The organism is Butyrivibrio sp. WCD2001 (genome assembly GCF_000424485.1).
GTDB lineage: Bacteria > Bacillota > Clostridia > Lachnospirales > Lachnospiraceae > Butyrivibrio.
Genome location: NZ_AUJZ01000001.1, coordinates 1 through 57,671, shown reverse-complemented (window position 1 = coordinate 57,671; position 57,671 = coordinate 1). Strand labels below are relative to the sequence as shown.

The 57,671-nt window shown below is 41.2% G+C and carries 50 protein-coding genes and 1 rRNA gene (1 of these 51 running past the window's edge); 6 read left to right on the top strand and 45 right to left on the bottom strand.

Going from position 1 to position 57,671, the window contains the following annotated elements:
• The 24 genes from G630_RS0100255 to rpmF form a co-directional block, all read right to left on the bottom strand.
• A protein-coding gene (locus G630_RS0100255) for a YraN family protein (protein WP_044958361.1) crosses the window boundary here: on the bottom strand, window positions 1–198 show its 5' portion. The gene continues 183 nt to the left of window position 1, outside the view; only the first 198 of its 381 coding nucleotides appear in the window; it begins with the start codon at window positions 196–198; its stop codon lies beyond the left edge, outside the window.
• 5 nt (window positions 199–203) lie between these two features.
• Window positions 204–521, bottom strand: a complete 318-nt coding sequence (locus G630_RS0100250; RefSeq protein WP_022760203.1) for an EscU/YscU/HrcU family type III secretion system export apparatus switch protein — start codon at window positions 519–521, stop codon at window positions 204–206.
• Between the two features lie 12 nt (window positions 522–533).
• Window positions 534–2,468, bottom strand: a complete 1,935-nt coding sequence (gene fliK / locus G630_RS0100245; RefSeq protein ID WP_026497384.1) for a flagellar hook-length control protein FliK — start codon at window positions 2,466–2,468, stop codon at window positions 534–536.
• A 14-nt stretch (window positions 2,469–2,482) separates the two neighbouring features.
• Complete coding sequence (locus G630_RS0100240; protein ID WP_026497383.1) at window positions 2,483–3,250, bottom strand: ribonuclease HII; 768 nt, start codon at window positions 3,248–3,250, stop codon at window positions 2,483–2,485.
• Window positions 3,243–3,812 (bottom strand): signal peptidase I, encoded by a 570-nt coding sequence (gene lepB, locus G630_RS0100235; RefSeq protein WP_022760206.1) that lies wholly within the window; start codon window positions 3,810–3,812, stop codon window positions 3,243–3,245. Before lepB (G630_RS0100235) ends, G630_RS0100240 begins: the two co-directional genes overlap by 8 nt.
• Entirely contained in the window at window positions 3,809–4,687 is an 879-nt protein-coding gene (gene ylqF / locus G630_RS0100230; protein WP_026497381.1) for a ribosome biogenesis GTPase YlqF, read from the bottom strand. Before ylqF ends, lepB (G630_RS0100235) begins: the two co-directional genes overlap by 4 nt.
• A gap of 11 nt (window positions 4,688–4,698) precedes the next feature.
• Complete coding sequence (lepB, locus tag G630_RS0100225; RefSeq protein WP_044927597.1) at window positions 4,699–5,292, bottom strand: signal peptidase I; 594 nt, start codon at window positions 5,290–5,292, stop codon at window positions 4,699–4,701.
• Window positions 5,293–5,368: 76 nt separating this feature from the next.
• Window positions 5,369–5,716 carry a 50S ribosomal protein L19 gene (gene rplS, locus G630_RS0100220; protein WP_022760209.1) on the bottom strand — a complete coding sequence of 116 codons (348 nt, stop codon included), beginning with the start codon at window positions 5,714–5,716 and terminating at the stop codon, window positions 5,369–5,371.
• Between the two features lie 112 nt (window positions 5,717–5,828).
• Window positions 5,829–6,605 carry a uridine phosphorylase gene (gene udp, locus G630_RS0100215; RefSeq protein ID WP_022760210.1) on the bottom strand — a complete coding sequence of 259 codons (777 nt, stop codon included), beginning with the start codon at window positions 6,603–6,605 and terminating at the stop codon, window positions 5,829–5,831.
• 88 nt (window positions 6,606–6,693) lie between these two features.
• Window positions 6,694–7,215: a ribosome maturation factor RimM gene (rimM, locus tag G630_RS0100210; RefSeq protein WP_022760211.1), complete on the bottom strand. Its 522-nt coding sequence runs from the start codon at window positions 7,213–7,215 to the stop codon at window positions 6,694–6,696.
• On the bottom strand, window positions 7,212–7,991 hold the full coding sequence (trmD, locus tag G630_RS20100; protein ID WP_044958358.1) for a tRNA (guanosine(37)-N1)-methyltransferase TrmD: 780 nt from the start codon (window positions 7,989–7,991) through the stop codon (window positions 7,212–7,214). Before trmD ends, rimM begins: the two co-directional genes overlap by 4 nt.
• Before the next feature lie 59 nt (window positions 7,992–8,050).
• The gene (locus G630_RS0100200) at window positions 8,051–8,281 is read right to left on the bottom strand and encodes a KH domain-containing protein (RefSeq protein WP_022760213.1); all 231 of its coding nucleotides are present in this window, start codon (window positions 8,279–8,281) and stop codon (window positions 8,051–8,053) included.
• 25 nt (window positions 8,282–8,306) lie between these two features.
• Window positions 8,307–8,549 carry a 30S ribosomal protein S16 gene (gene rpsP / locus G630_RS0100195; RefSeq protein ID WP_022760214.1) on the bottom strand — a complete coding sequence of 81 codons (243 nt, stop codon included), beginning with the start codon at window positions 8,547–8,549 and terminating at the stop codon, window positions 8,307–8,309.
• A 110-nt stretch (window positions 8,550–8,659) separates the two neighbouring features.
• Window positions 8,660–10,036 (bottom strand): signal recognition particle protein, encoded by a 1,377-nt coding sequence (ffh, locus tag G630_RS0100190; protein WP_022760215.1) that lies wholly within the window; start codon window positions 10,034–10,036, stop codon window positions 8,660–8,662.
• 3 nt (window positions 10,037–10,039) lie between these two features.
• Window positions 10,040–10,384, bottom strand: coding sequence for a YlxM family DNA-binding protein (gene ylxM, locus G630_RS0100185; protein WP_026497379.1), 345 nt, complete (start codon window positions 10,382–10,384; stop codon window positions 10,040–10,042).
• A gap of 109 nt (window positions 10,385–10,493) precedes the next feature.
• On the bottom strand, window positions 10,494–11,582 hold the full coding sequence (locus tag G630_RS23145) for a glycoside hydrolase family 25 protein (protein ID WP_049946020.1): 1,089 nt from the start codon (window positions 11,580–11,582) through the stop codon (window positions 10,494–10,496).
• 5 nt (window positions 11,583–11,587) lie between these two features.
• Window positions 11,588–12,463, bottom strand: coding sequence for a YitT family protein (locus tag G630_RS0100175; RefSeq protein WP_022760218.1), 876 nt, complete (start codon window positions 12,461–12,463; stop codon window positions 11,588–11,590).
• A gap of 3 nt (window positions 12,464–12,466) precedes the next feature.
• Complete coding sequence (gene ilvA, locus G630_RS0100170) at window positions 12,467–13,696, bottom strand: threonine ammonia-lyase (protein ID WP_022760219.1); 1,230 nt, start codon at window positions 13,694–13,696, stop codon at window positions 12,467–12,469.
• An 11-nt stretch (window positions 13,697–13,707) separates the two neighbouring features.
• Window positions 13,708–14,622 (bottom strand): signal recognition particle-docking protein FtsY, encoded by a 915-nt coding sequence (gene ftsY, locus G630_RS0100165; protein ID WP_022760220.1) that lies wholly within the window; start codon window positions 14,620–14,622, stop codon window positions 13,708–13,710.
• On the bottom strand, window positions 14,622–18,179 hold the full coding sequence (gene smc / locus G630_RS0100160) for a chromosome segregation protein SMC (RefSeq protein ID WP_026497378.1): 3,558 nt from the start codon (window positions 18,177–18,179) through the stop codon (window positions 14,622–14,624). Before smc ends, ftsY begins: the two co-directional genes overlap by 1 nt.
• A gap of 1 nt (window position 18,180) precedes the next feature.
• Window positions 18,181–18,873, bottom strand: a complete 693-nt coding sequence (gene rnc / locus G630_RS0100155; protein WP_022760222.1) for a ribonuclease III — start codon at window positions 18,871–18,873, stop codon at window positions 18,181–18,183.
• Between the two features lie 93 nt (window positions 18,874–18,966).
• Window positions 18,967–19,203, bottom strand: coding sequence for an acyl carrier protein (acpP, locus tag G630_RS0100150; RefSeq protein ID WP_022760223.1), 237 nt, complete (start codon window positions 19,201–19,203; stop codon window positions 18,967–18,969).
• Window positions 19,204–19,312: 109 nt separating this feature from the next.
• Window positions 19,313–20,323 carry a phosphate acyltransferase PlsX gene (gene plsX / locus G630_RS0100145; RefSeq protein ID WP_026497377.1) on the bottom strand — a complete coding sequence of 337 codons (1,011 nt, stop codon included), beginning with the start codon at window positions 20,321–20,323 and terminating at the stop codon, window positions 19,313–19,315.
• A 247-nt stretch (window positions 20,324–20,570) separates the two neighbouring features.
• The gene (rpmF, locus tag G630_RS0100140) at window positions 20,571–20,753 is read right to left on the bottom strand and encodes a 50S ribosomal protein L32 (protein ID WP_022760225.1); all 183 of its coding nucleotides are present in this window, start codon (window positions 20,751–20,753) and stop codon (window positions 20,571–20,573) included.
• A 296-nt stretch (window positions 20,754–21,049) separates the two neighbouring features.
• Between rpmF and G630_RS0100135 the strand changes: the two genes are divergently transcribed.
• On the top strand, window positions 21,050–22,024 hold the full coding sequence (locus G630_RS0100135; protein ID WP_026497376.1) for a fibronectin type III domain-containing protein: 975 nt from the start codon (window positions 21,050–21,052) through the stop codon (window positions 22,022–22,024).
• 79 nt (window positions 22,025–22,103) lie between these two features.
• Here the strand turns inward: G630_RS0100135 and G630_RS0100130 are convergent, their stop codons facing one another.
• Window positions 22,104–28,268 carry a non-ribosomal peptide synthetase gene (locus G630_RS0100130; RefSeq protein WP_026497375.1) on the bottom strand — a complete coding sequence of 2,055 codons (6,165 nt, stop codon included), beginning with the start codon at window positions 28,266–28,268 and terminating at the stop codon, window positions 22,104–22,106.
• 55 nt (window positions 28,269–28,323) lie between these two features.
• On the bottom strand, window positions 28,324–29,658 hold the full coding sequence (locus G630_RS0100125) for an MATE family efflux transporter (RefSeq protein ID WP_026497374.1): 1,335 nt from the start codon (window positions 29,656–29,658) through the stop codon (window positions 28,324–28,326).
• Between the two features lie 208 nt (window positions 29,659–29,866).
• Here G630_RS0100125 and G630_RS20090 point away from each other — a divergent pair, with 208 nt between their 5' ends.
• A complete protein-coding gene (locus tag G630_RS20090) occupies window positions 29,867–30,895 on the top strand; it encodes a DUF3089 domain-containing protein (RefSeq protein ID WP_049946019.1) in 1,029 nt (342 codons plus the stop codon).
• Between the two features lie 4 nt (window positions 30,896–30,899).
• Here G630_RS20090 and G630_RS0100115 read toward each other — a convergent pair whose 3' ends face one another.
• From G630_RS0100115 to G630_RS0100080, 8 genes are all read right to left on the bottom strand, one after another.
• Window positions 30,900–31,910 carry an ABC transporter permease gene (locus tag G630_RS0100115; protein ID WP_044958355.1) on the bottom strand — a complete coding sequence of 337 codons (1,011 nt, stop codon included), beginning with the start codon at window positions 31,908–31,910 and terminating at the stop codon, window positions 30,900–30,902.
• Window positions 31,911–31,955: 45 nt separating this feature from the next.
• The gene (locus tag G630_RS0100110; RefSeq protein ID WP_022760230.1) at window positions 31,956–32,894 is read right to left on the bottom strand and encodes an ABC transporter permease; all 939 of its coding nucleotides are present in this window, start codon (window positions 32,892–32,894) and stop codon (window positions 31,956–31,958) included.
• Window positions 32,895–32,905: 11 nt separating this feature from the next.
• Window positions 32,906–34,546, bottom strand: coding sequence for a peptide ABC transporter substrate-binding protein (locus G630_RS0100105; RefSeq protein WP_026497372.1), 1,641 nt, complete (start codon window positions 34,544–34,546; stop codon window positions 32,906–32,908).
• Window positions 34,543–35,463, bottom strand: coding sequence for an ABC transporter ATP-binding protein (locus G630_RS0100100; RefSeq protein WP_330363732.1), 921 nt, complete (start codon window positions 35,461–35,463; stop codon window positions 34,543–34,545). The genes G630_RS0100105 and G630_RS0100100 overlap by 4 nt, the downstream gene beginning before the upstream one ends.
• The gene (locus G630_RS0100095) at window positions 35,450–36,526 is read right to left on the bottom strand and encodes an ABC transporter ATP-binding protein (protein WP_022760233.1); all 1,077 of its coding nucleotides are present in this window, start codon (window positions 36,524–36,526) and stop codon (window positions 35,450–35,452) included. Before G630_RS0100095 ends, G630_RS0100100 begins: the two co-directional genes overlap by 14 nt.
• 3 nt (window positions 36,527–36,529) lie before the next feature.
• Window positions 36,530–37,030 (bottom strand): HAD family hydrolase, encoded by a 501-nt coding sequence (locus tag G630_RS0100090; protein ID WP_026497370.1) that lies wholly within the window; start codon window positions 37,028–37,030, stop codon window positions 36,530–36,532.
• Between the two features lie 4 nt (window positions 37,031–37,034).
• A complete protein-coding gene (locus G630_RS20085; protein ID WP_049946018.1) occupies window positions 37,035–37,922 on the bottom strand; it encodes a ParB/RepB/Spo0J family partition protein in 888 nt (295 codons plus the stop codon).
• Window positions 37,923–38,153: 231 nt separating this feature from the next.
• Entirely contained in the window at window positions 38,154–39,347 is a 1,194-nt protein-coding gene (locus G630_RS0100080) for an acetate/propionate family kinase (protein ID WP_026497369.1), read from the bottom strand.
• 29 nt (window positions 39,348–39,376) lie between these two features.
• Between G630_RS0100080 and G630_RS0100075 the strand changes: the two genes are divergently transcribed.
• Window positions 39,377–40,669, top strand: coding sequence for a tRNA(Met) cytidine acetate ligase (locus G630_RS0100075; RefSeq protein ID WP_022760238.1), 1,293 nt, complete (start codon window positions 39,377–39,379; stop codon window positions 40,667–40,669).
• On the opposite strand, the gene G630_RS0100070 is transcribed toward G630_RS0100075, so the two are convergent.
• Together G630_RS0100070 and G630_RS0100065 are read right to left on the bottom strand one after the other, a co-directional pair.
• Entirely contained in the window at window positions 40,632–41,939 is a 1,308-nt protein-coding gene (locus G630_RS0100070) for a hypothetical protein (RefSeq protein WP_022760239.1), read from the bottom strand. The genes G630_RS0100075 and G630_RS0100070 overlap by 38 nt on opposite strands.
• A 148-nt stretch (window positions 41,940–42,087) precedes the next feature.
• Window positions 42,088–44,004: a GGDEF domain-containing protein gene (locus tag G630_RS0100065; RefSeq protein ID WP_026497368.1), complete on the bottom strand. Its 1,917-nt coding sequence runs from the start codon at window positions 44,002–44,004 to the stop codon at window positions 42,088–42,090.
• A gap of 252 nt (window positions 44,005–44,256) precedes the next feature.
• Between G630_RS0100065 and G630_RS23140 the strand changes: the two genes are divergently transcribed.
• Both G630_RS23140 and G630_RS24945 read left to right on the top strand, forming a co-directional pair.
• On the top strand, window positions 44,257–46,368 hold the full coding sequence (locus G630_RS23140; RefSeq protein WP_049946017.1) for a hypothetical protein: 2,112 nt from the start codon (window positions 44,257–44,259) through the stop codon (window positions 46,366–46,368).
• Between the two features lie 23 nt (window positions 46,369–46,391).
• Window positions 46,392–46,568, top strand: a complete 177-nt coding sequence (locus G630_RS24945; RefSeq protein ID WP_022760242.1) for a DUF6472 family protein — start codon at window positions 46,392–46,394, stop codon at window positions 46,566–46,568.
• Window positions 46,569–46,573: 5 nt separating this feature from the next.
• On the opposite strand, the gene G630_RS0100050 is transcribed toward G630_RS24945, so the two are convergent.
• The 7 genes from G630_RS0100050 to G630_RS0100020 form a co-directional block, all read right to left on the bottom strand.
• Window positions 46,574–47,446, bottom strand: a complete 873-nt coding sequence (locus G630_RS0100050) for a tyrosine-type recombinase/integrase (protein WP_026497367.1) — start codon at window positions 47,444–47,446, stop codon at window positions 46,574–46,576.
• A gap of 33 nt (window positions 47,447–47,479) precedes the next feature.
• Window positions 47,480–48,772 carry a diaminopimelate decarboxylase gene (locus G630_RS0100045; protein ID WP_026497366.1) on the bottom strand — a complete coding sequence of 431 codons (1,293 nt, stop codon included), beginning with the start codon at window positions 48,770–48,772 and terminating at the stop codon, window positions 47,480–47,482.
• A 74-nt stretch (window positions 48,773–48,846) separates the two neighbouring features.
• Entirely contained in the window at window positions 48,847–49,521 is a 675-nt protein-coding gene (locus tag G630_RS0100040) for a uracil-DNA glycosylase (RefSeq protein WP_026497365.1), read from the bottom strand.
• An 18-nt stretch (window positions 49,522–49,539) separates the two neighbouring features.
• Window positions 49,540–50,298, bottom strand: a complete 759-nt coding sequence (gene hisF / locus G630_RS0100035; protein WP_026497364.1) for an imidazole glycerol phosphate synthase subunit HisF — start codon at window positions 50,296–50,298, stop codon at window positions 49,540–49,542.
• 11 nt (window positions 50,299–50,309) lie between these two features.
• On the bottom strand, window positions 50,310–50,915 hold the full coding sequence (hisH, locus tag G630_RS0100030; protein WP_026497363.1) for an imidazole glycerol phosphate synthase subunit HisH: 606 nt from the start codon (window positions 50,913–50,915) through the stop codon (window positions 50,310–50,312).
• A gap of 34 nt (window positions 50,916–50,949) precedes the next feature.
• Window positions 50,950–54,201: a hypothetical protein gene (locus tag G630_RS0100025; protein WP_026497362.1), complete on the bottom strand. Its 3,252-nt coding sequence runs from the start codon at window positions 54,199–54,201 to the stop codon at window positions 50,950–50,952.
• Window positions 54,202–54,346: 145 nt separating this feature from the next.
• On the bottom strand, window positions 54,347–55,255 hold the full coding sequence (locus G630_RS0100020; protein WP_022760247.1) for a chemotaxis protein: 909 nt from the start codon (window positions 55,253–55,255) through the stop codon (window positions 54,347–54,349).
• Window positions 55,256–55,548: 293 nt separating this feature from the next.
• On the opposite strand from G630_RS0100020, the gene G630_RS0100015 reads away from it, so the two are divergent.
• A complete protein-coding gene (locus G630_RS0100015) occupies window positions 55,549–56,676 on the top strand; it encodes a GGDEF domain-containing protein (RefSeq protein ID WP_026497361.1) in 1,128 nt (375 codons plus the stop codon).
• A 32-nt stretch (window positions 56,677–56,708) separates the two neighbouring features.
• Here G630_RS0100015 and G630_RS0100010 read toward each other — a convergent pair whose 3' ends face one another.
• Both G630_RS0100010 and G630_RS0100005 read right to left on the bottom strand, forming a co-directional pair.
• The gene (locus G630_RS0100010; protein WP_330363730.1) at window positions 56,709–57,227 is read right to left on the bottom strand and encodes a GNAT family N-acetyltransferase; all 519 of its coding nucleotides are present in this window, start codon (window positions 57,225–57,227) and stop codon (window positions 56,709–56,711) included.
• Between the two features lie 173 nt (window positions 57,228–57,400).
• A 23S ribosomal RNA gene (locus G630_RS0100005) occupies window positions 57,401–57,671 on the bottom strand; the annotation flags it as partial.

Below are 57,671 nucleotides of genomic sequence, written 5' to 3'. Positions count from 1 at the left end.
CGCCGCTTCCGGTTCACCGAAACGAGCTGATGTTCTGTATTTCACCTCAACAAATGTAAGATATTTTCCATCTCTTGCTATAATATCGATCTCACCCTTTTTACTCCTGAAATTTCTGCAAACAATCTTTGCTCCATTTTCCGAAAGATACTCACAGGCGAGATTTTCATAATATTGTCCTGTTTCTCTTTTATTCATAATACTTATCTATTATTTTCTTTGGCCTTAATCCTATCCATAGCATCTACGAATACCAGAATCTCAGCCACTACCTCATAAAGCTCTGGAGGAATCATTTCACCGATTTCCAGCTTCGACAGAGTATCTGCAAGCTTCGAATCCTCATGAATTGGAATATCCTGCTCTTTAGCGGCATCAATAATCCTTTCGGCCACGATACCCTTTCCGCTTGCTATAACGCGAGGAGCCCCGTCTTCATTTGGATCATACGCAAGAGCTATCGCCTGCTTTGGTTTTCCATCCTTCGTCTTTCCTTTTTCAAGATCACTGTTATCTGCCATGTTTTAGCCCTCTTATGCTCTCGCATCAAATGATGTTGTTGATAAAAAAGCTGTCTTTTTTGAATCAAGCAAACTGCTGACGGGCGGATCCTCACTGTTTTCATCCTGATCAGTATGAAGCATCATCCTCGCTTCCATAGTGTATCCTCGCTTATTCAGCCTATCATTCAGCTCCCCGATGTGCTCAGCAATAAGATCAATAACCGATTCGTCTGCGACATAGAAATTTGTCTTTACATTGGTATCTTTCATCTTCACATAAACATCGATCGGTCCGAGATTATCCATATCCAGATGCAGGATCGCACTTACCGTATCTCCCGGTTCAAACTTTTTCTTGCCGTTTGAATAAACATAAAGATCACCGTGAGCATCCTGGTCTGCCATCTTAAGAGGCAATTGAATATAATGAAACATCTGGTTGATCTGATTCATGAAATCAATATTATTCTGGAGATTCATTGCACTTTGTGCAACCTTATTCTCAGGTCCAAGGCTCTCTGTAAGCTGCTGGGTAAGCTGCTTGGCCTGTGTACTCAGTCTTGTGTAGAGATTTTCAACATTCTCCTTTATGCTCACATCATCAGGTCTTATCAGCCATTCTTCCTGCATCACATTTTTCATGAGTTTATTGTACTCATTACTACTGAATATTTTTGAAAAAGCAGCTTCCTTATTTTCAGCTGAATGTGATGCTGCCTGATAAGCATCGGCGAGTTCTTTTATAAGAGCCATCTGATCAATCTCGGTACTTTTACCCGTACCGGCCTGAGCAATAAGCTTTTGTATCTGGTCACCGGTAGCGCCTGTATTTGTGTTTAGTTCTTTGATAAGCTTGGCAAAGTCATTATCAAAAACCATTTTCTGTGTGCTTGCACTTTGGTCACCGGCTGCTTTCTCTGTTACTTTCCCGGACTGCGCTTCTTCAGAGTTCACCTGAAGCTCTTTGATATTCGGATCATCACTTACAGCATTTTGCGCATTCTGCACATTGCCGGGCTTTTGTGCATCACTCGCCACACCATCGTCCGAATTTATAATATTCTCTCCATTTGCAGTTATAACTTTTGCATCATTGTTCTGAAGCGAAACTGTACTTTCGTTTTCACCTTCGGCGAGAATCGTTTGTTCGCCGTTCGTCGCCTCTGCGTTATTTGTAACTTCACCTGTCGCGGGATTTGTCCCTGTCGCTGCATTCCGCTCCTGAATCATCGTGGCAGCATCACCCTTGACCACGGTCTGCTCCATATGCTCTGCACCTTCAGAGAGCATGTTCAATATCTTCCCGTAAAGATCATTTGCCTTTTCACCCTCACCATTTTGTACAAGCTGATTATAAGCCTCGGGAAGGTCATCCATAATAGATTTCATGGTCTCCACAACCTGATGCTCATAATTTTTATAGCTTTCAAATTGCCCGATATTCTGTTCTGTTATTGGAATATTAAGAGCCTTCATCTGAACCAGAGAAGTAACCTCTGCCTCAGGGTGAGAATTCACCGTCTGTTGCATGGCATTTAAGGAATCCTTGTCAATTCCCATCCCGTTTTCCATCATGGTCTTTACCATGTTAACGGTATCCTGTGTGACCTCAATTCCTGCTGCGTTTAGCGCTTTCAGAGCAGTCGGATCCACAGAAGTATTTTCATAAAGAGGTGTAAGTGTTATCTGTCCGGATGTTCCGCGCACCTGAAAAGATATTGTCTGTCCTTCCTTAAGGTACATGCCATCCTGGAGCTTTGCATTTATTACAGTGTCGTCTCCAAGTCTTATCTGGGCATTTTTTGCCCCATTCTCATCAGACATGGAAATAATCTTGCCGGACAGTCTCTCCCCTGTCTCCAAAGAGCGCAATGACTCCTGCGATTTTGCAGCATTCTGATTAACAATATGGCCATCAACCTGTACAACAGGCCTGTTACCGGTCAAATTCTGAATGATACTCATGCAGGCACGCTTTCTTAATTAAGAAAATTTTTTATAAAGGATTTTCTGTGAATCTCACAAGGTCCGATTTGCCGAAGAGCAGCTATGTGATCTGCACTTCCGTACCCTTTGTTATGTGAAAATCCGTAACCCGGATACTTACTGTCAAGTTCGGCCATAAGTCTGTCTCTCGTAACCTTGGCAATAATACTTGCCGCAGCTATAGATACACTTTTGGCATCACCCTTTATTATCGATTCCTGAGGATAGGCTTCAAGCTGCGGTATATGAACCGCATCAATAAGCAAAATATCAGGCTTAACAGAAAGATTATCTACAGCCTTAGCCATAGCCTCAAAGGTAGCCTGAAGGATGTTGATTTCGTCAATTCGCTCATGGGTACTAAAGCCAATACCAACCGATACAGCTTTTTCCATTATTTCCTGATAAAGCTCTTCTCTCTTTTTTTCGGATAATTTCTTTGAATCATTTATATACAGTATTTCAGCATCCGCCGGAAGAATGACCGCTGCAGCGTATACCGGTCCCGCCAGAGGGCCTCTTCCAACCTCATCTATACCACAGATATATTTTTTATCAGAATGAAGCCTCTCGTAACTTCTCATCTCATAGAGGCGCTTCTTCTCATTTTCAATAGCTGTTATATGCTTTTTTGCGGACTCAATCAGTTTTTTGACTCCCGCTCTGTCATCAGCCTCATATCTTTGGCAAAATGCTTCGTAATCCTCTACGGAAACAGCATTTGAAAGTTCAGACTTAATGACACCTATTTTCTCAGTCATCGCTCTTATTTTCCTTGTTTTTATCAATTATTCCGAAAGATGAAAAAGGATACATCCTGAGCCAGGTTCTGCCGATAATATCAGATCCCTTTATATTTCCTACGAGCGGTTCTCTTGAATCCATACTGTAATTTCTGTTATCTCCCATAACAAAATACTCATCATCACCAAGAGTTATCGGTTCTTCAGCTCTGCCGGGATTCTGGATTATTTCTGCACCGTAATGCTCCTCAAGTATCTCTCCGTTTATGTAGATATTACCGTCATAATCTATCTGAACGGTCTCTCCGGGAAGCCCTATAACCCTTTTAATAAAGTATTCGCTGGGATCCTGTGGATACGGGAAAATAACTATATCAAATCTCTTTGGCTTGGAAAACTTGTAAGTAAGCTTATCTGCCATCAGCACATCACCATCGTGAAGTGTATACATCATAGACTCACCGTCTACATCTGTTCTCTGAGCAACAAATTTCATAAACAGCATTGTTATAATGCAGACGATTAAAACTGTAAGGATAGTACTGCCTGCACTTTTCATAAACTCTTCTATTTTATTCATATCGGTCTCTCCAAAGATATTTTTCCAAGTCTCCCATTCCTGAAATCATCAAGAAGCTGCATGCATGCTCTTTCTATATCAGCTTTTCCGCCCTGTTTTATCAGTTTCCTGTTATCGGCTATAGCTGTAAGAATTGATGACTCCGGGGTCTCATACATATCCTCTTCATAGAGGAGCTTCTGCTTGTCCGTAATTCCATATTTGTCTGAAAGGACACCGGGATACCAGTCCTCGAGAATTCTTATAAGGCTTACTGCAAGCTCACCCTTATCAAGGTTCTCATCATTCATGGAACCGATAAGTGCAAGGTGAAGTCCTACATTTTCATCATCAAACTTTGGCCACAATACTCCGGGCGTATCAAGAAGCTGCAAATTCTTCCCAAGCATAATCCATTGCTTACCCTTTGTAACGCCGGGCTTATTGCCTGTTTTTGCTGCCGCCTTTCCGGAAATCCGGTTTATAAAAGTTGATTTGCCCACATTGGGGATACCTGCAACCATCGCCCTTATAGGTCTGTTTACTATCCCCCTCTTTTTATCACGCTCAATCTTCTCCCGGCAGCTCTCAGTGACCTGATCCAGAACTGTTCTTACCTGAGAGCCCGTTTTGGAGTTCATCTCCATAACTCTTGCCCCGGTGGATGAAAAATACTCTATCCACTCCTTGCTGATATCAGGATCTGCAAGATCAGCTTTATTTAAGATAACAAGTCTGGACTTATTTTGCCCGAGTTTGTCAATATCGGGGTTTCTTCCCGACATCGGTATTCTTGCATCCGTAAGTTCTATTATCAGGTCTACAAGCTTGATGTTTTCCTGCATCATGCGCATAGCCTTGGTCATATGACCGGGATACCACTGATAATTATTCATACATTCTACCTTTAATCCACAAAGCCTGTTTTACCCTCTTTAGATCCATAGGATAACCACGCTTTGCCTGCAATGGTCGAAAGCTTCACAACACCAATATTGGCACTTCTGGAATCTTCACTGCTGTTTCTGTTATCACCGAGAACAAAAAACTCTCCGCTCCCCAAAGTAATATCATTTTCAGCTATTCCAGCTTCTTCCATTTTATCATATTCACGATCTTCAGTGACGACAGTTTCGCCATTCACCAAAAGATTGCCGCCTTCAATTTTTACCGTCTCCCCAGGGACCGCAACCACTCTCTTGACATAATAATGTGATTTCTCATTACCATTTGGCAAAAAAACGATCACATCATCCTTCTTTGGCGAGGTGAGCTTGTAGACAATCCCGTCAACAAGTACACTCTGACCATTAGTAAGCGAAGGTTCCATCGAATCTCCGATGACTCTGACTCTTTTTCCGAAACAGAGCACAAGAACAAAGGCCACAAAAAAAGCCACCGCGGTATAGAACACCCACGAAAGAATCTCCTTGAAAATTTCGGGCGTTACCTTCTTTTTCTTTTCCAAATACATTGGTCTGTATCTATTTTTCCGAAGCATAAACACTCCTTAAAAATCCCAAAAGATAAAAAGGGCAATTACTAAAAAGTAACTGCCCTTACCAAAGAAATCATTCTTAGCGAACCTTTTCCTTGACCTTTGCCTTCTTACCTGTGAGGCCCTTAAGGTAGTTAAGCTTAGCTCTTCTAACCTTACCCATTCTCACAACTTCAACCTTCTCTACAAGAGGAGAGTGAAGAGGCCATGTCTTCTCAACACCTACGCCATTTGAGATCTTACGAACTGTGAATGTTGTGCGGTTTGAACCACCCTGAATCTTCTTAACAGTTCCTTCGAAAACCTGTACTCTCTCGCGGTTTCCTTCCTTGATCTTGTTGTAAACACGTACTGTGTCACCTGTGTTGAACTCAGGAGCGTTCTCGTTAAGCTGCTCCTTCTCGATCTCTGCAATGATTGTGTTCATTTGCTTTCTCCTATACTATATAAATGGACGTTCTTAAATACATGATAAAATGCGTACCAGAGGACCGTCATTTTCGCAACTATGAAATAATACCATAATTTTGCTCGCGAAGTCAAGCTTTATCTTTGGCAATCAGCTTCTTTAGTGCCTCTATAGCTACCCGGATAGCCGCATCCGTATCATGTGCCTGAGGATTATCAAGCCCGGCCTTAGCCCTCTCCTGGTTGGCAACTGTAAGCATTACAGCACCCGTTCTTGCGCGAAGCCATTGTCCAACAATAAAAAGTGCTGCGGACTCCATCTCAGAGCCAAGACATCCACATCTTTTCCATGCTTCCCACTTGTTCTCAAGCTCATAAAATACCGGCTTTGTCTCAGGTTCATGCTGTCCGTAAAAAGCGTCCTTACACTGAACAACACCGACATGATGTCTTATGCCAAGTTTCTCGGCAGACTCCTTCAGTGCCTGTGTTACATCAAATGTAGCAACCGCAGGATATTCAATCGGCGCATATTCTTTTGACGTTCCTTCCGCTCTTATAGCGCCGTTAACGACAATAAGATCTCCGCCCATGACATCAAGCTGCATTCCACCGCAGGTTCCAACTCTTATAAAAGTATCTGCACCTATCTTGTGAAGTTCCTCTACTGCAATAGATGCTGATGCTCCTCCTATTCCGGTCGAAACAACACTTACTTTCTCTCCGTCAAGATAACCGGTATAGGTGTTATATTCACGGTTATAAGCAACCTGCTTCGCATCATCAAAATAGGCCGCAATTTTCTCACATCTTCCCGGATCACCCGGCAAAATAACATACCGGCCCACATCACCTTCTTTAAGATGAATATGATATTGATATCCGGCACCTTCAGTATAATCTACCATAACCGCTTCCTCCTTATGAATTTAGCTACAATAATTATACCACCTGCACAGCTTAACCGCTAATTTCATTTCAGCACTTGCCCGATCATCAATCAAACAAACCATCCATTACGTGTATGGTCATAATCCCGTTTTCTATATCAATATTCTTAACGCATTCTTTAATTCCCGGAATCATGACTGTTTCTGCATCAGGATCATCGGTGCGCTTCATTTCATAAACATCATTGGAACCGGTCTGAATAACCTGCTGCAAAATACCGAGCTCTTTTCCATCCTCATCAACAATCTTCATTCCTTCGAGATCCGCAAGATAGTACTCACCCTCTTCCAAGGGAATGGCGTCCTCTCTGCGAACAATAAGCGGTTTCTGCCTAAGGCGTTCAACCTCATTAATATCATTGAATTCCTTGAATTTTACGATAACGAATTTTTTGTTAAAACGAACTCTCTCTATCGTAAGCTCCTTTTTTCCGTCTCTTCCGGTATCAAGGATTACTTTTTTCAGATCAAGAAATCTCTCCGGATCCTGTGTGGTAGGAAAAACATTAACTTCACCCTTAAGTCCATGTGTCGAGGCAATTACGCCAACCTGAAAATATTCTGTCATGTCTGCTCCTTAATTTTATCAAGAATCTTGTTTCTCTTCTTTATCGCTTTGGGTGTAAACTGCTCCGGATGTTCCTCTACATATTTGTCGTAAAGTTCCGGTCTTCGCTCTTTTGTTCTTTCAAGCGACTTCTGAAAACGCCATACATCTACATTCGCGTGATTACCCGAGAGTAAAACCGGCGGAACCCTCTTATCCATCCAGATTTCCGGTCTTGAATACTGAGGATATTCAAGAAGTCCGTCATCAAAAGATTCCGTCTCCGCAGATTCATCATTGTTAAGAACTCCGGGAACAAGTCTTGCCACAGCATCAATCATTACCATGGCCGGAAGCTCACCTCCCGTGAGCACATAATCACCTATAGAAATATAATCAGTGACTATCTCCTCAAGCACACGCTCATCTATTCCTTCATAGTGGCCACAGAGAAAAATAACGTCCTCCTCCGAGGAAAGTTCTCTCGCTTTTGACTGACTGAAAACCTCCCCTTGAGGCGTAACATATATAACTCTCGGATTCGAATCAGGCTTATCTTCTCTTATAGACTTCAATATATCCTGATAGCAGTCATAAATTGGCTGTGCCTGCATCAGCATTCCTGCTCCGCCGCCATATGTATAATCATCAACCTTGTTATGCTTGTTGTCTGCATAATCTCGGATGTTTATTGCCTTTGCTGTGATTATTCCCTTATCCATGGCACGTTTTAATATGCTTGTATTAAGTACATCCATTACCATTTCCGGGAATAATGTCATTATATAAAAGTTCATAACTCTCCATAGAAAAATAAATACCCGGAGCTGTAATTGCAGCCCCGGGCATAGTCATATCAATCGACGATTTCAACGTCAACCTTAAGGTTCTCTCTGGTTGATGCAGCCTTAACAACAGAGCGGATTGCTTTTGCAATTCGTCCCTGTCTTCCGATTACCTTACCCATATCAGAAGGTGCAACGTGTAGCTCCAAAACAATGGTCTGGCCGTCTTTTTTCTCATTCACAACGACCTCATCAGGGTTTTCAACCAGAGCCTTTGCAATAACTTCAACCAATTCTTTCATGAATTTTCCCCTAGTTAAAAAGTGATTACTTAATACCTGCCTGCTTGAAGATCTTGCTAACAACATTTGTAGGCTGAGCACCGTTTGCAAGCCACTTCTTTGCAAGTTCCTCATTTACCTTGCATGTGCTGGGATCTGTGTTAGGATCATAAGTTCCGATCTCCTCGATGAACTTTCCGTTTACAGGGAACTTTGAATCAGAAACAACGATACGATAAAAAGGAACCTTCTTTTTACCAATTCTCTTAAGTCTAATTTTTACTGCCATTTTTAAAATCCTCCATTTAATAAATAAAAATGTTAACTATGATAAACGAATTTCTCCGCAATCATCATGTGTCTATATGAAATCCTTACAGGATACTCATAACTAATTGTTTAAAAGAACTTACCAAAGCCGCCCTTTCCAAGGCCACCTAAACCGCCAAGTCCGCGTCTGCCCTTTTTCCCCATAAGTCCGGGCATCTGCTTCATCATCTTCTGCATCTGATCAAACTGCTTGATGAAACGGTTTACATCTGCTATATCATTGCCGGACCCCTTAGCTATTCTGTATTTTCTCTGAGGGTTCATGAGCTTCGGATTTTTACGCTCGGCCGGTGTCATTGAAAGTACTATGGCTTCCATTCTGGCAAGCTGCTTTTCATCGGGAAGCTGATCATCTCCGATCTTACCCATTCCGGGAAGCATTCCCATAATTGCTCCAAGGCCACCCATATTTCGCATCTGCTTCATGGACTCAAGGTACATCTCAAAATCGATCTTACCTTTTTTCATCTTGGAGGCCATCTCGCGCTCTTTTTCTTCATCGCGCTCACGATTGGTCTCTACAACCTTATCGATGAGGCTGAGCACATCGCCCATTCCCAAAATTCTGCTGGCCATACGGTCGGGATAAAACTGCTCAAGATCTGAGAGTTTCTCGCCCATACCAACATAAAGAATAGGCTTGCCTGTAACCTGTCTTGCAGAGAGTGCCGCACCACCTCTAGTGTCACCGTCCATCTTACTGAGGACGATTCCATCGATGCCGATTCTGTCATTGAACTGAACTGCTACATCTACAGCAGCCTGACCTGTCATGGCATCAACAACAAGAAGTGACTGGTGAACAGTGACTGCTTCTTTAATTGCCACCAGCTCCTGCATCATATCTTCATCGATCTGCAGTCGGCCTGCAGTATCGAGAATTACCACATTTTCATTATTTTTCTCAGCATGTTCTATTGCAGCCTTAGCAATTTCTACAGGACTGACATCCGTCCCCATGGAGAAGAAATCAACTTCCTGCTTCTTGGCATTGATTTCAAGCTGATCAATAGCCGCCGGTCTGTAAATATCACAGGCTACAAGAAGAGGCTTTTTACCTTTAAGCTTAACCTTGCCTGCTATCTTGGCTGCGGTAGTCGTCTTACCTGTACCCTGAAGACCGCACATCATTATAACAGTGATGCTCTTACCGGGCTGGAACTGGATCTCTGTGATCTCAGATCCCATAAGATCAGTCAACTCTTCGTTAACAATTTTGACAACCATCTGCGCAGGATTCAGTCCGTTTAAAACATCCTCACCGACAGCTCTCTCCTGAACCTTGTTAACAAAATACTTAACCACACGGAAGTTAACATCCGCCTCGAGAAGTGCCATCTTGACTTCCTTCATGGCAGTCTTGACATCCTCCTCCGACAGACGGCCCTTGCCGCGCAGATTCTTGAATACATTCTGCAGTTTATCGGATAAGTTTTCAAATGCCATATGTTATGACAGCTCCTCTGTAATTGATTCTATTGCCTTAAGGACAACCGCTCTAAGTTCATCATCCTTAAGTTCTTTGTCAGAAGCAGCACCCGCAAGCTCATCAAGCTGATGTCTGATCCTGTCTGTTCTTTCGATCATGTGAAGTCTTTTCTCATATCCTTCAAGAGAATTGGTGCATCTCTTTAAAAGGTCATGAACTCCCTGCTTGCTGATATCATACTCTTCAGCTATCTCCACAAGGGAAAGATCATTGTAGACCGCATCCTCATATACTTTTCTCTGATGATCAGTCAGAAGCTCGCCGTAAAAGTCATACAAAAGCCCCTGTTCAACAATTCTCTCCATTGTATCTCCAAACAGATAATAAACAATACAAAAAATGCGATACTATACGCACGAAGCATATAATATCGCATATATTTTAAAGTGTCAAGTATTTTTACTTTACTTTCATTTATTCTTTACGGATAACACAAAAATCCAAGTTTACCTCTCCTTCAATACCATCAATAACGCCATTTCTTGAAAACTGCCACATCCTATAGTCATAAGGATAGTATTGGGGGAATCCATAATAGGATACCCATACAGGATATTTTTCCAGCGATACCGGCTCAAGGAACTCTGTAAAAGTCCTTATACCGCCCATTATCATGGGAGTATATCCTTCTTCTTTTACCCTCTCGCAAAAAGCATCGGCGATTTCCGAATAAATCTGCTTTGTCAGCTTTGAGGTCCTGGCATCCGATGAATTTGTCTGTTCAAGATCAAGTGCCACAGGGTAAGTAATTTCATAATTCTTAATCTGTTTTAAGACGTATTCCGCCTCTTCCACAGCCTCATCAGCATCAATTGATTGTGAATAGAAGTAAACTCCGACCTCCAGTCCGGCCTTCTGAGCATTCTTTATATTTGTCTTAAAATAGTCATCTTCAAGAATAGTGCCCTCGACAGAACCGCGAAGTCCCACTCTTATCATTACAAAATCTATGCCTTCGGATTTAACCTTATAAAAGTCAATATCGCCCTGGGTTCTGGAAACGTCAATTCCTTTAGTAATAGACAGACTCTCATCCGTTCCTATATACTTTACAGTTCCGTCTTCAAGGAGCTGAAAATCCTCCTCTGTCAGCGGACTTAGGGGAAGCGACTCATCTATAGGAGTAAAATAATACTGCCCCGCATATTCGGTAATTATTTCATCAGGATAGAGGGTTCTTATAGCACCTATTCTATCGCCCTCTTCGAGCTTCCCTCTGAAGATGTCCCTGAGCCTGTCTCCTTCTTCCTTACGCGCCTTTGCATCAGCCTGATCGATAAGCTGGTTGGCTCTCGCAGTAGTGTAATAGCCCTCCGTCTCAAGCGCGTCGAGCTCACTCTGCGATGCATCAGCCTGTCTTCTTATCGCAGCATTGCTAAGAAGGAGTCCGATACAGGTCGACAGCGCCAAAAGACTCACAAGGCTGAGGAAAATAACCGAAATCAGATTCTTGGTATTCTTAACCATTTTGCTGTTGTTTTTGGTATTTTCAGTTTTCTTCATAAGTATTATATCCGCTCATCAAAATAGCTCTTATAGCCTTCACCGAATATCTCTGACGCACTTGTAACTATCATAAATGCATCAGGATCCTCCTCACGGACTATATCCTCCGCCATAGGAGAAAGTCTCTTTTTTATAGCACAGAGTATAACCTTCTTATTTTCGCCACTGTAAGCACCCTGTCCGAAAACATGTGTTACACCGACATCCAGTTCCTTAAGAAGTCTGGATGTGATCTTATCTGTATGATCCGAAATAATATAAATAAGCTTAGCTTCATCTCGACCATAAAGAACAAAGTCGATAACATAGGATGTTATCATTACAGCAAGGAATGAATACAGAACAACTTTTATATCTCTTAAAACAACACCGGCAAAGCTCACAACAAATATATCTATCATCATGAAAAGCACACCGGTCTTGATATGAGGATACTTAATTCTAAGTATCTTTATTATAACATCCGTTCCGCCCGTAGTCGCGTGGCATTTAAATGTAATACCGATTCCTACGGCAACAAAAATACTGCCGAATATCACACCGAGAATTACATCCTTAACGATAATCCCCGACGCATATCTTGCGATAAGATCCGTAAAAATAGAATTGACTACCGTAGCGTAAACAGTCGAAATCGTAAATCTTATTCCAAATTTATAGATTGCCAGAAAAAGAATAGGAATGTTCATAAGCATGAACCATACACCCGTTCCTATAGGCACAATTCTGTTCAGAACGATAGCTGCACCGGTAAGACCACCGGGCGCAATATTATTAGGATCATTAAACAGACTGGTCCCTATTGCGTATAAGAATGCTCCGAACGTAATAAGGAGATAATCCGTACCTTTTCTGGTAATCTTTTCTACATATGCCATAAATTAAATAATTGTGCGAACAAGCTTCGGCCTGTAACCATGCTCTTCAAGGATCTTTATAATCTGTTCCTTGTGTTCGCTGCCAAATGCCTCCAAAGTAATACGCAGTTCAACAGCTGCGCTTCTGTTGATCGATACAAACTGATTGTGCTCGAGTTTGATTACATTTCCACTGGTCTTCGCTATAACCTCTGCCACTGCAGCAAGTTGTCCCGGCTTATCGGGAAGAAGAACTGAAACTGTAAATATACGATTTCTCATAATGAGTCCCTGCTGGACAACAGAGCTCATTGTAATGATATCCATATTTCCGCCTGAAAGAACACAGACAATCCTCTTATCCTTAACATCAAGCTGTTTAAGCGCTGCAACGGAAAGAAGTCCGGAATTCTCAACAACCATCTTATGGTTCTCAACCATATCAAGGAAGGATACGACAAGATCCTCATCCGGAACAGCAATTATGTCATCAATGTTTTGCTGGATATAGGGGAATATCTTTTCGCCGGGTGTTTTAACCGCAGTACCGTCAGCAATTGTATTAACTGTAGGAAGAGTTGTAACTTTACCGTTTTTAAGGCTCTCCTGCATACAGTTAGCACCTGCAGGTTCAACACCGATTACCTTTATCTTGGGATTAAGGAGCTTCGCAAGGGTACCCACACCTGTTGCAAGTCCGCCACCTCCGATGGGAACAAGAATCATGTCCACTGTAGGCAGTTCTTTGATTATCTCCATAGCAATGGTTCCCTGACCTGTTGCCACATCAAGGTCATCAAAAGGATGAACAAAGGTATATCCATGCTCATCCGCAAGCTTAAGTGCATGCTCGCAGGCTTCATCATATACATCACCATGAAGAATGACCTCTGCGCCGAGAGCCTTTGTTCTGTTCACTTTGATAAGAGGAGTTGAAGTAGGCATAACGATTGTAGCCTTTACTCCGTAGCTCTTTGCTGCATAAGCCACACCCTGCGCGTGGTTACCTGCTGATGCAGTGATGAGCCCCTTCTTTCTCTCATCCTCAGACATTGTAGATATTTTGTAATAAGCACCTCTAACCTTATATGCCCCGGTTCTCTGGAGATTCTCAGGCTTTAAATAGACCTTACTGCCTGTGGCAGCGCTCCAATAGTCACTGTAAATAAGTTTTGTTTCAAGAGTTACCTTTTTAACATCCTCATACGCTTCCTCGAATGCGGGAAGCGTCAGGCTTTCGTTTTTCTCAGACATGTCCATTCTCCTTATGAAAATAATGCATCTACAAACTGGTCGGAATTAAATCTCTCAAGATCCTCTAGAGCTTCACCGACGCCGATATATTTAACCGGAATATTAAGCTCTGACACAATAGCAACTGCTATTCCGCCCTTTGCCGTACCATCAAGCTTAGTGAGAACTATTCCGGTAAGATCAGCAACCTCACCGAACTCTCTCGCCTGCGATATAGCATTCTGTCCGGTTGTGCCGTCAAGAACAATAAAGTTTTCTCTATGTATTCCGGGAAGCTCCTTGTCAAGAATCCTGTTCATCTTGGCAAGCTCCTCCATCAGATTCTTCTTATTATGAAGTCTTCCGGCCGTATCAATCATAAGAATGTCGCAATCTCTCGACCTGAAAGCAGCAACAGCATCATAGATTACACTGGCGGGATCCGCTCCCTCTTTTCCGGAAATAAGCGGAACTTCGGCCCTGTCTGTCCACTGTCTTAATTGCTCAGTAGCACCTGCCCTGTAGGTATCGGCAGCCGCAACAAGTACTTTCTTGCCTTTCTTTCTGAAATGAGCAGCAAGTTTTCCGACAGATGTCGTCTTACCGACACCGTTTACTCCGATAACAAAAATAACTGTCTTATCTTCCTCAAACTTATAGGTATCGTCATCAGTCTTCATCTGCTCTCTGATGTTGGATACAAGGAGTGTCTTGCATGCCCAGGTATCTGTTATATGATTATCCCTGACCTGCTCGCGGAGCTTGTCCATAATCCTGCTGGTAGCATTAACTCCGATATCTCCCATAATGAGAGTCTCTTCAAGTTCCTCGTAGAAATCCTCATCCACAGTTGAAAAGTTGCTAAGGACATTATTTATTCCCTTTACAACACCTTCTTTAGTTTTTGATAGGCCATTTGAAAGCCTTGAAAAAAAGCCACCTGCCATTAATCCGTCAGCTCCTTATCAATCAAATTAACACTTACAAGTGTCGACACACCCTTCTCCTGCATGGTTATACCATAGAGTCTGTCAGCACTTTCCATTGTACCACGCCTATGGGTAATTACAATAAACTGGGTTGATTTCAGCTTATGCAGATAATGTGCAAATCTAACTACGTTATTTTCATCAAGCGCCGCCTCAATCTCATCAAGCAAGCAGAAAGGTGACGGCTTCAGATTCTGAATTGCAAACAGAAGCGCAATTGCAGCAAGTGCCTTCTCACCACCGGAAAGTTGCATCATATTAACAAGTTTCTTTCCCGGAGGCTGAGCATTGATTCTGATTCCAGCCTCAAGGATATCCTCATCCTCAACAAGTTCCAGCGTACCCTTACCGCCTCCGAACATTTCTTTAAATACCTTGTCAAACTCTGACTGTATTTTTGTAAACTCTTCCATGAACTGCTTTCTCATGGATTCATCGAGTTCGGAAATAATCTCGCGAAGCTGCTGCTCGGCTGTAACAAGATCATCATGCTGTGTCTTCATGAAGGTATATCTCTCCATGAGCACTCTGTAATCCTCAATGGCGTTAACATTAACATCACCGAGTTTTCTTATAGCATCCTTTAACGAGCCTATCTGCTTCTTCATCGCAGACATATCGGTGAGACTTTCGTCTCTCATGGAGGATGCATCGGTTAATGTTATCTCATACTCATCCCACATATAGTTGATCTGAGTCTCTATAGCTTCCTTTGCTCTCTCACATCTGGCACCAAGTCTTGTAACTTCCTTATCGAGTCCGTTCATCGTCTGATTCAGTTCTTCTGTAAGTTTAAAGAAATTCTTCTGAGAAGCTGTAAGTTCTTCCTTCTTTGCACGCTTCTCTTCCATCTCCTTATTTACATCGGACTGAACATCCTTGGAACTCTCAATTGTAAGCTTTATCTCCTCGATGTCCTTCTTCCTCTGCTGGAGGATCTCGTTATTTTCTTTTATTGATGCAAGAATTTCATCGAGAGCCGCCTTCTCTGTAGCTATCTCACTGTTTATACGATCAAGATTCTGCTGTTCAAAGGTCTCCTTCTGCAAAATCTTCTCATATTCGATATCCCAGGAAGAAACATTCTCAGCTTCTTTCTCTTCGTCGGCATGCAAGGCTTCAAGCTTAGCCTGATACTGAGTAACCTTCTCGGATTCATCCTTCTCGGTTTTTTCAGAAAGTTCAAGAGCTTTCTTGTACTCCTCACGCTCACCATCAATATCGATAATCTGCTTCTCGATTGACGCGCTCTCTTCCTTCAGGTCTGAGTAATTACCCTTCTGCTGATTCTGTCTCTCCTTCTCATTCTCAACATTGATTCTGGCTGTATTCTGCTCTATGAATTTAGTTTGAAGAGAAGTTCTGGTCTCCTCAACGATAACTCTCAGCTCATTTCTGCGCTTCTTGGTATCCTCTATCTCCTTTTGGAAAAGAGCGATATCCTCCTTGCACTTCTTGATATTTTTCTCAAGTTCCTCCATCTCTCTGCGTCTTCCGAGGAGATTGGAGTTATTTCTGAAGGTACCACCACTTATGGCTCCTCCGGGAACAAGAAGTTCACCCTCAAGTGTAACCATTCTGATGGTATACTTGTATTTTCTTGCGATTAAAACCGCATTGTCTACTGTATCGACAACAACAATTCTTCCAAGCATTGCCTTCGCAACACTTCTGTATCTGTCCTCTGTCTCAACAAGTTCATCCGCCATACCGAGAACACCCTTTTCGCTTAGGGCTTCCTGTGCCTTGAACTCCTGAGGTTCGCGAATACTTGTAAGTGGAAGAAAAGTTGCTCTTCCGGCCTTGGTCTTTTTCAGATAAGCAATCATATCCTTTGCGGTTTCTTCATCATCGGTTACGATATTCTGAATATTACCGCCCAGTGCTATCTCTATAGCCGTTTCATACTTGGGCTGAGTCTTTATAATATCGGCAACAACACCTATGATTCCAGGATTGTCGTCCTTTTTCTCCATTACCTTCTTAACGCTTCCGCCGTAGCCTTCATAGCGTTCGGTAAGATTACTCAATGTTTCAAGCTTTGACTTTTCCTGCGTATAAAGGTTCTGTGCATCACGGAGCTTCGAATCCTTTGCGGAGAGTTTATCTCTTATACCCGCAAGCTCATTCTCCGAATCCTTCTGCTTCATGTTCATTTTACGGATTTCATCCGTAATCTGATCGAACTCGGCCTGAAGCTTTTTGATTATTTCTTCCTGCATGGACTCATCGGAACGCGCCTTAACAAGCTTTCCGGTAAGCTCTGCCTTTCTGATATTTATCTGTTCCTGTCTGGTATCAAGAGAACTCAGTTTACCTTTGATTGACGAACGCTCCGACAATGTCTCGATTATCCTGCTCTTGCAGTTCTCGATCTCATTATTTATCTCGCTAATGTTCGCAACGATACCATCAAGTTTTTTTCTTGCTTCCTGTCTGTCTGCGGAAAGGACTTCCAGTTCCTTGTCTATCTCGCCCTTTACGACAAGCACCTTATCTCTTTCCTTTTCCTTTTCGGAAATCTTAAGCTCTTCATCGGCTTTTCTTTTTTCAAAATGTTCAGCATCACTTGTAGCAGATCTGATCTGCTCATTCATAATACCGATCTGGCCTTCAAGCTTCTCGCGTTTTACAGAAGTATCCGTAATCTTTGCTCTTGCTTCTTCGATATCATGATCAATAGCTTCCAGTTCTTCCTGAATCTGCTCGTACTTAATCTTTGTATCTTCATACTTTTCCTTTGCTTCTTCAAGATTTTTGGTCGCAATCTTTAGACACTCTTCAGACTCCTCGAGATTCTTCTTCTGTGCCGCATTTTCCAAAAGGAACATGTTTACATCCAGAGTCTTCAACTCTTCTTTATGTTTTAAGTAAACCTTTGCAACCTCTGACTGTTTCTCAAGTGGCTCAACCTGTTTCTCAAGTTCTGAAAGGATATCATTCACTCGGGTCAGGTTCTGCTTTTCCTGCTCCAGCTTCTTGATAGCAGTATCCTTTCTGGACTTAAACTTAACAATACCTGCAGCCTCATCAAATAGATTACGTCTGTCCTCGGGTTTACTGGACAAAATCTGGTCAATCTGGCCCTGTCCGATAATAGAGTATCCCTCTTTACCGATACCGGTATCAAAAAACAGCTCATTAACATCCTTAAGTCTGCATGAGTTGCCGTTTATCATATATTCACTCTCTCCTGAGCGGTAAAGCCTTCTGGAGACAGTTACTTCATCATATTCAATAGGAAGCGCATGATCCGAATTATCAAGCGTTATAGCGACATAAGCGTAGCCAAGGGGTTTCCTCAGCTCCGTTCCCGCAAAGATTACATCCTGCATAGTGCCGCCACGAAGCTGCTTGATTCTCTGTTCTCCGAGAACCCATCTGACAGCATCGGCGACATTGCTTTTACCCGAACCGTTAGGTCCGACAATTCCTGATATTCCGTTGTGAAATTCCAGTTTTATCTTATTTGCAAATGACTTAAAGCCGTGAATTTCTATGCTTTTTAAATACATGTTACTCTTTTTTCAATTCCAGGATAGCCTGATATGCAGCCTTCTGCTCAGCCGCTTTCTTGGTACGTCCTGACCCCTCTCCCAATTTTTTATCGCCCACGTAGACCGCAGACTCGAATATTTTATCATGCTCGGGCCCTTTTTCGCCACAAATTTCATAGCGAAGTTCCAAACCGTTGTCTCTCTGCACCATCTCCTGAAGCACAGACTTGCTGTCATAAAAAATCTGCTTCTCTTCGGGATTGTCCAGTATAAATTTCTCAATATGAGCTTTAGCAGCTTTAATTCCGCTGTCGAGATAAATAGCACCTATAATAGCTTCCATTACATCAGAAATAATGGATTCCCTGTATCTTCCGCCGGTAGCCTCTTCGCCCTTTCCGAGAATGAGGTATTTTTCAAGGTGAATACTGCTCGCACAATATGCAAGCGCAGGCTCACAGACCATAGATGCTCTCATCTTGGTCATCTCGCCCTCTTTCTTATCCGGGTATTTCTTATAAAGATAGTGACTGGAAACAAGTTCAAGTACAGCATCTCCGAGGAACTCAAGCCTCTCGTAATCTCCCCTTTTATTTATCTTCTGCTCGTTTGCATAGGAGCTGTGTGTAAGCGCCTGTAAAAGCAGATTACTATCCTTAAAATGATATCCGATACTCTCCTGTAATTCGTTAAGTTCATTCTCGCCTATCATAATATTCTCTCCTTAAACAAACAAAGTGATATGACGCAAAGCAAACATCGCGGGCTCTGCTCCATATCACCTGATTGTCGTTATTATTGTCTGTCAGCCTTCATTTCTGGCTTTCTTCAGAAGCTCAACCGCCTCGCCTACTGTTGTGATCTTCTCTGCAAGTTCTGCATCAATTTTCACATCAAACTCGTCCTCTATCCCCATGATGATCTGGAATACATCGAGTGAATCAGCTCCTAGATCGTCAGTGAAGGTTGAGTCCATAGTGATCTCATTTACATCAACATTAAGTACGCCGGCAATTACTTCCTTAAGCTTTTCGAATTCCATAACTTTTCCATCCTTTTTACATATTATTATGCGATAAAAAACGCATATCATATCTGTGTTCTAAAACTATAATACTATTCACGGTACCTTTACAAGTACTTTTTATACATCAGGTATCTGACAAAATAGATTCCTTGATTTTCTCGGCAATATTCTGCTCCTTAAAGGTTACACACTGCAGAATACTGTTCTTAACCTCTACGGCCTTGGCACTTCCGTGGGTCTTAACAACAAGTCCTGTAAGTCCAAGCATAGGTGCACCGCCGTATTGATTCATATCATAGTCCTTCAAGGCATCCTTGAGAGCCGGTTTAATAAGCAGTCCTCCAATCTTTGCTCTTAAGGAACTCATAAGTCCCTTCTTAACTACTTTGAGGAGCGCAGTTGCAACGCCTTCATACATCTTAAGTATTACATTACCGGTAAAAGCCTCACATACTATTACATCAGCAACGCCGTAGGGAATATCCCTTGCTTCAACAGAGCCGATGAAGTTGATGTCCGGGCAGTTCTTAAGAAGTGGGAATGTCTCTTTAACAAGCACATTGCCCTTCTCCTCCTCAGCACCGATATTTACGATTCCGACTCTGGGATTCTTAATCCCACAAACATTCTCCATGTATACCGAACCCATCTTTGCAAACTGTACAAGATGAGAAGGTCTGGCATCAACATTGGCACCGCAATCAATCAGAAGAGACACTCCGTTCTCTGTAGGAATAAGCGGTGCAAGAGGTGATCTCTCAACCCCCTTAATTCTTCCTATAATAACCTGACCGCCGACAAGTGTCGCACCAGTACTTCCGGCAGAAACATATGCATCACACTCACCGTGTTTTACAAGGAACATAGCCTTAACTATAGAAGAATCCTTCTTAGTTCTTATTGCCATAACCGGAGGCTCAGCCATCTCAATGACTTCCTCTGCATTTACTATCTCGACTCTGCTCTCATCATAAGTATATTTAGAGAGTTCATCCTTAATTATCTGCTCTTTTCCCACAAAAAAAATCTTAAGTCTGTCAGATTCCTCAAGAGCATCCACGGCGCCCTTAATTATCTCTCCGGGTGCATTGTCGCCACCCATGGCATCCAGCGCCACTTTTACAAGCTCAGCCATAATTCCTCCTCTATATACCACGGTTTATATCTGACTAAATCTTGTCGGATGTCCGTTTTTGTACTGTCGTGCAAAATACGCACGACAACAAAAAAGGCTCCGCATAAAAAATAAGTTTAAATAATCCATAAAAATTCTACTAAATAAATATAAAAAAAGCAACGAACCGAATTATAAAAAACTTTTACATATAGCAAAAGCCCGAGACCAAAATGATCTCGGGCCAAATATGCTTAAATAATTAAAATCAATCCTCGTTAACCACAACGCTCTTCTTGTTGTAGTAGCCACATTTCTTGCAAACCTTGTGAGGCTGCATAAGCGCGCCACAGTGGCTGCACTTAACCAGTGTGGGAGCAGTCATTTTCCAGTTTGCTCTTCTCTGGTCTCTGTGACCCTTGGAAGACTTATTCTTCGGGCAGATAGACATTCGGTAACACCTCCTTACAGCGTTCATATCATGAACCATAAATGGTCATTTAGCATTTTTCAACACACTCTTGGTATTATAAGCATATAATCCGCAGTTGTCAACGATAAAATTATAATGTATTATCACCGTCTCTTCCACCTATTATAAATATGAAAAAATTATAAACGGAAATACATCCATTATAATTAGCAATTGGCGTTAAAAGTTTAGCATTTTTTTAGAATTATTTATAAATTATTCGTGTTATAATGAATTTTATAAAATAAAATTTTTCCTATGAGGAGGAGAACTAAATGAAGAAACTATTAAAGTATTTGTCTCTCGCAATGATGCTCTCATTGCTGCTGGTTCCTGCCGTTAAGGCAAAAGCCGCTTACAGCCAGCCTGTAAAGGTTGAATCCAGAACCGCAAATTCATTTACCGTATCCTGGCAAGCACCTACTGCAGGAACTACCTATTATTACAAATTAGGTATTGGTACAAGCGTTGAGGATGCCACCACGAAACTGGCTGCAGTTACTCCAACTACTGTTGGAACGACCAATACATGCACCATCCCGAACCTTACACCCGGCACAAAATATACAATACTGGTTCAGGTTTCTACCGACAATGAAAAATTCGACGATCATGCTACTGTTGTTGCAGTAACTCTCCCTGCCGTACCGAAGAATATAAGACAGGACTATTGGAGAGCTTCTGATGAAAAGACAGTCTTTTCATGGGATTGTGACGGAAATGCAGCCGGATTCCAGCTTATTCTTAACGACGGCGTTGATAAGGTAACGAAAGAAACAACAGAGAAAACATGTACCTATAACTGCGACGATGACGCAACAAAGCTTGATGTTACAATTCGTTCTTATGTTTTAGATACTAATAACAGCAAAATTTTCAGTGAATGGTCAGAGACCTACAGATGCTTCGGTCAGCCGATGCTCAAGGAAAACGATGACGGATATGCTATTAGCGTAGTAGGCAGCAAGCTTAAGCTTGAATGGGAAAAAGAACCTCGTGCTAATGGTTATGAAATTTATATCGGCTCAAAGAGAAACGGCACTTACAAGAAGGTAAAGACAATAAACGGCAAGGACAAGACAAAGGCAACCTTGTCTAAAGACAATAAGAATAAGAAGTTCAAGAAGAACAAGGATTATTATGTTTATGTTCTTTCCTTCAGAAAAGATAATGGTAAGATTACAAGATCAAGTTCAACTTATCTGTATTTCTACCACAAGGGCGAAACATATATGACTCTTAAGAAATAACATACACTGACAACTGAATATTGAATACATAATTTCAGGGGCTGTTTCAGATGAAACAGCCCCATTATTTTTTGAATATTTAAGCTTTCACCATCGACTCTAGTATCTTCACATAAAGATCGTGGAAAGTCAGAATATTTTCTTTATCAAATATCTCTTCCACATACTCGAGTTCCGCATCAAAACCGCCGTCACCATATTCATTCTCAAGAAGTTCCAGCTCTAGGCGTGCACTGGCAGCAGAATACGGATCCTCCAGTTCAATGAATTCCGGTCCCAGTTCATCGAGCTCATCCGCATTAATTCCAAGCTGCAAATTGACCTCCATTGGATCGGAATTAAATGCTGAATCAAAGCCCGTGAAATAGTCATAGGAACAATGAGCTATGCCCTCTCCGATCTGGCGTTTAACTTCAAAAAGTAGGTCTGACGGATTATCATACTTCGAAACATCAACACCCACAGGAAGGTTCTTAATAAGAAGTCCTACGGCATGCTCCGCTTCAGGAGACAATCTGTCATTATATATCCAGTTGCACATTACCTTATCTTCTTTTTCATGCTCAGACAAAGCTACAAGTGCGCTTGTAATAGCCATACACGAATGAGTAACTCCCCATTTCTCCTCTGCCTTTTTGACCTGCTCAGCATCAAAATCAAGACGCACCATTCTTCCGGCAGAAGAATTCTTATTGGACTTATGATCCGGTGTAACGATTATCTTAAAGCCCTCAGCATTCTTTCCGTACTGAGCCTCAAAATATTCCCTGTCAGCATCGTAGATTCCCTTTTCACGCCCAAGTGCTGCATTCTCAAGAAGTGTAAAATAGAAATCTCTTTTAAGCTCCCTTCCATAATAAGCATCTGTCACATCCTGAAGGAGCACGCCAAGTGATCCTCCATCCATAAGCAGGTGATGAACATCCAGGAAGAAGTAGCTATGCTCACCGGTTCTGAATACTCTTGTTCTAAACAAACAGGATTTCAGGATTTTCCTAAAAGGAACGACAAGCGTCTTAGCAAGTCCGCCTATATCACTCTCCTCAATATGTTCAACAGTCACTCCCGAAAAGATTGAAGGATCATATCTCTGCTGAAGCTCACAATCGTCATTGTACTCAAAAACAACACACAAGCCCGGATGATTCCTGATAGCCGTGTTAACAGCATCGCATAACTTATCGGCATCGATTTCTTTACCAAATCGAACCAGTATATGCATGTTGCTCCACATCGAAGAACCGGGATTATAGAGCTGATAATCAACCATCTTAATCTGCATTGAAGACAAACCATAGGTCTTTGTTCTCGCCTTGTCGTCAATTTCTACAGGGTCTCCCATCGAACTTCTGGAATTAACAACAAGAGCTATTTCCTTCGGAGTCTTCTTCTGGAAAATGTCAGCTGCGGTAAGTCCATCTATAGCAACCTCCGAAAGAACCGCCATCGCCTTTAACGAATCTCCGCCAAGTTCAAAGAAATCATCCGCCGTACCGATAGAGCCTGCCTCAAGCGATAGAGCCTTCTCAAATGCCTCGCATAGCTTCTTCTCAACCTCATTCTCGGGAGCGACATATTCAGCCTGAAGCTCGGAAGCATCAGGAACTGGCAGAGCTTTTCTGTCAATCTTGCCGTTAACCGTAAGCGGCATATCATCAACCCGCCTGAATACCTGTGGAACCATGTATTCCGGAAGTTTCCCCTTTATAAATTCCTTATATGCATCAATATCCGGTCCGTTCTCTGAGTCTGCACCGGTTGCCACTTCGCAGGAATAATAACCTGCCAGAAATTCCTTGCCACCCGTCTTAATTACCCTGACAGCTGCTGCCTTAATTCCTGCAAATTCGGACATGACCTTCTCAATTTCATCAAGCTCGATTCTAAAGCCGCGAAGCTTGATCTGATTATCTATTCTTCCGAATATACGAACCTTACCATTATCCGCCCAGGAACAGAGATCACCGCTGTGATATGCCTTCTGTCCCTTATGCTCGAAAAATGCAGCCGCAGTCTTCTCGGGAAGATTCACATATCCGCGTCCAACCTGGTCACCTGCTATGATCAGTTCTCCTCTAAGTCCTACAGGCAACTCATTTCCGAATTTGTCAAAGATATAAAAGGCTGTATTAGCTATAGGATTACCTATCGTTACATTTGCGGGATCATCGACAACATCTGCAGAGCATCCCATAGTGCACTCTGTAGGTCCGTAAACGTTCAATATTACGCTATCATCTCGAAGGCTCCTGAGGTTGTCGTACAAAGGAGCAGGAAATGCCTCAGCGCCTATGTCAAAGAAAGTCAGATTCTTAATAGCATCCCTTGATACCGGTATCCCAAGAAGGCTTGAAAGATATGTAGGAGTGCAGGTAATACCGTTTACACCATTTTCATTAACAAGCTTTGCGAAAAGCTCAGGGTCATGTATCTCATCCTCAGTTGCAATCACTACCGTGTTGCCGTTAGTAAGCGGAACAAACTGCTCAACCACGGAAACATCAAAGGAAAATGATGCCAGAGCAAGACATACCCTGCCCTCATCAGCATAGTTCATTATTTCAACGGACTTCTCATTTCTGTGGCAGTAATTGAAAATATTTCCATGTTCAATCATTACCCCCTTAGGTCTCCCGGTGGATCCGGAGGTATAAATGCAATATGCCAGGTCATGTCTATCGGACTTGTACGGAGTGAAAGCACCCTTATTAACATTCCCGGTACCGGCCTCGATTATTTCTTCAAAAGTTACCACTTTGTATCCATTGTCACAAAGCCCCTCCCTGGCTTCTTTAATTTCCCCGGATGTAACCAGTATAGGAATCTCAGCATCCTTCATGCAAAAATCAATTCTTTCATCAGGATACTCAGGAATGAAAGGCACAAAAGCTCCACCGGCCTTTAATATTCCATTTTCAAGGGCATAGACATCGATCGACCTATCCAGGAGAACTCCCACAGGCACATCTTTTCCCACTCCAAGGCCTGATAAGAAGCATCCGATGCTGTCCGATAACACATCCAGTTCTTTAAAAGTAAGGGACTTTCCGTTACAGATTACCGCTTTCTTATCAGGAGACTTCTTGGCATAGGCAGCAATCTGCTCATGCACAGGTACAAACTCAATAGGAAAAGCCGTCTCATTAAATCCTGAAATCTTCTCTTTTTCGGCATCGCTCATCATCACGATATCGCCGATATTCTCACATTCAAGAAGCCCTTTTGCCACAATAAAGAGATGATCGGCAAAGATCTTTATCCACTTCTCGGAGAACTTCTCATTTCTGTACTCAATAGTCATGTTGTAGAAGCCATCGGTAGAAAACAGCTGAATCGACATGCAGCCTGTGACCATGCCTGTATGGTAATGTTCCATAAAGTAAGAATTGCTCTTAAGGAGCTGTTCTCCTCCGTCTTTTCCCATCTTATCCGTAAAAAGATCCCCCTGGAAAATGAGCTCCACATCCTCATTTACCGGACAGTTTTTTAACACCTCATCAAACGAATAAATATCATTGCTCATATTGGCAAAGATCTGTTTACTTACATCTGACAGAAAGTCTTTTACGGATTTATCCCCGGTAAGATCTCCGTATACAGGAATTCTCTTTATCAGAGTGCCTATTGTATTCTCCATTTCGCTTAATGATCTCCCGTTATAAACCATGGAGAAAGAAACCTGGTCGGAATATAAATACTTTCCAAGAAGGATTGCCATAGCACCCATGAAAAAGGCGCCTTCACTTATCTGATTTTCAAGGCAGAATTTCTTAACTGTCTCTGCTTTAAGAGTATCTGGTTCATATCTGTAGTTCTGACTGACACCGGGCGTAAGAGGATGGTTAAGGTCTCCTGCAAGCGGATCGATTCCATCCATTTTGGCAAATAGTTTTTTATAATAATCTGCTGCCTTATCATGAGCACCATTCTGAAGAAGCAACTGTTCATATAAGCCTGCCTGCTGAACCAGGAATCCATCCTTTTGGAGCTCAGTTCCATGAATAGCCCTGTTAAGATCTGATATAATGAGACTAATAGATGTTGCATCCGATGCAATAAGGTGTGTCCTAAGAATCAGATAGCAGCACTTTTCACTCTTATAAACAGCAAAATTAAACAGCAGATTATCAAGTACCTTAACCACCGGCATGTAGCTTTTTAAAAATGTAAGTCTGTCCTCATCTTTTCCTTCAAATACAGGTACTTCCACCTTGGCATCAGGAACAAACTCAGAATATGGAAGCTCATTTTCCCTGCATCTGATCATATATTTCATCGAAGGGTGAGCATCGAAGAGCTTGTGCACGGCATCAATAATCCGGTTCTCATCAATCTCAGGGGCCGCTTCCATCATATACTGCATAGTATATGTTTCTTTATTCCCTCCCGTAATTCCTTCAAGATAAATTCCAAGTTGAGTTTTCGTAAGAGGATATTCATCCCTGTCAAGCTGTGGAATACCTAGCTTGTCTCCGGAATTCTCTATAAAATCAGCAAGTTCCCCCGGAGTGGGATGTTCATTAACATCGCCGTATGAAACAGAATATCCCTCTTCAGATAATTTGGATAAAAACTTCGTTACACTAAGAGACGTGCCTCCATATTCGAAGAAATCCGCATTCTTTCCAAGACCATCCATATTTAGAACAGTCTCGAACAGGTTGCATATCTTTTTTTCAAGTTCCGTCTCCGGAGCAACATAATCACTTCTGTTAACTGTAATGGGCATCTCAAGAAGCTTGACACGATCAATCTTCTTGTTTGCATTAAGCGGCATTTCATCAAGATAGACAAAAGCAGAAGGAACCATATAAACAGGAAGTTTGACCTTCAAAAAATCCGAAAGTGTATTTTTTGTATACTCCTCTTTAGCTGTGTAAAAGGCTGCAAGGAAATCCTCTGCCCCGTTATTTCTCATAAGGACCTTACACTGCTTAACTCCCTCAAACTCACGCAATACGCTCTCAATTTCTCCAAGTTCTATTCTCTGCCCATGGAGCTTAACCATATCATCTTTTCTTCCGACAAGATGGTATTCCCCCGCACTATCCTTAAATGCAATATCTCCTGTTTTGTAGTATCTTTCTCCGTCCAGTACCGTAAATGAAGACTTATTTTTCTCATTATTCCCCTGATATCCGACAGTAACTGCAGGTGAAGCAACAAGAAGTTCACCGTTTTCATCCACTCTTAGCTGATTATGATTATCCCCTTTGCTGTCTACAATATAAGCTGTAGCCATAGGCAGAGGTTTTCCTATGCTTATCTTCCTATCCTCAGAGGTAAACAGCTTGCATACGGAAATTCCATTTAATTCCGTGGCGCCAAATCCGTTAATTATGTGAATCCAGGGATTGATCTTAAAGACAGGCTCCATTACACTTTCATCCATGACTTCTCCAGCCAGGAACAGAATATCAAGAATTGCCAGAGCAGGTTTTGTTCCCTTTACATCAAGAAAAGTTTTAATAAAAGATGGCGTAGCAAAAACACTCTGAACCTCATATTCAAGCATCTTTGAGGCAAGCACTTCCATATCCCTGTAATCTTCTTCAGGAATAAAAAGGACACTTCCGCCGTTATATAGTATCGCATAGTCTAAGAGCGACATAACAAACGATATCTGGGTCACGGCCATAGTAAGCTTCTTGAAATTGTAATATTCAAAAATCGGGCAATCTCCTGTCTTTGTGTTTACTATATACGCATCTGCGTAGGCAGTATTTCTTACACCCTTAGGCACCCCCGTAGAGCCTGAAGTATAAATGATATGAGTAAGTCTGTCTCCCTTTATCTTCGGAAGTTCCTTAGGTTCTCCTTCGTAGGATAAAATTTCTTCAACAAAGAGAACTTGAAAATCCATATCCTTAAGTTCATCTTTTCTGTCAAGAATTTCTTTGGTTGTTATAAATACCCCGGCACCGGCATTTTTCAGGCAATAGGCTATTCTCTCTTCCGGGTATTCATCAGTCATTGGAATATATGCAAATCCGGCGCGAACTATCCCAAGTTCCAGTGGGAAAACATAAGATTTTCTGTCAAGAAGAAGTCCTATAGGGGTACCCTCTTCCATCTCACCACACTTTGAAAGAATCCCATAAGCCGCCTTATCAGATAATTCATCAAGGTTTCTGTATGTAAGTATCCTATCCTTGGCAATAATAGCTGTCTGATCAGGTATACTTTGCGCATTTTGTTTGATCTTATCAGGAATAAAAACCATTTCGGAATACTCTTTTGTCATTATCAGCACCTCTCGATCTTTACATTTTTCTGACTCGTTACATATTTCCCAGCTGTTATACAGATATATCTTTTCTATATCTTGTTTTATTTAGAATAACCACTATTACGATAGTAATAATTTCCGCCACCAGAGCTGTGTACCATATCGAGTCTTTACCAAATAAGTAAGGAAGCAGATAAACCAGTACTATCGGCATAAAGAAGCTTCTTGTAAAAGCAATAATCGCAGACGAAAGTCCATCCGATATTCCTGTAAAAAATGATGATGAAAACATATTTACTCCGGAAAGGAGAAATGCCGCTCCGCAAACTCTGAGTGCATAAGTGGACATATCTGCAAGAACCGTATCATATCCCACAAATATCTGTGAAATCAGAGGGCTAAAGACCATAGATATCGCCAGCATAATACTACCCCAGATCAAAGAAAGTTTTATTCCCTCATTACGAAGCCTTGTAAGCTCATCATAGTTTTTCTCTCCAAATCTATAACCGAAGACAGGAATCATTGCTATACCAAAGCCCATAAATACAGCATAGAATATTCCGGTTACATATTCCGTAACGGCATAAGCAGAAACGCCTCTTGTTGCAAGAAGAGTAATGAGTCGCTTATTGAAAATAATAGCAACAACTGCATAAGAAACAGCATCAACCATCTCAGAGGATCCGTTGCCCAGAGCCTGTCCGATATAGTTCACATGAATCTTAAATGAAGTGAGGTGAAGGTTATGCTTTTTATCAACAAAATAGCGAACCGCCACAACCAGGCTGACGCACCAGGCAATGCCCGTTGCAACAGCAGCACCGGTTAGTCCAAACCCCAAAATTCCCACGAACAGGAAATCAAGTATTATATTAGTTACAGCATTCACCACAGAAACAATCAGTCCAAGCCTTCCCTCATCGGCAGTAACCAGGTACTCCTGAAAGGCATAATTCATCATCTCCGCAGGCATAAAAACTGCCAGTATTCTTCCGTATGCAGCACAATACGGAACAAGTTCATCAGTTGCACCTACTATTTTCGCGATCTGTGTCATGAACACAAATGCCACCGCAGACACGATAGTACCAAAAATAAGAAGAAAAATACTGAGCATGGACAATGTCTGCCTTGCTTCTTCGTCCTTTCCCTCTCCGAGCAAAGCTGCAATAATAGCGCTTCCGCCTGCTCCAACCACAAGTCCCAAAGACATCAAAAGGGCCAGAGGCGGAAATATCATATTTTCGGCAGCGAATACTTCCTCACCGAGAAAATTGGAAATAAAATAGCCGTCGACAACCTGATAAGTGTTATCAACCAGCTGCATTCCAATACAGGGAAGTGAAAACAGAATCATTTTTTTCAGAGTGAATTTATCGGAAATTTTAATGGTTTCTTTCATAATAATCATCCCGTTTTTAGAGTTGTCTGTAACAAATTAATTTTACAACACGCAGGCCTGATTAGCTCCTTAAATTTATCGTTTTTATGATAAATACTTTATTAAAATTTTATAAAATCAAAGTATTTTAATAATAAAAGGCTCATAATATATCCATAGTCTCATATACTTTCGCAATAATAATTGTCATATGTCAGGAGGATGAAAAATGGTTACAGCAAAGAAGTTTCTTTCTACACTTTTCTCATGTGTTCTAGCACTATCATTTATTATTTCTGCCAATATAAAAGTTACAGCAGCTGAAAATGTCAACGTCCTTCCTTTTACCAGTCCGCTTAATTACGCAGACAGCAGCAACTGGCTATATGATGGTATCGGCGATGACAAACCTGTTGACGTCTTTATAGTTGCACCGTCAGTAGATGTTAAAAGTGAGATCAATTCGGCGATTACGCCCGGATATAAAAAGAGCTTCAGAAATGCCATGAATCAACAGCAGGCCCTCTATGCATATACCGCAAAACTGTATGCACCCTATTACAGACAGGCCGCTTTGAAAGCCTATGAATATGATCCGATAACCAGGGAGAAGATACTTGCCAATGCATATATAGATGTTTCGGCATCCTTCAAATATTATCTTGAGCACAAGAATAACGGCAGACCTATAATCCTTGCTGGCTTTTCACAGGGCGCAGATATGTGCTACAGACTTCTTCAGGAATATTATGGAGGAGATAGTGAAAGGGCAACCGCTCTTAGAAATAACCTTGTTGCAGTATATGCAATCGGTTGGAATATGACAGAGGATATGGTACAGAAGTACCCTCAGATAAAGCCTGCCACAGGTGAGCTTGATACAGGCGTTGTAATAAGCTATGACTGTGAAGACGGGAATGTAACAGACAGTATCATCACTCCAAAAGGAACAAGAGCCCTCTCCATCAATCCGTTAAACTGGAGAACAGACAGCAAAGTGGCAGATAAAAAACTCAATAAAGGCAGCGTTACGCAGGATTCTGCCGGTGCGATAACCTCCTGCACAGTTGGTGCCTATGGCGCATACATAGATCCCGAAAGAGGTACTTTGATCGTCACAGGAATTGACACCAATCAGTATCCTGCAGGATTATCCATATTCCCCACCGGCTCACTTCATCTTTATGATAATTTCCTGTTCTTTGTTAATCTTCAGGATAATATACAAAAAAGAACCACTGCCTTTCTCGAAAGATAGGGACTTACTCAAACGCATCCTTTAGTCCTTCTGCCACAAGATTTGCCGATATCATCAGAAGGACAAGAAGTATCATAGGCGGAATAAGTGTATATGGGTGGATCAGGCAATTATCAAAACCTTCGGAAATAAGTCTTCCAAGGGAGCAGCTTCCAACAGGAAGTCCAAGTCCCACAAAGCTGAGGAAAGTTTCAAAAAAGATTGCCGTTGGGATGGACACCATAAGTTCAGTTACCAGGGATTCAAAAATATTGGGAAGTATTTCCCTGAACAAAATAAAGAAATCGCCCGCTCCAAGTGTTCTGGCAGCGAGAATATATTCCCTGTCCTTAAGCTTAAATACCTGAGCTCTGGCAATAATACTCATCTCCATCCAGCCAGTCAGCATAATAGCTATGATAATAGAACTGATACCGGGCTTAAATACCAGCATCAAAAGCGTTACAACCACAAGGGTGGGAATACTGCTAAGCACGTCCACTATTTGTTGCATGATTAGATCTGTCTTTCCACCTATATACCCGGATATCATTCCGTAGTTCATACCGATAACCAGTGAAATCATGCCTGCTGCCAAGGCAATAAGAAGAGACACCTGCATGCCTTTGAAGCATCTCGAAAACAGATCCCTTCCCAGCTGATCGGTTCCAAATAAATAGGCCGTGTCATCTATGGAAAGTTCTTCATATTTATTAACTGTTCTCTCTCCAGTTGTATAAGGTATTCTCTCCGAGCCGTTTAAAATTCCGGGTATCTTAGGAGCTACAAAGCTTCGATCCGGATTCTGTGCATCTATCGCTTTTCCCGAAAGAGCAGGAATAAGTATACTGGCAAGAACAAGTATAGTTAGTGTAATAAGCCCAAACATTGCTGCCTTATTCCTCTTATATCTTCTGAGCGCAGTTTTAAACCTTCCTTCACCCGAGAAGGTAGTATCTATCTCCATATCATCAGTTCTGACCGCCACTTCAAAATCTTCCGCAGTAAAACCATCCTCATATTTTTCGATTGCCATAGTTCTACCCTTTCTTAATCAAGCTACTTTTAACCGGCTCTGTTATTACTTACCGGCACCTCCGGATACTCGTATTCTGGGATCTATAAGTCCATAAACCAGATCCAGAACAAGTCTTGCAACCACATATATAACCGCATAAACAAAGCTCAGTGCTATTACCACGTTGTAGTCATTAGCTGTTATTGCGGTGGTAAGAAGCGCCCCAATTCCCGGTATGGAAAAAATTCTCTCTGTAACGAGAGATCCCGTAAGAAGTGAAACCAACAGCATTGCCATCACCGTTATTACAGGAATCATTGAATTACGAAGAACATACCCAAACAATATCTCTTTCTCCGAAATCCCCTGACTCCTTGCAAAGAGCACATAGTCTGACTTAAGAACCATAGTTGCTTCATCCCTTGTGAACTTCATAACAACTCCCATAACGCCTATTGAAAGTGCAATCACAGGCATAATGGAGGTTCTTACCGGAATTCTGAAATCATATAGAAGAGGCAAAGCTTTCCATCTAAATCCGACATAATAATTCAGTAATATAGCAAAAATATATGAGGGAACAGACACTCCAAGTATACTGATTATCATGCATATTACGTCCATGGCTTTTCCTCTGTTAAATGCTGCAAGAAAGCCAAGTGCAAGCCCCGCAATGCTTCCGATAAGCATTGCCGCACCTCCTACCTGCATGGAAACCGGTAGTCTTGTGCTGATAAGCGACGCAACAGGAGTATTAACCGAAATGCTGTAGCTATCACCAAAATCCCCATGAAGCATATTTATCATATATACTCCAAATCGGTATATGACAGGTTTATCCAGCCCATAAGCTTCATATAGCACCTGCTTTTGCTCTTCGCTTAGCTTCTCATCGTTAAACGGAGATCCGGGCATCAATTCCATAAGCATGAATAGTATAAAAATTATAAGGATAAGAGATAAAACTGATATCAATATTTTTTTGATAGTATATTTAACCATTTTTCTCTCCTTTACCTATTCTTAGAAACCCACGTCGGATCCAAAGTCGAGCCGTTAAAGTTAAACACCACATCCTTAACCCCGCCGGATATCAGCCATGCATCCCCTTTTGCATATATAGGAAAATAGAGACTCTCTTCCATCAGCAAATCCTCTGCTTCATGAAGCATTTCGAATCTGCGAGTAGGATCTGTTTCAATCACTGCATCATCTAAAAGCTTGTCATATTTTTCGCTTTTAAGGTCCGCATAATCATATTTCGACGTAGATATAAATAGTGACAAGAATGTATTGGGATCTGAATAATCGGCTCCCCACCCGGCTACATATAGATCATTTTCTTTTTTATCCAGTTCATCCCAATACTGCTTGGCAGGAATAACCTTTGCATCAATACTTAGCCCCGGAAGATTATTCTCCCACTCATTAATAATCATCTCTATCACAGTTTCATCATTGGGTCTGCATATTAGCGAAAGCTCAAGTGCTTTTGTGTTTATTTCATCAAGTCCCTGCTGCCAGTATTCCAGCGCTTTCTCCTTATCATAGGCACATACATCGCTATATTCACCCGGCTCTTTCACATAGTCATTTCCGTTGGTATCAAGACTGAAGTTTTCGGGAACAAACCTTTCCAGCGGTGCAGTTCCTCTCTTTGTTATATTTCTTACAATACTTTCCCGGTTAATTGACTTTATAAGTGCACGCCTTATATTTTTATTTTTGAGTGCGCTGTTATGAGCCGGAACCGTACCCATATAAAATATGCTTCCTGAAGCATTCTCTGTAACGTTCTCGTCATCTTCTGCCAGCTCCTGTATAGAACCTGAAAGATTTATAACATCCAGTGCACCACTCTCATAGCACATCATCGCCTGCTGGCCGCTTTGTACATATCTTATTGAAATACCAGAAAGCTGTACTGCCTCAGAATCGTAATAATAGGGGTTCTTACTGTAATGAACCTGGGTATCAAATGGTTCATAGCGATCTATGTAGAATGGCCCGCTTCCTAAAATATATTCGGCCTTTGTGGCATAAAGGCTCCCGCATTTTTCAACAAAAGATCTGCTGCAGGGTGCACTGCATGAAGTTGCAAGAGTGCTGATAAAATATGGGCATGGTCTTTCCAATTCTATCACCAGCGTCCTGTCATCAGGTGCAGAGACCCCTAGTTCCGACAAAGGTAGCTGTCCCTCATTAACTGCCTGTATATTCTTCACCTCGCAAATATCATGAAAGACAAAAATTGCGCTGCTTCCTGATAACGGATCTGCAATTCTTTGAAAAGCATAAACAAAATCCTCCGCTGTTATCGGTGTTCCGTCACTGTACTTTATATCGTCCCTCAGCTTTATCGTGTAGATAAGCCCATCTTCAGATGCTTCATAACCTGCTGCCAGATCCTCTTTAATTTCACCGTTTACATCTTTGAAAAGTGTTGAGATCATTGGCCTTAGGTAATCAGTGGAAGCTGAATCAAAAGCCATCTGCGCATCCATCGTAATAGGCAAATTTGCAAATCCGATATTGAGTTCTTTCTCCGCATCTATGTCCGCACTTTCATTTGCACCCGAACAGGCCGTAGCACAGAAAACTATCAGAGCAACTGTCAGCAACGCAATATATCTTTTGCTTACATACCTACTCATATCGATAACCCCCATCTCTCAAATTCACTGTCCGTGCACCATACTTTATGTTTTTCGTTGCCATTTACATCATGCCAAAATCCATTTTCATAGAGAATACCGGAGGTCTCATAGTCATAATGCTCATTCTTCTTAAACTGAACAATTGGATTTGGAATTGGATTGGCGGCAAGGAGATTGCGTGTATAGGGATGCGCAGGATTTTTGAAAATCTCCTCTTCCTCTCCGGTCTCGAGAAGATAGCCGCGGTGAAGAACGCCTATCCTCTGGCACAAATACCTTACCATTGACAGGTCATGGGAAATGAAAAGAAATGCAGTACCGGTTTCCCTGCATATTCGCGATATCATATTTACAATCTGGGCCTGGACAGATGCATCCAAAGCAGCTATGCATTCATCGGCCACAATAAGCTTCGGCTTCATAATAAGGGCTCTTGCTATTCCAACTCTTTGCCTTTGTCCACCGGAAAACTGTCCGGGATATCTCTCTGCTTGTTCTTTTGACAAACCTACAGTTTCAAGAACTTCACTTATCATGCCATCCCGCTCTTCCATGGAAGAATACAGTTTATGGATATCCAGTCCGGCACCAACTATATCCTTAATCTTTTTCTTAGGATTAAGTGATGACATAGGATCCTGAAATATCATCTGGATTTCAGGACATATGGAACGAAGCTCCTTGCCCTCAAAATATATTTTTCCGGATGTTGACCTGTTAAGTCCAATGACGCACTTACCTATCGTGGATTTTCCGGAACCAGATTCCCCGACAAGTCCGTATATCTCGCCTTTGTTTATTGAAAAGCTCACTTTATTTACAGCGGTAAAAGAATTCCTGCCATTTCCAAATCTCATAATCAGGTCTTCGACTTTAAGAAGTGGCTCACTCGCCCTTGTATCACTCATTGACATACGCAGCTGCCTCCATCCTCATTCTCTGAATTCTCTCTTCAAGCTCCTTTGGACGACTTACAGGTTTCGCCCTTTCATCGAGCAGCCAGGTTGCTGCATAATGACTGTTTGATATCTTAAATAAAGGTGCTTCCTTTTTGAAATCAATATTCAGTGCATATGGGTTTCTTTTTGCAAAAGCATCCCCTACGGGTTCCTTTGTAAGAACCGGAGGCGTTCCCGGTATTGAATATAATTCCGTGTGACTGTCACCTACATCCGGTATTGCTGAGAGTAATCCCCAGGTATACGGATGTCTCGGATCGTAGAAAATGTCAACTATAGTCCCGCACTCTATAATTCTTCCGGCATACATGACATTTACGTAGTCTGATGTCTTTGCTACCACTCCAAGATCATGGGTTATATATATTACTGACAGTTCTCTTTTTTGCTGAAGACTTATAATCAGATCGAGTATCTTGTCCTGTATCGTCACATCCAGCGCAGTAGTCGGCTCATCACAAATAAGAATCTCGGGATCAGATGACAAAGCCATTGCTATGACTATCCTTTGCCTCATTCCACCTGAGAATTCATGAGGATACTGCTTCAGTCTTCTTTCAGGTTCGGTTATACCAACTTCCCTAAGCAGGGTGACAGATTTTTCAAAGACTTCATCCTTTGAAAGCTTTGCATGAGCAAGAATTGCCGCTTTAAGCTGACCACCGATTGTCATAGTGGGATTCAGGGAAGTCATAGGATCCTGAAATATCATAGCAATCCTTTTTCCGACGATATTTGTCCTTAGATAAGATGGTGATTGTTTTAGAATATCTATCTCTTTCTCACCATCCTTTAGGATAATACTTCCCTTATTGATAATGGAACCTTCAGGCAAAATACCCATTACAGCTTTCATGGTGATCGACTTGCCTGAACCCGATTCACCAACGAGTGCAACCGTTTCACCTTTTCGAAGGATAAGATCAAGCCCTCTTATGGCATGTATTTTTTCCTTCCCCATAGATATACTTATATCTAGATTACTTATCTTCAAAACTTCCTGCGCTCTGTCAATCATTCTTCATTCCCTCATATTCATCTGCCTTATTTGTTCAGCACGTTCAATTACCTTCTCTGTCCACTCTTCATCCTGTCCTTTTACCTGATAAGCGGTATAACCATATTGCCTTCCCAAGGTACAAACAATATTTTCATCATCAATATGCAGTGAAATCCTATATCTGCTTGGGAGCTTCTGAGGAAGGGTGGTCCCGTTATCTCTCTGGACTTCTCGTAAATGCCTGTCTGCATTAACAATACCGTCAAACTTTACGCCATAATGCTTAAATAATTTGCTTATATATTTCTCAGTACGAAATGATGACGTATATACCCAGACTTCATATCCCATATCCTGAAGCCTTTTTATCAGCTCGGGGGTGCCTAGTCGCAGCCTCTCCTTATATATTTTGTTAAACGGAAATTTTAATTCAGGTTCGGTTTTAACGAAATCCGGATTTACAAAAAGCACTTCATCCAAATCAAACGAGACCCTCATTTTTGCTTCACTTTTATCCGGCATCTCCTTATTCTTCCCCTTTAGTGTCAAATCCTTCAACTATGTTCATCACCATAGCTGACCACTCATTACTCTCTTTGCTTAACTCATATTGTTCGAAATCCTTTGTATCTTTAATAATCCGGACAACCTGTTCATTATCTATATTTATAGTTTCCTTATATTTCATTGTCATAAGTTCTTCGATATTCTTTTTTCGTTCCTCAATATTCCCAACCTTTCTTGCTGTACCTGTCACTATTCCATCTACCTTTGCAGAATATTTATTCAATAATTTCCTAATATATTCCATTGAGTAATACTCTGAAGTAAAAATCCATATATCATATCCTCTGATGCGAAGAAAATGAAATAATGCCGGTATTCCCAGACGGATTTTTTCCTCGAATTTATGCGAAAATAAAGATCGTTTCAAAACCTCGCAGTCTGAGCCTTCATCTGCAAACACAACCTCATCAAGATCAAAGGTTACTCTCTTTTGCCTGTCTGATTTTTTAAGCATTTTTCTTATATCATCTTCCTGTGTAAGGTTTACAATTTCTACAGGCACATTCTGTAGACCCGCATTTCTTGCAGCTGCCCACCTATGATGCCCATTAAGGATAAGATAACCGTCCGGTCTCACTTTTTCGACAATAATCGGCTCTGAAAATGGCATTAGCTCCTTTCTAAGGTTATCTCTGATCTTTTTTTCATATTCAGAAATAATCCTGAAGCTCGGCCCAATACTTTCTGAGCAAAACTCATCATCGGGATTGGGATGAAGGCTTGAACACGGTAGCTCTGTTATCAATAATCTTTCCCATCTGCCAGCTTTAATAGGGAAATAAACTCCCTTGTATTTTTTTATCTCACTTTTTATAAATTCCTTGAATTGATAATTTGTTTCCGCCATAAATAGTCCTTTTCCGGATACTTGATCATGCAAATATTCCGATAATTATCCATGATACATTTCACTATCCTTCATTAATTCTACTATTTTTGACTTCATAAAAATCTTAAATAAGCATAAATACCCCCGTAAATATGCATAAAAACTCCCGGCATGTTTTATCATGCCGGGAGCTCAAAAGATAATTCTTATTCCGTTTTATTTCGTTGTTCGTTTGTAAAAGATTATCAATTACTTACAAAGTTCATTTGTATCTCTTGCAATTGCAAGTTCCTCGTTTGTGGGAACAACAAGTACCTTAACCTTGGAATCAGATGTAGATACTTCTTTCTCTTTTCCATGAACTTCGTTGGCATCCTTGTCTATCTTTACTCCAAGGAAACCAAGTCTCTTACAAATGATATTTCTGACAAGAGGTCCGTTCTCACCGACACCTGCTGTGAAACAGATGCAATCCACGCCGTCCATAGCTGCTGCATATGAACCGATATACTTTGCTACTCTATAGCAGAAGGTGTTGATTGCACGAATACATCCCTTATCTCCATTGTTGTAACCATCCTCAAGATCTCTGAAGTCTGAGGAAACATCACCTGAAAGACCATAAACACCGGACTTCTTATTGAGGATATTCTCTGCATCGGATACGTCGCAGCCCTCTTTTTTCATAATAAATTCAACAACAGAAGGATCGATATCGCCGCTTCGCGTTCCCATGATAAGTCCTTCAAGAGGGGTAAGTCCCATTGAAGTGTCCACACACTTACCATTCTTAACTGCTGATACGGATGCGCCGTTACCGAGATGGCAAACGATGGTCTTAAGCTCACTGTAATCCTTGCCAAGCATTTCTGCTGCTCTCTTACTTACATATGAATGGCTTGTTCCGTGGAAACCATATCTGCGGATCTTGTACTTTTCGTAAAGTCCATAAGGAATTCCGTAGAGATAAGCCTCCTCGGGCATTGTCTGATGAAAAGCTGTATCAAATACGGCTACCATAGGAACACCGGGCATAGCCTTCTGACATGCTCTTATACCTATAAGATTTGCAGGATTGTGAAGAGGAGCCAGGTCAGAAACCTCTTCGATAGCTCTGATAACTTCCTCATCGATAACAACTGACTTGGTAAACTTCTCGCCGCCATGCACAATTCTGTGACCTACCGCACCTATCTCATCAAGTGATGCGATAACTCCTGTATCCTTATTTGTAAGTGCAGCTATTACAAGCTCAATAGCTTTGTTATGGTCCGGTATAGCAGTATCATTTGTAATCTTATCGCCATCACCGGGAGTAAATACAATCCTTCCGTCGATGCCGATTCTCTCACAAATGCCCTTTCCGAGTACCTGCTCTGTCTCTGAATCAATAAGCTGGAATTTAAGTGATGAACTTCCGCAATTGATAACCAGTATTTTCATTATTAAACCTCCATGATAATATATTTTTTATGAAGACTGTCGGAATCATTGCTGAATTTAATCCGTTTCACAAGGGACACGAATACCTGCTTCGGACTCTGAAAGAAGAGACCGGAGCTGATTATGCTGTAATTGTCATGAGTGGCGATTACACTCAGCGTGGTGCTCCAGCAATCCTCGATAAATATACAAGAACAAAAATGGCTCTCATGTCCGGAGCCGACCTTGTATTTGAATTGCCTATATATTATAGCACATCCAGCGCAGAATTTTTTGCCGGCGGAGCTGTTTCTGTTTTAAATAATCTTGGATGCATAGACTACCTTGGCTTCGGTTCTGAGTCAGCAGATCTTGATTCCATGAAAAAAGTGGCCCGCGTTCTTGCCGATGAGTCTGAAGAACTCAGCATACGTATAAAAGACAATCTGAAAGCAGGCATGAACTACGCTGCCGCAAGATCAAATGCTTTATCAGTTTCCGCATCTGCCGATGGGACCGATAATATAAATTTATCCCTTATCTCTACTCCCAATGACATTCTTGGAACCGAGTATATTAAGGCTCTTTTTCTGCAAAACAGCTCTATCAAACCCTATGCCATAAAAAGAGTCGGTGCATCCTATGATGATATGGGTATAAGTCCGGATGCAGAATATTTCTCATCAGCAAAAGCGATCAGAAACATTCTCGAAAACTGTGACCTCTCCTCAGAAGAATTCTCAGGAGCGCTTTCACAGTTTCCATCAGACATCAAAAATTATTTAGAAAGTTCTTACCCGGACGGAAATTTAAAAATTATTTCCGCCGATATTTTTTCCGAGCTTCTTCATTACAAGCTTATAAGCGAAAAAGACTACGGTTTTGAGAAATATCTTGATGTAAGTCCTGATCTCTCTGATAAGATAACCGGAAAAATTCCAGAGTACACCTCTTTTTCAGATTTTACGGCACTTCTTAAATCAAAGGATCTTACCTATACCAGGATAAGCAGGGCTCTTTTGCATATTCTTCTTGGAATGACCACAGAAAAAATGTCTTTGTATTCACCCGATCGAAGCGCATTTACTTCCTATGCCCGCGTTCTTGGCTTTAGAAAAAGCGCCTCTCCTTTGCTGAAAAAAATACAGGAATGCTCCCGCATTCCTGTTATTTCCACGCTCTCTGATGCCTATAAGACACTTGATGAAAACGCCTATAGCTTGCTTAGTGAGACTATAGCCGCATCAAACATTTATGATCTTGTAAGAGGCATATCACCCATCAATGAGTATGCCAAAACGCCTGTTATTCAACCTTCTTGTACTGATAAGCATAGGGACTGAATCTCTGTACATAATCACTTCCAAGCAGTTCCTTCTCATCCACCTCGAACTCCAAAGCAGCATTTGATGACAAGTCACCTTTTTCCTGCGCTTCTTTTATCTTTTTAACATACTGTATATCATAACCAATTACTTTTGCCAGATATAATAAGCCGCCAAGTTCCTGGACATCATATTCTTCATAGGCAATCCTTGCCTTTTCTTCCAATTTCTCCTGGACTTTTGTTCTTGGCGATTTTTTTAGAACTTCAACAGCCATCAGGAAATATGTCTCATCAACATCTTCAAGGCATCTAAAAAGGAAATCCATTTCATCATATTTTGCCTGTTTCCCGATCACGCTAATAAGTCTGATTCCGTTACATACGCTAAACTCATTCTGATACTTCTCAAAATCCGTATAATAAGAAAGACTTCCCTCTCCTTTTCCAATAGCCCTTACCACTCTGGCGATTTCAGCATCCGTAAGAACTCTCTCGAAGAAATCATCTCCGATTTTTCCGTCCTTATTACTGCTGCCGGCAATAGCTTTTTCCCACTGATAACGAACCATTCCCCAATCTGCCCTTGAAAGGTCTTTGCGAGGTCTGTCAAGAGCAGCCTCAAATCTAACTTCAGCTTTGCCGGGCATTGATTTATAATAGAAACCTCTGTCTTCGAAGAATTCCTCAATACCGGTACTTGCACTGCGAAGTTTGCATCTTATAGGAAGCTTTATTATTGTTCCGTCAATAGCATATATTTCATTCTTTGTCTTATTGTATCCGCAGATCAGGTCTATAGGATAATACGCACCGAAAATACATACCCACTTATCATCTTCACTGACACGAATTATTCCAGACTTCTTCCCATTCGGGCGAATAAACGGATGAAATGAATGTTTTGATAGTATGTGTTTTATCTGATATTCCCTATACATAGAGCTAAAATGAGGCATCGTTCCATAGCCGCTCACCACACTGTAATCATTCTCATCATTAACTTTTTCGTCATTACCTTTATCGTCATAGCAAACCTCACCGGATTCTTTTTCTTTTTTGTCAGCAATGAGAAAAAACCATAGTGTAAACATCGGAATCAAAAAGCATATTGATATTATTTCAACCTCTACACTATTTGTAATTTTACCTAAAAAAAGCCCAAGAATGTAAGAAGCTATACCTGCAAATGCTTCAATCCCAAATATTCTTGTTATAATCTGAACACCTATCTTAAGCCTTTCCTCATTGTTTGCGTGCTCAGCCTGTTTTAATAATTTGTCGAACATTAAAAATACTCCATTCCACATATACAGGTTCAAATTACCTGTATAGCATACAGTCCCCACGAACGAAGATTATATCAGAAAAAGAACATAATAAAAAGAGCTGCCAAAACAGCTCTTCTTACTCAAAGTCATAGTTTATAGTAACAATTCATCCCGCTGTAATCTGATCCGGGAATATCTCCGATGGCATCGGCTTAGCAAAGTAGAATCCCTGGATCATCTCGCAGCGAAGCTTTCTGATATAATCATATTGCTCCTGGGTTTCCACACCTTCAACAACGATCTGAAGGCCGAGTCTTTTAGCCATCTGAACAACCGATTCAAGAACAATAAGTCCTTTCTCACTGTTCTCAATATTCCTAAGAAAATACATATCTATCTTCACAATATCAAGGGGCATATCCTTAAACATATTGAGGTTAGAGTATCCGCTTCCAAAGTCATCCATCATGACGATGAATCCGTTTTCCCGCAGCTTCGTGAGCATGGTAATAATACTGTCGATATTATCATTGAATGCACTCTCAGTAAGCTCTATCTTAATCAGTTTATGATCGAGTCTGTATTTATCAACCGTAGCGATAATCTCTTCCACAATCCCATGGTGATCCACATCAACTCTTGAAAAGTTAACCGAAACCGGAACCACATCAACTCCCTGGTTGATCCACTCCCTCAAAATTCTGCATACTTCATCAAGAACATATAAATCCAATTCCGTTATGAATCCGTTTTTCTCCAGTATCGGAATAAAATCTGCAGGATTGATCATCTGGTTTTTTGAATCAATCCATCTTACAAGAGCTTCCGCACTAACTCTTTCTCTGGTCATAGTGTCGCATACAGGCTGAAGATATACCTTAAACTCTCTGTCCTGAATAGCTCCCCTTACCCTCTGCTCCACAGATTTTCTATGCTCGTCCTCTCTCCTGATATCATCATCATAGAACGCAACATTGGTCTTAAAATTACCGGAAACCCATTTCAAAGCATATCCCGCATGATCAAGCATCTTGTTGATATCGGTATCGTCCTCTTCAAGTCTGTAAACGCCGGCATAGAAAGATACAGCATAATCAAGGCCGGTAAGAGGGTTTCTTATTGACTCAGACAAATCCGCTTTTGCCATTGTACTGATTGATAATTCTTCATCAGTAAGAACAGCAAAAGTATCTCCGCCTATTCTGCCGCATACCGCTTTATGCTTTGCATTTTCAACGCATCTTTGTATGTTATCAGCAAGGAGCATCAGCACCCTGTCCCCGTTCTCAAGTCCTGTGCGCTCATTAAGCTCCTGCATGTGATAAACCTGAACTTTGACCATTGCATATCCATCCATTTTTTGCTTATGCATAAGTTCATCACAGGATCGAATAAATCCGGCTCTGTTGTTTAGCCCTGTAAGCTCATCAACCGTAACGTCCACAAAGCAAAAAACAACAATTGTCATGGCAACAGCAAGTGCAATGACAAGTCCTGTAAGTGACTGTTCAGGAAGGAATGTCTGATAAATCAGATTAAAAACAGTAATAATAAAAACCGTAATAAGAAGCCTTTTCCTTATGCGTCCAAGGTATCTGGAATGCCTTACAGCACAGACACCGACTGAGCTTGAACATACAAGATAATATATAGATGTCAGCCATGCTCCGGGTCCATGCTCATAAACCATAGTATTTCTATCCATGGTAAAAAAGAGATCAAAGAAAATATTACCAAACGTAGCCAGCCCTATCATCAGCGCAAGTCCGCCGTCCATGAACAGTCTGTTTATCTTTTCTCCGCACAATTCATAAAAATACTTTGTAGCACAATAAGGAATAAGGAACAGAACACAAAAATATGCCAGCAAAAGAATATATGTAACATAATAGGTCCGGGGATTTGCTATCTGAAGAAGAATAACTGTGGCAGAATCCAGAACATTATAGGCAATGGCGCACAAAATAAGAAGCTTTAGACTAAAACTAAAGTTCTTCATAAGCTTAGGACGAATCCATGCACATATTAAGCTTGTCATTAGTACCATTATACCGGCGACATCAAACTGATATGTAAACTGCATAAATAATCCTCAAAAGGAGCCTTCCTCATAAAACACAAAAGGAGAAATGATATACCCGAAAAGTACATCAACTCTCCTCCCTAGTGTTACTTTAAATATATATTTTTGAGGTCTGTTTTTCAAGATTTTTTTGGCCCGTAAACCGCGATTTTCGTTAGATTTTGAAATATCTTTACCAAACTTTAATGAATTGCTATCAGTTTTTCGTTTATAATAATGATATGATGAAATTTTTCTTCAAAGAGGGGCAATATGGGACTAATAGCATTAGCTAAAAATCAAGTATTACACAAATGCGGAGATAAGGTAGAAACTCTAGAGATTGTAGTAAAGGGTTCTGTTTGCATAGCTATAGAAGGTGAATCCGTTGAAGTCGGAATTGGCGGAATTCTTGGTGTCGGAGAACATCCGGGTGATGAATATATCTATACCTATACAGCCAATGAAGAATCTTCTGTTTTCTCATACCCTTTTGGTTCCATTGATGATATCTATAAAATAATTAGTTCCAACCCTAAAATTTCACCAATTTTGGCTGCGCAATCCGTCAAAACTGTAGTTTTATGCCTGGATAAGTTAGAAAATGATTTTTTGCAGGCAGTACAAGACTATGAGCAACTTGACACAGACAAAGCAGAATATCCTATGCTGGCAGTTTCCGTTGGGCTTGAGGTTGAAGACTTTCCTGATCTTGATAATGTTAAGCCACCCGTACAATCACAGGCACTTACCGACTGGCAGGAAAAGTTTTACCGGACTCTTGCTGAAAACGAAGAATTACTAAAAAAGACCTGCTATGCAAGATCCTCTGATATTGCCAACGGTTTTATAATGAATGCTCTTGAGGCAATTTCATTTATAGCAGCATGCCGCGAGAAACTTACCGAATATAAAAAAGAGTTCCAGAAACATGTGGGGAAATTCCGCTCTACCATGCAGCTGATCAGAGCAAAGTCCGCCGATATGAAGCGCAATGGTGCAGACGGAGCCATTACAGATATTGATATACAGGATGCACTCAATACCATCCTTGAGTATGCAGGCGCAGACGAAAAAGCAACCGAGAACTTCCGAAGAATTATAGGCGAATTCAAGAAGACTTCCTCAAGATATGATACATCGGACGAAAGCCGTGCTCTACGTCGAAGCGTAGCCGTCGATTACTATGCAATCTACACGGCTGCATTCCTTCGCAGCCTCAGTGATCCTGCTGTTCCGTCTGAAGTAATGATGTTTCTGATGTTCGGTTTTGTTGACGAGGAACTCGCAGGTCTTGAAAATACCAGGCAGCTCTATGCTCTTATGAAAACCTACAAAACCGATCCGAACGGGTATGTTATCACCGCTTATGAGTGGCTTAAAAAAATCTACAACATGGAGCTTGAACCCTCACGAAACGAATTCGATGAGGATTACTTTACCGCGCTTCGCACCTTAAAAACAAGCGGCGATATCAACGAAGAACAGATGGAGGCCATGAAAAACGACCGAAACGAGCGTCTTAAATTTGAAATCAAGAACCTTCTTGCTCTCGGTAACAGAATGACCTACGGCAGGCCTTCCACCTTTGTGCCTGTATTTGATGCTGAAAATGTTACAAGACCTTTGGATGTAGCTTATGTAGATGCGAAAAAGATCAATGATTTTTATGACTATATCAGATCCATCGATTATTCAGTTTTTTGCAGGCAGGGAAGCTACTCCAATCCCGATATAGGTGTCACCCAGGTATTTATCGATGAAGATGTAACTCCATATATGATTCTGATGCCAAATGTCGGAAGCCGTGCCTCTCTATGGCAGGAAATCGAAGGAAAAAAGAGAAATACCCCTGCCAGATTTATCATCTCAATTTTCAACACAGAAACTTTCGAAGATGTTATGATACGTCTATGCGGTGAATTTCGCTGGGAGATGTGCAAAACAGAGCAGGGCGTGCACTGGAACGATGTCACGGATCCTTCTCTCACATCCATGTTCTGTGATTACCTTCAGTTCTATAAGAAGAACCACTCTCTTTCAACTGAAATGAAAGAAAAGATAAAAACTGACTTAAAGAAAAACAGCAACAACTATAAGAACGTTTTTGTCGGGGAATACATGAATTATCTGAAATTTGAAGCAAACGCATCACCAAGGCTTAATAAAATTTCAAGAGAAATCATATTTACTTACTGCCCATTTTCAAAAGAACTTCGTGAAAAACTAATGGACAACCCTCAGTATGGTGAGCTTGTCAAAAAGCATGTCTCACATCATAATGGTCTAATGAGGCCTATTGCCAATATGATCAGAAAGATCAAAACAGAAGGCAATGAGGTTCCTCAGATTCTGTATGACCAGTATGAATTTTTACAGAAATAGCTTTTATTGAAAGGATTACATATATGCAGACACGCTGCGATGAATGTACTTACTACGAATATGATGAGGACGATGAAGCATACTACTGCGGAGTCAACATGGATGAAGACGACTATGCCAGACTTATGGGCAATTCAAAAAGTGAATGCCCCTTCTATCGGAATAATAACGAATATGAAGTAGTAAAGCATCAGATGTAGAACTTTTAATGAGTTCTGTCATAGACATCTCTTATATAATCACGATTTTCTCTGGCATATCTGTTCGTTGAAACTGGACTTACATGCCCCATCATCATCTGAACCGCCTCAATATCAGCTCCTCTTTCAACAAGATGAGCTGCAAAACTGTGACGCAGTGCCTCGGGAGTTATCGGAACCTTTATATCTGCCTGCTGGGCATAGCTTTTAACAAGCTTCCATACTCCCTGTCTGCTCATTGCTTCTCCCTGATAATTTATGAAAAGAAGTTCTTCGTCAGTTCTGTTAATCAGATGGCGTCTCCCATCCTGCAGATATCTTGATAAAACTGCTTTCGTTCTCTTATCAAAAGGAATTATTCTTTCCGTCTTATTGTTTTTACAAAGAATATTACCAATCTGCATATCAAGCTGGGATACTTTCACTGTCACCAGCTCGGAAACCTTGATTCCGGTAGCATACATAAGCTCAAGCATCGCTGAATCTCTCTGCCCTTTTGCAGTTCTGACATCAGGCATGCCAAGGAGATCCTCCACCTGCTTTCTTGTGAGCACATTTGCTTTGGGAAGTTCTACCTTAGGTGCAACAAGGTTTTCAGACGCATCTATAGTCACTCTTTCAATTTTCACCAAATGCTTGAACAGTGCCTTTATTGAAACTATATTTCTTGCGATAGTCGAAGGAGAATAGCCTTTCTCTTTTAATCTGTCCAGATGGTCTTTAAGAACCTTTTCGGAAATCTTCGCCACATCGGTTATTCCCAGTTCGCTTACATAACTCTGAAGTTTATCCAGATCGCATTTGTAAGATTTGAGAGTGTTATGGCTCATACTCCCCGACTCTTTGCAATCATTTATAAAACTATCTATTTCAGTCATATCACATTACTCTGACCCGCAGCGTATCCTGGATCACTCAAATTCCTTAAGTATTTTATCAAGTTCGGCAAATTCAGGCAGACAATCAAATGTAGCAAAATAATCTCTCGGTGTCTGCGCTCTTCTTATAAGCTCTACGCTTCCATCCTCTTTGAGTAAAAGCTCCGAGCACCACAGTTTTCCGTTGTAGTTATAACCCATTGCAAATCCGTGGGCTCCGGCATCATGAATAAATAGATAATCTCCCATATCTATCTTGGGAAGTTTTCTGTCTATAGCAAATTTGTCGTTATTCTCGCAAAGAGATCCGGTAACATCATATACATGATCAGCCTCTGCATTCTCTTTTCCGAGAACCGTGATATGGTGATAAGCACCATACATGGCGGGTCTCATAAGATTAACCGCACAAGCATCCACTCCTATATATTCCTTGTAGATATGCTTTTCATGAATTGCCTTTGTAACAAGGGCGCCATAAGGTCCGAGCATGAATCGACCCATCTCGGTATAAATAGCAACATCACCCATTCCTGCAGGTGTAAGAATCTTTTCGTACTCTCTTCTTACGCCTTCACCGATAGCAGCTATATCATTGCCTTCCTTATCGGGTTCATAGGGAATGCCTACGCCGCCTGAAAGATTGATAAAGCTTATATCTGCACCGGTCTCTTTTTCAAGCTCCACAGCAAGTTCGAATAGACCTGCGGCCAGTGTCGGATAATATTCGTTTGTAACCGTATTACTTGCAAGAAATGCATGAATACCAAAATGCTTAACACCTTTTTCTTTAAGCATCTTAAAGCTCTCGAAAAGCTGCTCCTTAGTCATTCCATACTTGGAATCTCCGGGATTGTCCATGATTCCGTTACTCATCCTGAATACTCCGCCCGGATTATATCTGCAGCTGATGGTCTCCGGAAGCTTGCCTCCAAGTGCTTCTTCGGCAAATTCAATATGTGTGATATCATCAAAATTTATAATACCGCCGATTTTTGCAGCATATACAAACTCCTCGGCGGGTGTGTCATTTGAAGAGAACATTATGTTGTCTCCGCAGGCACCGATTGATTTACTTAGCATAAGTTCTGTAATAGAAGAACAGTCAAAGCCGCAACCCTCACTCTGCAGAAGCTTCATAAGGACCGGATTCGGCGTAGCCTTAACGGCAAAGTACTCACGAAAGCCTTTATTCCATGAAAAAGCTTTCTTCACTGCTCTGGCGTTTTCCACTATTCCTTTTTCGTCATATAAATAAAACGGTGTTGGGTATTTCTGTACAATGTCTTCGACTTGTGCTTTGTTTACGAACGGTTTTTTCATAATATCCTCCTGTTTTTGAATTCACTTTACTACGTTATCACGAAAAAGTGTGCCTGTCTATCTAAATTTTTACAGCTTTACAGGTTTTCTATCTGCCAGTCAATGGGTTCAAGCCCATTTGCAGTTAGAAATTCATTACACTTTGAGAAATGTCTGCATCCAAAAAATCCCCTGTAAGCAGAAAGCGGACTTGGATGAGGAGCTGTCAATATGAGGTGTTTGGGATTATTAAGCATCTGCGCCTTACTCTGAGCAGGCTTACCCCAGAGCATGTAAACTATAGGCCTGTCCTGTTCATTTAAGGCACGTATGATTGCATCCGTGAACTGTTCCCAGCCCCTTCCCTTATGCGAATTGGCTGCGTGAGCCCTAACCGTAAGAACGGTGTTAAGTAAAAGCACTCCCTGATCCGCCCATTTTTTCAAATATCCGTTGTTTGGTACATAACAGCCCAAATCCTCGTGAAGCTCATTATAAATATTCACAAGTGATGGAGGAATATTCTGCCCCGGCTGTACCGAAAATGACAGTCCATGTGCCTGTCCCGGTTCGTGGTATGGATCCTGTCCCAATACAAGAACCTTAACGTTTTGCAGCGGAGTAAGATGAAGTGCATTAAAAATATCATCCGCAGGTGGATAGATCACCTTCGAATGATATTCGTCCAAAACAAATTTATATAATTTTTTATAATAGTCCTTACTGAATTCCGGCTTAAGTGCCAGTTGCCAGTCATTAGCTATCATTGGCATGTTAGTCACATCCTTTCATCAGAGTCTCACAGAGACTCCTTTCTCATGGAGATATTTCTTAACCTGTGATATTTCAAGCTCCTTGTAGTGAAAAAGAGAAGCCGCCAATGCCGCATCAGCGCCACCCTTTGTAACCGCTTCGTAAAAGTGTTCGCAATTTCCTGCACCTCCTGATGCAATAACAGGAATTGATACAGAATCAGCAACAGCTCTTGTAAGCTCGAGGTCATAGCCCTCCTTGGTTCCATCTCCGTCCATACTCGTTAAGAGAATTTCCCCTGCGCCTCTCTTTTCAGCTTCTATTGCCCACTTGATGGCATCCAGACCTGTATCTATTCTTCCACCGTTTTTATATACATTGAAGCCGCCATTTTCATTTCGTTTTGCATCAATTGCCACAACAACACATTGTGATCCGAATTTCTCTGCAGACTCAGTAACAAGCTCAGGTCTGTTTATCGCAGCAGAATTAACAGCAACCTTATCAGCGCCTTCCCTAAGTACCGCTCTCATATCATCTACACTTCTTATTCCGCCGCCAACCGTAAACGGAATAAAAATCTGCTCTGCCACTTTTCTCACAAGATCTACAACTGTATTTCTGGCATCCGAAGTAGCGGTTATATCCAGGAAAACCAGTTCATCTGCTCCTGCCTCGGAATATGCCTTTCCAACTTCAACCGGATCACCTGCATCTCGCAGCTGAACAAAATTTATACCTTTAACAACTCTTCCGTCATTTACATCCAGACATGGAATAATTCTTTTAGTAAGCATATTATATCCTCTCAAACTTTAAGGAAATTCCTGAGAATTTCCATTCCCACTTCAGCACTTTTTTCAGGATGGAACTGACAGGCAAAAACATTGCCTTTTTCAACCGATGCATCAACAGTCACTCCATATTCAGTAGTCGCTGTCACTATACTCTTATCCGCAGCATCAAGATAATAGGAATGCACAAAATAGACATAAGAGTCCTCATCAATTCCTTCAAACAACTTTCCCTTATTGGGATATTTCAGATTGTTCCATCCAATCTGTGGTACCTTCAGGCCATTGTTATCGGGAATCCTTCTAATTTTCCCCGGTAAAATGGAAAGGCCTGAAACTCCTTCCGATTCCTCACTTGAATCAAAAAGAAGCTGCAAGCCCAGGCAGATTCCCATAAACGGAGTACCGCTACCGGCAACGGTGCGGATTACATCCGTAAGGTTATATTCATTTAGCTTTTTCATTGCGTCACCAAAAGCACCGACCCCGGGAAGAATCACGCGATCTGCTCTCATAATCTCTCCGGGATCTCTGGTGACACAAATATCGGTTCCCAAATACTTAAAAGCATTCTCAACGCTTTTAATATTTCCTGCATCATAATCAATTACAGCCAGCATACGACAATATCTCCAATTGTGGATTTCGACATCATCACTCTGACTTTGGCATAATCTTTTCTATGGAACCTGTAATTTCCATTATGCGCTTTGTGTAATCCTTCTTGCCCTCAATGGCATTTAGTTCCTCGATATCTTGCGCGCTTAATCCATATACAGACGTGAGTGCCGATTCGATATTAGCATACACGCTTTGAACCTCGCCTGCAACCTGAAACTCTTCTGCCTCAGTTTCTATTTCATGTTTCTTTTTCATTCCGATAAGCAGAATATCCAGCGCTTCGTCCTCCATATTCATCGCTTTAAATCTTTCATATGAATCGAAATAATAGTTAGCGCCGGCGATTACTCTTGCCTTATGATACTTAAGCGTTTGCTCCTCATTCAGTTTTTTTCCGTAAAGAAGCTTATATGCCGTTGCATAATCAGCCTTCTCAAAAGCTTTATTCGCCCTGCTCATTATAATTCTTCCCGGAAGAAGAATTGCGGGCAGACAACAAAGCACACCTATGCTAAAAGCAAACAACATGGAAATTGCAACCTTCTTGGGAGCAAGTGCCTTTTCAGGCGCACCGTCGTCCGGTTTGGGCTTCTTTTCCTTCTTCGGTTTCGGAGGTTTCTCTTTCTTGGGCTTCTTTTCCTTCGGCGGCTTTTCCTTCTTTGGCTTCTTTTCTTTTTTCTTCTTTTCCTTCTTTGGCTTTTTTCCGTCTTCAGCTGCCAGTTCATCAAGTACCTGTTGATTCTCATCAGTCAGACTGGCAAGTTCGTCTTCCTCTGATTTAGGATTGAGATCCTCATCAGTTTGCGTTAAAACTTTGAAAAGTGCAGCAAATATTAGGAAAATAAGCGGCGGCCTTTTCTTCTTTTTCTTTCCGCTCTCTTCGCCGTCAGCCGGTTCTTCTCCGCCCATCCTAAGGGCAATCTCATCATAATCTCCGCCATTATCATTGACTTCATCGGGATCCGGAATATCATCCGAAAAGCCTATCTCATCAAAGGCTTCCTCACCCATGGATTCCAGAATATCATCAGGATTTACCTCTTCTCCGGCATCCATACCACCATCAGACAAAGCTTCATCGCTACCCATATCATCAAGGCTTATCTCATCGGCGCCACCGCCTTCCTTTTCGTCGATATGAGCAGTGTTTTCCATATCCTCAACGTCATCACTGGCAAGGCTGTTCATTATTGCATCAAGATCGGGCATCTCAACGTCCGCAGGCTCGCTTCCTTCACCTGCCTGATCTCCACCAAGATCTTCCAGCATACTGTCGAGATCCATATCCGCTCCGATGTCTTCATCCTCAGCAGCTTCGTCTCCGACATCTTTTAATAAATCATCGAGCTCTGCGCTCATGGACTCAAAATTGACATCTGAATCATCGGCCTCTGCATCGCCCTCTTCGCTCTCGCTCATAGCATCTGCAAAGTCTGCAACTGCATCCTCCAGAGCAGTCTCATCTATCTCTGATGTTTCGCTTGCAGCTTCCTCTGAAATATCCATGTCCTCCAGAGAAATATCCTCCAAAGCTTCTGCATCTTCCATGGCTGCTTCGGATTCTTCCGTAGCTTCAACGGACTGTCCTATATCATCCAAGGATATTTCATCCATTGCTGCAGACTCTCCAGCAGCATCCTCAGGCTCGCCTACATCATCCAGTGATATTTCATCCATTGCTGCGGTATCCTCTGTAGATTTTTCAGGCTCACCAATATCATCAGGCGATATCTCTTCTGCAATCGCACCATCTTCAGTTGGTTCCATGCTTTCCGCTAATTCATTTTCTTCCATGCTAATTACATCTGATGCACCGTCCCCTTCTCCTGGCATATCAGAATTCAATGAAAGCTCTGCTTCTGTCATTTCATCTGAGGGCTCGGTCATCATTTCTCCCTCTGGAATATTTATATCATCAAGCGTAAGCTCTGACTCCTCTAAAAGACTTTCCTCCCCGCCTTCGTTTACTATAGCCTCAAGTGATGCCGCATCTTCACTTAGATCCGCCATCATATCATCCAATGATACTTCACCCTCGCCGCTGTCAGAGGATACTTCACTGTTACCATCAAGCATACCTTCAATATCAAGCATCTCCTCAGATATTGCGTCTTCAGATTCAACAGCAGGTATCTCCAGTTCCTCAAGGCTATTATCTTCAGTCGTATTCTCTGCGCTGCTACCTAAAACCTCCTCCGGTGTCGAATGCATCATCTCATCCAAAATATCTTCAGTGGACTGATTCACATCCGTTATCTCGCTTCCTTCCTCCAAAAACTCATCTGCAATAGGAATCTCAGGTGCCACCTCCAACAGTGCATCAGCTGAATCCTCCGGCACCTCCATAGCAACCTCACCCATGAGGTCATCTACAGGACCAATAGTCTCCTCTTGTGCTGGCGTTGCTTCTGCTATGTCTGCCGGTTCTGCTTCAGCCAGACCTTCTGCAGGCAGTTCTGTATCTGCTGATATGTCCATTTCTGCCATCATCTCTTCTATGTCTTCGGAAGACACATCTTCTTCAGATGATTGAGCCGCTGCCTGCTCAGCTTCTTCTGCCTTTTCCATCTCAACCATCAGCTTCTCGATATCTTCCGTTGTCATATCTTGTGATGGAGCTGTTTCTTCTACACTAGGTGCTTCCTCTACATTAGGTATTTCCTCCTGTACCGGTAGTTCTTCTGTTGGTACTGCTTCCTCAGCCACAGTCTCTTCGACTTCTGTCATTATGCCCATCTCAGCCATCACCTTGTCTATATCTTCCATAGGCATTTCTTCTGATGATGGTATTTCTTCAACAGCAGGTATATCCTCAAGAATCGGAATATCTCCTGCTGGCGCAGGCTCTTCTAAACCTGGTACTTCATCTATTTCAGGTACTTCATCAGTTTCTGCAGGTACTTCATCGAGTTCAGGTATTTCCTCCGCCAAGGCTTCAGCTCTTGCAATAGCTTCGTCCAATGCAAGCTCATCCGCATCTTTTTCATAGCCTTCCGGGACTTCATCCCCAACCTTATATTTATGTAAAGTCTCATCTGCAGGCGCACTGATAGCATCCAGAACCTCTGTCATTCCTGAATCCAAAAGCTCTCCGCCATCCAGTTTTTCAAGCATCTGTCCAATTTCATTTAAATCATCATTCTCGGAGGAATAACCTATAGCCTCGCTTAAATCAGCATCATCGGAATGGTGTTGATTGGTTTTAGTCTTAGCTATTCCCGAACCGGAATTATTTGTCAATGAATGTAAAAGATTGTCCAAATACTCTTCATTTTTTGAATTCATGTTACTTACTCCCCAAGAAACCAGACTTCTAAAAGTCTATAAAACCCTCACCAAAATTATAAAACTCCCTTCATTGTAGCAGTCATTGAAAATTGATTTTCATAACTGAAGCAATAAAGGGAGTTATCATTCACATCATATATCTTTATTTGGCATCGCCATCAGCATGAACAAGTTCATCAATTACAGCTACCAAATTACCGATTTCCGGCTTCGATAGCTGTCTGTCGGCTCCAAGTGACTCTCCTTTTCTTCTCATTTCCTCGTTTACAAGAGATGAGAAAATAATAAGCGGAATCTGCTTCGTATCATCGTCACTCTTTACGAGCTTAGTCAAGCGGTGTCCATCCATGATCGGCATCTCAATATCGGTAATAATACATTTAACCTTATCAAGCTGACCTCTGTCCTTGCAGCCTTTGACATAATCCCATGCCAGTTTTCCATTTTCGAAATGACGTACATTGTCATATCCGGCTTTCTTAAGGGAATCAACAATCAACTTGTTAAGCAGCTGTGAATCCTCGGCCAAAACAATCGGAATTTCGTTTCTTTGTCTTGTTCCGATATCTGTGAGCTGAGCCACATTAAGACCGGTATTAGGATTGATGTCAGATACGATTTTCTCGAAATCAAGGATAATAATCAGTCGTTCTTCAAGTTTGATGATACCGGTGGAAATACTCTCCTCAGCCTTTGAAATTGTGGCATTGGGCTTAATGATATCTGCCCAGGATACTCTGTGAATACCTACAACAGCGTCAACATGGAACGCAATGTCCAGCTTATTGAAGTTCGTAATTATAAAAAGTCCGCCGGGCTTAGATGCACCTCGCTGAAGACAATTACGTAAATCGATTGCAGTTATCATAGTATCGCGGGGCATAAATATTCCTTCAATACTTGGGTGAGCATTCGGAACAGGCGTCACTTCCTGATATACAATAATTTCCTTAATCTTTGCAACGTTTATTCCATAGCAATGATCATCAATTCTAAACTCTAAGACTTCAAGTTCGTTTGTACCATTTTCAAGCAAGATTTTTGATTCCATATTTTCACCTCACGCTTTGAAAAAAGAAACTGCAATCACTTAATAAACAAACTAAAAACCGATTGAATATATATTTAATATCCTAATTCAGTATAGCATATACTTTTTGAAAATAAATAGAAAAAACAAAAAAGAAAGCCGAATTGACTGTCTTTTAAGAATCTGTTTATAAGTATTTTAGAAACTTAAGAAGTTGTCTAGTTTTTAACTCTTTTGTTAATGTTAAAATCTAATAAACATATTATTTTTCGTTTACTAATTTGCCTTTATGTAATTCCGTTTGGAGGAATTTTATGAATATTGTTGCTATAGCAGTCACAGACTACATAGGAATAATACTTCTGATAGCTTTATTAATCAGTAGTCGCTTCAGGCGTGTAGAGGATCAATTGGATCTTAAGATTTTCTCTAACATAGCCATCCTTACTTTGATTTCCTGTTTTGTGGATTTTGTTGCCTTTTATTCGGATGGAAAGCCCGGAATGGCTTGGAGAATTATATGCCTTCTTGCCAATTCCTTCTGTTTTATCGCCAATCCGATCTTTGTTTTCTGCTGGTGCCTTTATGTGGACTACAAATTATATCATTCTCTTGAAAGGTATAAAAAGATATATATTTATGCATCTATTCCGGCTGTACTAATGCTCCTGATAGTTATAATTAATCTTTTCCTTCCTATAATTTTTTACATGGATTCAAATAATTATTATATCCGAATGCCTCTTAGTTATTTCTATTATTTGGTAGACACCGGATATATTCTCTTCAGTATTATTGTTCTTAGTAAATATCAAAAGAAATATGGAAAAGTACGATTTTTCCCTATATATCTAATGGTTGGGCCTATTGCTCTGGGATGCGCTTTGCAATTACTTTTCTATGGTGTATCTCTTATCTGGGTATCGCTTGCAATAGGTATCACCGCTATTTATATGTCAATTCAAAACGAGTTTTCGTACCTAGATACACTTACCGGCCTTTATAACCGTGCCTATCTGTTTTATAAAGCTGAAACTTTTAATAGATATTCAAATATCGGTGGAATCATGATTGATGTGGATTATTTTAAATCCATAAATGATACTTACGGTCATTCTGCCGGTGATAAAGCACTTATTGACGTTGCAAAAATACTGATCAGGAGTAAGCCCGAAGATTCTCTGCTGATCAGGTATGCCGGTGATGAATTCATGCTCATTGTCTATGAAACAACACCTGAGAGATTAAATAAAATCATGGCAACCATAAATGAACAGATTGCCACTTATCTAAAAAAACATAGTCGACCATATACTCTGTCTCTATCACTCGGCAGCAGTATGTATGATCAGGAAAACGAAACTCTCGACAGCTTTTTCAAAAAAATGGACAATGCCATGTATGAGGCAAAGGAGAAGAATCACAAAAAAGACAGAGCTTAAGTGCCCTGTCTTTTTTACACTTGGTTCAAAACTTACATATTGTGAGAACCAATCAGTTTTTCCATCCATATCATGTTATACCATTTATCAAACTTATAACCACATTTATGAAATCTTCCGACTGTCTCAAATCCAAGATGCGAATGAAATTCTTCACTGTTTCTATTTAAGTACTGATCAATTTCAATAGGATCACCTATGCATGCATATAGGTTTTCGATTCCCATTTCAGTAAGTCTAGCTTCAAGAGTCTCATATAAAGCTCTGCCATATCCCTTCTTCTTTGAATCTTTATCGAGATAAATAGTCAGTTCACAGGATTTATCATAAGCAGCTCTATCTTTAAATGTATTTGCATAAGCATATCCATATATTTCTCCATCTTCTTCAATAACAAGATACGGATATTTTTTTGTAATATTTTGTATACGTCCAGAAAATTCCTCTATTGATGGAATATCATATTCGAAAGTAATTGCTGTATTTTCTACATAATATCCATATATTTCCAACAAGCGTTTTGCATCTTCTATTTTTACATCTCTTACCATATACATATTTTATATTCACTCCCTTAATCACAAAACTCGTTACAGTATATCAGATTATATTTTTATATACAAAAAAAGATAGTCATAATGACTATCTTACAAAATATCTATGCCTTCAAAACCGAACACTGAATACTCATCTTAAATCCATTTCTCTCTGTTCTATATCCTTTTTGGACAAGCCCTCGACCTATTAGTACACATCAGCTGAACATGTTACCATGCTTACACCTTGTGCCTATCTACCTCATAGTCTCTAAGGGGTCTTACTGCCGAAGCAGGGATATCTCATCTTGAGGGGGGCTTCACGCTTAGATGCCTTCAGCGTTTATCCCTTCCGGACTTGGCTACCCAGCCTTATGCATCTGGCGATGCAGCTGATACACCAGCGGTCCGTCCATCCCGGTCCTCTCGTACTAAGGACAGCTCCTCTCAGATATCCTA

Excerpts from the sequence above, each read along its gene's own strand:
- G630_RS0100065 (WP_026497368.1), bottom strand. The coding sequence starts at position 44,004 with ATGCAGTTTACATATCAGTTTGATGTCGCCGGTATAATGGTACTAATG.
- ffh (WP_022760215.1), bottom strand. The coding sequence starts at position 10,036 with ATGGCATTTGAAAACTTATCCGATAAACTGCAGAATGTATTCAAGAAT.
- rimM (WP_022760211.1), bottom strand. The coding sequence starts at position 7,215 with ATGACAGAATATTTTCAGGTTGGCGTAATTGCCTCGACACATGGACTT.
- lepB (WP_044927597.1), bottom strand. The coding sequence starts at position 5,292 with ATGCTTCGGAAAAATAGATACAGACCAATGTATTTGGAAAAGAAAAAG.
- G630_RS0100125 (WP_026497374.1), bottom strand. The coding sequence starts at position 29,658 with ATGAAAGAAACCATTAAAATTTCCGATAAATTCACTCTGAAAAAAATG.
- G630_RS24945 (WP_022760242.1), top strand. The coding sequence starts at position 46,392 with ATGCAGACACGCTGCGATGAATGTACTTACTACGAATATGATGAGGAC.
- fliK (WP_026497384.1), bottom strand. The coding sequence starts at position 2,468 with ATGAGTATCATTCAGAATTTGACCGGTAACAGGCCTGTTGTACAGGTT.
- lepB (WP_022760206.1), bottom strand. The coding sequence starts at position 3,812 with ATGAATAAAATAGAAGAGTTTATGAAAAGTGCAGGCAGTACTATCCTT.
- G630_RS0100040 (WP_026497365.1), bottom strand. The coding sequence starts at position 49,521 with ATGCCAATGATAGCTAATGACTGGCAACTGGCACTTAAGCCGGAATTC.
- G630_RS0100050 (WP_026497367.1), bottom strand. The coding sequence starts at position 47,446 with ATGACTGAAATAGATAGTTTTATAAATGATTGCAAAGAGTCGGGGAGT.
- G630_RS0100100 (WP_330363732.1), bottom strand. The coding sequence starts at position 35,463 with ATGTCAATGAGTGATACAAGGGCGAGTGAGCCACTTCTTAAAGTCGAA.
- G630_RS0100115 (WP_044958355.1), bottom strand. The coding sequence starts at position 31,910 with ATGGCAATCGAAAAATATGAGGATGGTTTTACTGCGGAAGATTTTGAA.
- G630_RS0100010 (WP_330363730.1), bottom strand. The coding sequence starts at position 57,227 with ATGGTAAGAGATGTAAAAATAGAAGATGCAAAACGCTTGTTGGAAATA.
- ftsY (WP_022760220.1), bottom strand. The coding sequence starts at position 14,622 with ATGGCAGGTGGCTTTTTTTCAAGGCTTTCAAATGGCCTATCAAAAACT.
- plsX (WP_026497377.1), bottom strand. The coding sequence starts at position 20,323 with ATGGCTGAGCTTGTAAAAGTGGCGCTGGATGCCATGGGTGGCGACAAT.
- acpP (WP_022760223.1), bottom strand. The coding sequence starts at position 19,203 with ATGGAATTCGAAAAGCTTAAGGAAGTAATTGCCGGCGTACTTAATGTT.
- ylxM (WP_026497379.1), bottom strand. The coding sequence starts at position 10,384 with ATGGAGAGAATTGTTGAACAGGGGCTTTTGTATGACTTTTACGGCGAG.
- trmD (WP_044958358.1), bottom strand. The coding sequence starts at position 7,991 with ATGAACTTTTATATAATGACATTATTCCCGGAAATGGTAATGGATGTA.
- G630_RS0100075 (WP_022760238.1), top strand. The coding sequence starts at position 39,377 with ATGAAGACTGTCGGAATCATTGCTGAATTTAATCCGTTTCACAAGGGA.
- rpsP (WP_022760214.1), bottom strand. The coding sequence starts at position 8,549 with ATGGCAGTAAAAATTAGACTTAAGAGAATTGGTAAAAAGAAGGTTCCT.
- rnc (WP_022760222.1), bottom strand. The coding sequence starts at position 18,873 with ATGATAGGCGAGAATGAACTTAACGAATTACAGGAGAGTATCGGATAT.
- G630_RS0100015 (WP_026497361.1), top strand. The coding sequence starts at position 55,549 with ATGAATATTGTTGCTATAGCAGTCACAGACTACATAGGAATAATACTT.
- G630_RS0100020 (WP_022760247.1), bottom strand. The coding sequence starts at position 55,255 with ATGGAATCAAAAATCTTGCTTGAAAATGGTACAAACGAACTTGAAGTC.
- G630_RS0100135 (WP_026497376.1), top strand. The coding sequence starts at position 21,050 with ATGAAGAAACTATTAAAGTATTTGTCTCTCGCAATGATGCTCTCATTG.
- G630_RS0100110 (WP_022760230.1), bottom strand. The coding sequence starts at position 32,894 with ATGGTTAAATATACTATCAAAAAAATATTGATATCAGTTTTATCTCTT.
- G630_RS0100130 (WP_026497375.1), bottom strand. The coding sequence starts at position 28,268 with ATGACAAAAGAGTATTCCGAAATGGTTTTTATTCCTGATAAGATCAAA.
- rplS (WP_022760209.1), bottom strand. The coding sequence starts at position 5,716 with ATGAACACAATCATTGCAGAGATCGAGAAGGAGCAGCTTAACGAGAAC.
- G630_RS0100025 (WP_026497362.1), bottom strand. The coding sequence starts at position 54,201 with ATGAATTCAAAAAATGAAGAGTATTTGGACAATCTTTTACATTCATTG.
- ilvA (WP_022760219.1), bottom strand. The coding sequence starts at position 13,696 with ATGTCTGAGAAAAACGAAAGCCTGACGCTTCCCGCATTCGAGGAAGCG.
- smc (WP_026497378.1), bottom strand. The coding sequence starts at position 18,179 with ATGTATTTAAAAAGCATAGAAATTCACGGCTTTAAGTCATTTGCAAAT.
- G630_RS0100070 (WP_022760239.1), bottom strand. The coding sequence starts at position 41,939 with ATGTTCGACAAATTATTAAAACAGGCTGAGCACGCAAACAATGAGGAA.
- G630_RS0100080 (WP_026497369.1), bottom strand. The coding sequence starts at position 39,347 with ATGAAAATACTGGTTATCAATTGCGGAAGTTCATCACTTAAATTCCAG.
- G630_RS0100105 (WP_026497372.1), bottom strand. The coding sequence starts at position 34,546 with ATGAGTAGGTATGTAAGCAAAAGATATATTGCGTTGCTGACAGTTGCT.
- G630_RS0100090 (WP_026497370.1), bottom strand. The coding sequence starts at position 37,030 with ATGCCGGATAAAAGTGAAGCAAAAATGAGGGTCTCGTTTGATTTGGAT.
- ylqF (WP_026497381.1), bottom strand. The coding sequence starts at position 4,687 with ATGAATAATTATCAGTGGTATCCCGGTCATATGACCAAGGCTATGCGC.
- G630_RS0100095 (WP_022760233.1), bottom strand. The coding sequence starts at position 36,526 with ATGATTGACAGAGCGCAGGAAGTTTTGAAGATAAGTAATCTAGATATA.
- udp (WP_022760210.1), bottom strand. The coding sequence starts at position 6,605 with ATGGTAGATTATACTGAAGGTGCCGGATATCAATATCATATTCATCTT.
- G630_RS20090 (WP_049946019.1), top strand. The coding sequence starts at position 29,867 with ATGGTTACAGCAAAGAAGTTTCTTTCTACACTTTTCTCATGTGTTCTA.
- G630_RS20085 (WP_049946018.1), bottom strand. The coding sequence starts at position 37,922 with ATGGCGGAAACAAATTATCAATTCAAGGAATTTATAAAAAGTGAGATA.
- hisH (WP_026497363.1), bottom strand. The coding sequence starts at position 50,915 with ATGCTGGCTGTAATTGATTATGATGCAGGAAATATTAAAAGCGTTGAG.
- G630_RS0100250 (WP_022760203.1), bottom strand. The coding sequence starts at position 521 with ATGGCAGATAACAGTGATCTTGAAAAAGGAAAGACGAAGGATGGAAAA.
- G630_RS23140 (WP_049946017.1), top strand. The coding sequence starts at position 44,257 with ATGGGACTAATAGCATTAGCTAAAAATCAAGTATTACACAAATGCGGA.
- hisF (WP_026497364.1), bottom strand. The coding sequence starts at position 50,298 with ATGCTTACTAAAAGAATTATTCCATGTCTGGATGTAAATGACGGAAGA.
- G630_RS0100200 (WP_022760213.1), bottom strand. The coding sequence starts at position 8,281 with ATGAAAGAATTGGTTGAAGTTATTGCAAAGGCTCTGGTTGAAAACCCT.
- rpmF (WP_022760225.1), bottom strand. The coding sequence starts at position 20,753 with ATGTCTATCTGCCCGAAGAATAAGTCTTCCAAGGGTCACAGAGACCAG.
- G630_RS0100175 (WP_022760218.1), bottom strand. The coding sequence starts at position 12,463 with ATGGCATATGTAGAAAAGATTACCAGAAAAGGTACGGATTATCTCCTT.
- G630_RS23145 (WP_049946020.1), bottom strand. The coding sequence starts at position 11,582 with ATGAAGAAAACTGAAAATACCAAAAACAACAGCAAAATGGTTAAGAAT.
- G630_RS0100240 (WP_026497383.1), bottom strand. The coding sequence starts at position 3,250 with ATGACTGAGAAAATAGGTGTCATTAAGTCTGAACTTTCAAATGCTGTT.